Genomic DNA, 57426 nt, shown 5'->3' with positions numbered 1-57426 from the left:
CTTTAACACTAGCCTTTGGGGCAGAGACTAATGGGGGTGTTTCTTCCTTTGAATTTTCATCACCGCTTTTGAGTGCCCCAGGGGTAGATGCCTTTTCAGTAGAGGGCTCGCTCAGCTTTTCTGGCTTCTCAGGCGTGCAGGCTATAGCAACAAGACAGAGAAGAATGACCGCAATCCAACGCGGTAAGCGGTGAGGGAACATGGATATTTCCTAGTTGGTAAAGAAAGTGGCGGACAATTTAGTTGGTCTTGAACGTTGTCCCAAGCTTTCGTATTGCTCAATGTGAGTTAGTAAGGGTATTGAGCTTGGAAATGAGTATTAGCGAAGGTTGGATAAGGAGCCAAGGAGATATCGGCAATAGGAGAATATGGTTCGTTATTGCTAAAAGAAGTCGCGCAAGTAGGGTCGCTTAGGCTCGACTAAACTGCCAACACGTCTTTGCCTAGGTAGAAATAACAAGATACTAATTATTAGGCTGACTTTCTCTTGCGTTTGAATAGTTTTATCCAAAAGATCCCCTCAAAAACAACACCCAAAGCGAGAAAAAAGGCCCCGCCAACAGGCACACCAAATACATAGCAGGCAATGGCTGCTAGTAAGAATAGTAGGGCGACGGTGATCCTCTTCAATTTGGTGCTCCTTTTTGTTTTGTGTGTGGGCACAGGCTTAAGCTTGGCACACTTCAAAGACTATACTGAATTCCAGACCGAAACCCAACATAAATAATACTTAGGCATAGAACTACAGAGCAGAATGCTAAAGGTAGATAGAGTTTGTAGGAACCATGTTTGATTCTATTAACCGTGGCCAATACGAATGAGCCTAAGGCCAGGAGAGTCGATAGACACAGCGCCATGAAGATGACTCGAACTTCTGTAATACCGCCATTGCCAGCAACTAAAGTCGGTTCTGGATAAATTAGGTTACTCTGCCCGACAGATACCATAGCTGAAACACTTCTGGCTAGAAACAACTCGTTACCATCTAGGCCTAGCCAGTATTCCATAGTGGCAATAAGAATTGATATTGAGCTTGCTATAAGGCAAAGACAGATTTTTGAAACAGTCATCATTTTTTATGGTATTCGCTGCTACTTTTTCTAGCACTTAGCCTGTTAAACGTCTGGGGATATTTTTTTATAAATAAGAACTTCTTAAGAAATAGTATCTATTTGTGTGGGAAGCCCACAGGGTATTTTTAATGTCTAGTTCATTTCTTGTTAATATGTCTTTTCGTATCATGGTACTGCCAGAGAACGTTAATGATTTTCCAGTTATTTTTATCATTCTTATATAAATGCATATAATCAATCCAATCATCGACTGTAAGCTTTACCGAGGCTACCCGGTTATCAATATCAAGTATGTTGATGTCAACCCTGGGGGACTCTGTAAATTTATCGCCTTCCTTATTGTAGTTTTCGGCCAACCAAACCATGGTTTCATAGTCTGTCTCCATGATGAATTCTGAGCCGTCTTTGGATTTCCAGTAGGTTCGCTTGGCTAGTTTCGTATCTAAACCTCTTTCCATTAGGCTTGGTTCAACTTTTTGTTGTGATTCAATGTAATCGAGTACGGCTCTGCGTATTTTGGTGTTGTCCTCAGCGGAATTGGCATATACATATGAATTTAAAGAAGTTAACAGGATTAAAGGTATTAATTTGTACATCATATTTCCTTGGATAACTCTTGTTGTGGGGTTTGTAGAATAACGGTTTATTGGTTAGTTGATGAGCTATCAGATTCTGCTTTGACAGATTGCTGAGTAGATGAATCATTAGAAATCATTGCGTCAATCCAGCTTGCATAATGACTTAAGCGAATGGAATAGGAAGTCTGGCCATAGGTGCCAGGGCGGAAGGTTCGTATATCAACGTTTTCCGCGTGCTTCCAGGATGTGAGTCCTGCGAGTAACCACTGGCCATCAATTTCAATTAGTACTGGGCCGCCACTGTCGCCATTTGTAGACATACCTTCAAGTGGCAACGCATTTGGGGCCTGATCAAAGTCATAGCCAAGCCAACGATTTTGAGTTGATGAGATTATGTTAAATGCTCTACGGAGTTCTGTTCGATTGGGGCCTTTGGGGTCATGGCCGAGGTCAGCTGTACCCGTTGCTCCTTTTCCGATCAGCTTTACTATTTTTCCTTGCTCATCACTTTCACGGTAAATTCCTACCGGATTAACATCAATGATAGGCTGAGAGAGTTTAATTAAGGCAATATCATCGGATGTGGCCAATAATGCTTCAATTTCACTGGCATCTCCCGTTTCTAGTGCCTCATCAATCATCCTTTGAGGTATCTTCTTGTAGCCGGGGTGTATCACCAGCTTATCGATACTTCTGGAAGTGCCTTTAATGATGACCTCTTCAATACAGTGTTGCCAAGTAACGGCATGCGCAGCTGTCGCAATCCACTCTGGGGAGATAAGTACACCGTGTCCTTCTCCCGGTAAATCTACAAGTGCGGGGAGTTCAGAGGCATCGATACGGTATCTTGAGTCACTCACATCATCGCGAATGGTTATTGCTGTTACCACAGGTGTTAATACTAATTGGAAGGAAAGAAAAAGATATTTAGTTGTGCGTATCATGAGCGATCTTTCTGTAAGTAATTGGTTATATAGATCATTGATGTCTGAAAAAATTAGATCTGACGTAGAGGCCTTAGCCTAGTTGCCACTAGTGAATCCTATCGCCAGATATTGGGCTGTAAATTAGAGGCTCCATTGAATTTAATTTCGGAACCTCGTATCCCTGAATTGAAGCTAACTAGCAGTAAAAGCTATATTTTACGGAATCTTTCAAAATAGGCACTAATTGTTGGTTAGGGGATATCACTTCCTTAGTTTGACGGCAGTCCCAAAGACCATCATTTCACAAGACCCCTCCATAATGGCACTTGTTGAAAATCGGATACCTACTACGGCATCGGCTCCTTTCTGCTGGGCACTATCAATCAACCGTTGAAGGGCCTTATTTCTGGCTTCGGATAGCATTTCTGTATAGCCTCTTATCTCACCGCCAACGATACTCTTTAAGCCCGCCATAACATCACGACCAATATGCTTGGATTGAACAACGTTACCGGTAACCACTCCGAGTATCTCTTTAATTTCATGTCCTGGTACGGTTTCAGTGGTTGAGTAGATCATAATACGTTCTTAATGTTGCTTGGTATGGTTCTTACTATGATTGCATGGGACACGCCTTGAAAAGAAGAAAGTATTACATTTTGATGAAACTAAAAATACGCCTTATTATTGTGGATGCTTGGAATTAGACTGGGATTTTGACACCCTGTTCTTGCCATCATGATCGCAACAGAGAACTATCTAGGATATTCAAGAAAGCATTAAATGCTCTTTTTTCTCCGTCTCTACGAAATTTAAGTACGCACTTACCACATGATCAGGCGCCTCCCAATGCGGATAGTGCCCAATCTTTCCCAGCTCAATAATGTCTGCTGCCCGATCTATCAATTGACGAAATCGATCCACCATATGCTTCCCTGAAACTGGGTCCAATGAGCCATTGATTAGCAGTAGGGGGCCAGGGTATTGGTTTAGCGCGTCGATCCAACGCTGACGATGTTTGCGCCTGTCGTACATGTAGGTGATCAGTTTATAGAGGAGCCGGTTGCCATTCTTATATTGGAGAATTTGCCACAAGTCTCGCAATTCTCTGTCGGAGGGTTTTGTCTCTGGTCCGAAAATGGCACTGAAGCTGCGGCAAAACTGCCGGTAGCGCATTAGTTTATTGATTAGAGAGCCAATAGGAGAAAGCAGGAGTTTCTGCACGAGGCGAGCTTGATGAGTTTCTGGGAATAGACCGCCATTCAGCAGGCACACCGAGATATACCCTGTAGTGCCGCCGTTGTTGGCTCTGGCGAGTAACTCCTGTGCTACGGAATCCCCATAGTCATGGGCCAACAGGTGGACCTTATTGATGTTTAAATATTGTAGAAGAGCTTCATGTAAATCAGCTTGCTGGTGGATACTGTAGTTATGCTGTTTGGGTTTGTCTGAATAGCCAAAGCCCAGCATATCCATAGCAATACAGCGATAGTGCTCTGTCAGTTGAGTCCATACCTTTTGCCAGTCATAACTACTGGTTGGAAAACCGTGAATCAAAAGCAGTACTGGTTCATGTCGACAGCTTGGGTTGCTATCGACATAGAAGAGTTGGTGGTTTTGATAATCAAATATCTTTCCATTTGATAACCATTGCTGAGGTTGCATTGGCTGCTCCATTTCTTATTGTTGTGCTTGCTGTAAAGATTGCACGATGAGCGCGCAACCTCAAGCAGCGGCTATCAGATGGAAAGTATTTATCTTGTTCCTTGCAATGCGTAAATCGCGGGCTTGTTGATTATTTTCCATACAGAAAGCAGGGTAACCGAGGCGGTCAGGCCGATAATAAGCAGTGGTGGCAGCAGCCAGCCCCAGAGGCTGGTTTCAATGCTGAACTCGCTTTGCTCAAGCCAAAGTGCCAGTGGGACCACTACCAAAGTCGTTACAGCGATACCGATAACTACGGGAATCAGGCTATCGATCAGGGTGTGATAGAAAATCGTCGCTGGGCGGGCGCCGATTGCCATGCGCACGCCAAGCTCAGTGCGCCGCAGTTGTACACTGTAACTGAGCACTCCAAAGATACCGATGGCAGCGAGGCTGAGTGCCAGTAATGTTAGGGCGGTGGTTACCCAAACTGAGACCCGGTCATTGCTTAGGAGTAGGTCTCGCGCCTGCTCCAGGGAGAATAGCTCGGAAACTTTGTATTGCCTGTTGACTACGGCAAATTCCCGATTGATTTCTGTGGTGCTGAGTGGTTGGTGAGGTTTATGTCTGAGTACCAGTAGGGGATAGCTCACGTTGATACCGCGCACAAATAAGCGGGCGGGTTCCATTTTGCCAGGCAGGCTTGCGTTGCGCACTACACCTACCACTTGGTAGGGCAAGTCACCTCGCCAGTAGTAGCGATTGCCTAACACTTCTCCATCCGGTTCCAGTTGCTGGGCCAGGGTTTCGTTGACGAGCATCATGCGATTGTTATCGGAAAACTCAGCCGCATTGATATGGCGGCCAGCTACCAGTGGCATACGCAAAATGGAAAGGTAGTTTTCGTCGACTACTGTGGTCTTGGCCATCACCGGGTTTTGTCGGCTGGCATCATGACTCAGGGAGGTGGTCCAGAGTGGCCGGCTGATAGAGATAGGAGTGTTTAAGCTAAGGCTGGCATTTTGTACTTTAGGGTGCTCCAGCAATCTCTGCCTGATGGCCTTTAGGTAACTCTCCCGTTCGGTAGTGGGGGCGTTCCTAAGATTGCCGATATTCAGAGTCATCACTTGAACGTTGTCCAAGGGGAAGCCAAAGGGCTGGTTAATCAGTCGGTTAGCTTGCAGGAAAATCTGCAAGCTGGCGACGATAAGTAAGCTAGTCATCGCCACTTGGCTGCTGATGAGGACTTTGCGGATCAGTGGTGAAATTTGTACACCGGAGCCTTTGCCGCTGCTCTGCAGCATTTGATTCAGTGCGCGGTAATTAACCTGGCGACTGACTATGGCTGAGAAGAACAGGGCGAGCAGTAAGGCACACAACAGTGCAAAAACCAGTGTCTGCCAGTTTAAGGTGAGCTCTTGAATGCGAGGAATTTGTTCCGTAGCCATCACCCTTAGTACTTCCGTCGATCCCAGGGCTAAAAGTAGAGAAAGTAATGCAGCCCCTAACATTAGTAGGCCGATTTCACATAGCAGGGCCAAAAAGATATGTTTTTTGTGTGCGCCCAATGCGACCTGTATCGCCATATTGCGTTGTTGTTTGGCTGCGCGAGAAAGAATCAGGTTGGTAACATTGGCACAGGCAATTAACAGAAGTACCAGTGTACCGCCCATAACCATTAGGGTTCGCGTGGCGCTGTCGCCAAGTATTTTATTGGCGAAGGGAGTGAGTCGGTATTCAACGGACCTTTCTACCGAAGAGGATCTTCCCGCTAGGGCCGCTTGATACTGGGCATCCATTAATGTGCTCAATTCATGCCCCGCACTGGCGGGGTCAGTGCCCGGCTTCAGCTTTCCTGTGAGCATGCGAAAAGGCAGGAAGCCTCTCCAATTATTTCTGCGCTCTACTTGTGTATCGTTAAAGTCCCAGGGCAGCCAGACTGCTGTTTGTCGGCCCTGTTTATAGATCTGGGGCTCAATGAAGTCTTTGGCAGTGACGCCGACAATACGAAAGTCCACCTCCCCAAATTGCAGGCTTTGCTCCAAGACATTTGGGCTGCGCCGGAACATCTGCTCCCAGGTTTGATAGCTGATAACCGCCACAGGGATTCGGCTGTCGAGCCCTTCATCGGCATTGAATTGTCTGCCCAGGGCCAGGGGTGCTCCAGCCAGCTGGAGATATTCTGGAGAGACATAGGAAACATTAGCCCGTGGTGATCCGGATAAATTGCGGACCACATCTTCCCAGAAGTACACCAGGGCGCTGGACTCGAAGAAACTGTCGTTTTTATAGATTTCAACCAGGGCGGGGTATTGGCTGTTGTTTTCCAGCCGCAGCTGCTTGTTTTGGTAGAGATTACCATTCACGACATACAGCCGATCTTCGTCCGGGTAGGGTAGGGGTGCGGCTAACAGTTGGTAGTTGAGATTAAATAGCGTTACCAGGGCGCCGAGGGTGATACCCAGGGTTAAAATAATAGTGGTGGCGTAGCCCCGCGCCCGATTGAGGGACTGGAGGGCAATGGACAGGTCCTTTGTGGTGATCATAGGGCCATCTCATGGGGCTCTTTTATGGGCTGCGGCGTTGAGATTTTTCCATCCAGCAGATGCAATTGGCGGCTGGCCATGTCAGCGTAACGAGGATCATGGGTCACCATACACAGGGTGGTCCCTTCATTGTTGAGCTGCCGCAGCATTTCCATTACCGCATCGCCATTGTGGGAATCCAGGTTGCCGGTGGGCTCGTCCACCAGTAGCAGGGATGGATTGCCAACTAGCGCCCGGGCTATGGCGATTCGCTGCTGTTGGCCACCCGATAACTGATTAGGTTTGTGAGAGGCCCGGTGACTCATCCCTACCTTCTCCAGGCAGTGTTTCACTTTTTTGTCGGTTTCAGACTTGGGAATGGGATTGCGTCGGTATAGCAGGGGCAGGGCGATATTGTCGTAGACAGAGAGTTCGTCAATCAGGTTAAAGGACTGGAAGATAAAGCCTACTTTCTCGTTGCGAATTGTCGCCGCCTCACTTAGCGTCAATTGAGCGACTTCAGTGCCTTCAATCTGATAGCTGCCGCTGGTGGGGAGGTCCAGCAGGCCGAGAATCGAGAGAAGTGTGGATTTACCGCAACCCGAGGGGCCGCAGATAGAAACAAATTCCCCCGAGTAAATACTCAGGTCAACGCCCCGCAGAGCGTGAGTTTCCATTTCTTCGGTGCTGAACACCTTAGTGATCCCGGCCATATGAAGGATTGGCTTGGACATAGCGAACTCCCTGTTCTCGCTTTGGGTTTCAGGCTTTAGTCAATAATCTGGATATGCTCAGCTTCATTAAAATTGGCCATATCCGAGAGGATGATACGGTCCGCTTCATTGACGCCTTGGGTGATTTGGATATATCGGCCCGATTCCTCACCGAAGCTGATAGACTGGAGTGCCGCTTCCTCCCCGTTTTCGTTAATCAGGAAGAGGTTGGTCTCACTGTGCCTCTGTACATTGATAGGTCTCTCGACGAACAGTGTATCTTCCATAGTGGCGGTGAAGATCCGGGCATCGACGTTGAGTTGTGGCCTGGCAGACTCCGGAGCGCCTGCGCTAAAAGCAATTTCCACTTCAATATTGCCGTCCCGAACCTCAGGAGTAATACGGGTTACCACACCTTCGACTTTTTCCCTGCGGGTATCAATTTCAGCGGGCTGGCCAACCTCCAGTTGTTCTGCTTTGGATTGTGGGACTTGAACCAAGGCGAGTAGATCTGTCTCGCTGCCGATCAGAGCCAGTTCCTGGCCGGGGTCGACACCTTGCCCTAGCTCTACTGGTAGTCGTTGTAGTATGCCGTCCAGGCCGGCGCGTACTGTGAGGCGATCTGTCCGCTGTTGGATGCTCTGTAGTTGGGTCTGGGCTTGGTTGATTTGCTCGCGCTGGATTAACTCTGATTCGACGGCGACTTTGCGCAGGTGGTTGATACGCTGTTTTTGCAGGTCCACACGTTTTTTCATCTGCTCTTGGCGTAAGACGGTTGTTTGGTAGGTGAGCTGGGAAACCACTCCACTTTTTACCAGTTCGTCCTCAGCTTCGCGGCGCAACTTGATCACTTGGTAATTGGAATTCAGTTCCGCGAGTATGGCTTCCTCCGCGAGAACATCGCGCTGGTTGTTCAGAACAAGCCGGCGCAAATTAGCTTCCTCTTGTTCCAGGGAGGTTTCGGCTGCATCCAGATCGCGCATTAACTCTGGATTACTCAGTTGCATAATGACGCTATCACTTTGTACTTCTGCACCGGGACGCAACATGATTTTTTCAACATTCGCTGCGGTTAGGGCGGTAATTAAAGTCTGCTTGTCTGAACGCAGCCTTCCGTAGCCATCTACCACAACCTGCAGGTCTCCCCGTTGGACGGTACCTAGCATCAGCTGTTCCCGCTCAACTTTGTAGGCGCTGTCAGGAAGTAACAGGAGGGTGCTGGTAAATGCCACAAAAGCTAGGGCAGCACCACCCAGCATTAAAGGGTGCTTAATCAGGGGGCGTTTCTTAGGTTTAATAATATCCATATTGCGGCATTTCCTTGGTTAAGCAATCGTTACACGCTTTTCTGCTGTGAAACCTTGATGCGGAGGCGAGTTAGAGGTGGAAAATCATAACTATTTAAAACGGGTGTATTCCTGTTGGAACTCCGAGGGAGGGCGGGTTCTTATCTTGTAATTAGTACTGTCGAGCATATTTTTGTGATCAAAACTCAGGGCTGTATAAGGGTTTTAGGTGAGGCTGAAAATGCAGGAAAATTGGCACAAGAACCAGTTCCTTGCGGTGAATGGTGGGGAAATACAGGACGGTTTGAATATTGTGAGGCGGGCAGTCACTTGAGAAGTTTAACGATTACCCAATGAATTTTGAGGATCGATTCACAAGTAAAATTGTGGAGATGTAGTGGGAATAAAGGTGTCGTGGCTTAGTGAATCCGGTAGATTTTGTAAACCACTACACTTTTAACAAAATATGTTTGCAAAACGAGAGGCTAGATAAGCCTTAGTGCAAATTACAAACCCAGGGTTATCCCAGAGCTTTGATTAATAGCGCCTGTTGAAGCTGATCGTCATCGACTCCTTCTGGTCGAGGTATCTGCACGATATGCCCGGATCCCGGAGCTACATCGATCGCTTTGCCTTCCGTATTCTCCATTTGTTCCAAGGGGAAGAACAAGCTACCGCTGGGAGTCATTAATTCCAATTGATCACCGTGTTCAAAGCGATTTTTAACATCAATCGTCAAATACTCTGGATTGCCGTCAATAAGCTCGCCGACAAACTGCTGGCCCGGAGTTGATATCAACCCCTTTTCATATTGCTGGTATTCTGCTGGTGGATGGCGACGGTAGAAACCTTCCGTGTAGCCCCGGTTCGAGAGGGTTTCCAATTCGTCCATCATCTTCATGTCAAAGTCTTTTCCTGCTGCAGCATCGTCTATGGCGCGACGATAGATCTGAGCAGTACGAGCCACATAGTAGTGGGATTTGGTGCGACCTTCGATTTTTAAAGAGTGAACCCCCATTTCCGTGAGGCGCTTGACATGCTGTACGGCCCGCAAATCTTTGGAGTTCATGATGTAGGTACCGTGCTCATCTTCGTAGGCCGGCATATATTCGCCAGGGCGACCTTCTTCCTGTAGTAAAAAGGCCTGGGAAGTATTGTCACTGGCGGAGGTGGGTTGCTGGATGGGTTTTTGGATAGATTCCTGGTTTTGCACATGAATCAATTCGCCAACTTCATTCTCTTTGGCTTCATGAGCTTGGTATTGCCAGCGGCAGGAGTTGGTGCAGGCGCCCTGGTTGGCATCTCTATGGGTCATATAACCGGATAGCAAGCAGCGCCCGGAATAGGCGATACAGAGTGCACCGTGGACAAAGACTTCCAGCTCCATCTCAGGCACTTTCTGGCGAATTTCCTCAATCTCATCCAGGGACAGTTCTCGGGAAAGTATCACCCGAGATAACCCCTGGCGATGCCAGAACTTTACGGTCGCGTAGTTTACCGCATTGGCCTGTACGGATAGGTGGACTGGCAGATCAGGCCAACGCTCCCTTACCATCATTATCAGGCCTGGGTCGGACATAATCAGGGCGTCAGGTCCCATTTCAACAATTTCTTCCAGGTCCCGCAGGTAACTGCGAACTTTATCGTTGTGGGCGGCGATATTGGAAGCGATATAGAACTGTTTTCCTTGCTGGTGTGCTTCTTCTATACCTAGGCGCAGGGTTTCAATATTTTTAAATTCATTATTGCGCACACGCAAGCTGTAGCGGGGCTGGCCTGCATAAACGGCATCGGCACCATAGGCAAACGCATATCGCATATTTTTTAAAGTCCCTGCGGGGGACAGTAACTCAGGTTTAAACACGGAAAAACTCATAGTGGAATAGTCGGGCGCGGCCGCATGTTAACGGCAATCAAGATCGCGCTAATTGATATAAATCAATTAGCGCTGGGGTGGGGGTGATAAGCTGATCTGGAGGGAATCTATGCCTGTTACTCTAGCCGAATAAAAGACCTCTAACCTCTAATTTTTGCTGTTTACTTTTTAGTTCTGTAGGACCTGTTGATAGCCTTGTGTATAGACCCAGCCATTATTCTTGGCTGGTAAGTGGCATCCAAAACAGTTGTTAAGCCCGCTGCCCTTCCAGGTTTTGGTTTCACTTTTTGCTACCCCTGGCTTGAATAAAGCCCATCCCCAACCTTCTGCCCAGGCCTCATTCTTGGGAAATCTCCCTTCTGTGTCCTTGACCATCATAAAGGTGAACTGGAGATCAGTAGAGTAGTAAGCCAAGCCTGTGGTTAATGGTTCTGATTTGGTGCTGTTGACATCTTTTACCAGGACTGCGCCATCCGGGAATTTTCCATTTTTGCGAAAGGCTTTAACTGCTTCAGGTTGAGTGTAAACAATGTGAGTATCCCAGCCCTTGCCACTGGATGACTTTACTTGGTAGGAGCCGAGAAATGTCCACTCTTGGCGGTAATCCTTGGGTAATGTGATGTTTCCCTGTGCGTCAACGAAATGACTGAAAGTGGACTTTAGATTCTCTTGAGCTATGGCCTGTAGGCTAAACAGTATTCCCAGTGTAACTAAGCAGATTGTGCGCATAATGCCTCTTCCTATGTTGATTCCATGGAGGTGGGGACTAGGTCTAGCCCTCATTTTTTGGAAGTATAGGGAGGAGAGGGACGATCAACTGTCAGCTAGCTGACACTAAAGCCAAATTTAGCCTTGCGCTAAGCCTTCGAGGGCGCCTTTGTTTAGTAGGCAAATATGTTGGCGTGTGTAATCAATAATGCCTTTGTGTTTCCAGGTGCTAAGTAGTTGGCTAACGGTTTGTCTACTGCCGCCGGCCATAGCCGCTAGCTCAGATTGAGAAAGCTTTACATCTAATTCATGCCCGTGAGCGCAAGGTTGCCCCTGAAAATGAAATAGTTGGGATAATAAACTTGCCAATCTGACAGCTAGGGGCGCGGTTATATGCTGAAATATACGCTGTTGTAATAAAGACTCTCTGTTGGCTAGATGCTCTATAAGGTCTTGCTGGGTTTGTGACAGTGAATGTAACAGGCCATTGAGATTTTCTGGAAAAGCGACTTCTAGCTCACAACCTATTTTGGCAATTGCTTCTATTTCTTGTGAATTTCCGCCAAGACCTGGGCCAAACCAGGAGCCTGGCCCATACAGGTCTACAAGTCCCCGGTTGCCATTAAAGTCCACTTTATGGATAAGAACATAACCGGCATGTATAAAATAAATATTTCGGGAGGCCACTCCCTGACGAAATAACACTGTTTCTGTGGTACAGCATACCCTTTTTGTTTTAGTCGCTATTGTTTGCAATTTAGTGTTTTCTTATTGGAGGTTGGAGTGTATAGACTAATCACAAACCCTCTTACCTTTTCAATCTCGGTCGAATATTAGTGAAATTCACAGGATGACAATATACACAAAAAAGCAAGCCATCAATGTCGTAGCGCTCAAATCTTGTTATTCATTTTCAAAGTGAAAGATACAACTAAAAAATTACTAGGCTTATTTAATTTCTTCACAGTACTATCAGGCCTTCTGCTATGCGCACCGACTCAGACCAAACTGGCCATCTAATTTATGATCAGGTAATCCAGGATATAGCCGATTACGTTCTCAATTTTGAAGTTTATTCCAATGAGGCCTGGCAAACAGCGCGCTACTGCCTGATGGATTCCTTGGGTTGTGCTTTTCTTTCACTGGGTTTTCCCGAGTGTACGAAACTATTAGGCCCTCTAGTTGAGGGGATGGTGGTGCCCAATGGGGCTCGAGTGCCGGGCACCCAATTTTGCATGGATCCGGTTAAAGCTGCCTGGGATATAGGCTGTACTATCCGCTGGCTGGATTTCAATGATACTTGGCTGGCCGAAGAGTGGGGGCATCCATCTGACAATCTGGGCGCTATCTTGGCGGTGTGCGATTTCCTTTCTCAGAAGCGGCTGAGTGCAGGGGAAGAGCCCCTGACAATGGGAAAGGTGATGGAGGCGATGATCAAGGCTTATGAGATCCAAGGTGTTCTGGCATTACAAAACAGCTTTAACCGCGTCGGCTTGGACCATGTATTGTTGGTTCGCGTGGCTTCTACAGCGATTGCTACTTGGTTGATGGGGGGAGGCAGGGAAGAATTACTGGCGGCGATTTCCCAGGCCTGGGTAGATGGTAGTGCCCTGCGTACCTACAGGCACTTCCCCAATACGGGTTCGCGTAAATCTTGGGCGGCAGGAGATGCCTCGGCAAGGGGAGTTCTCCTGGCGGATATGGCCATGCGTGGTGAGATGGGTATACCAACCGTACTTACTGCGAAGCAGTGGGGCTTTTATGACGTGGCTTTCAGTAAAACCAATGCTGATCAGGTAATAAAACCGTTGGAGGAGCGGCAGTTCCGGTTTCCGCGTCGATTCGGCACCTATGTAATGGAGAATATCCTTTTCAAGATTTCCTTCCCGGCAGAATTCCATGGCCAGACGGCCTGTGAAGCCGCGATAGTTTTACATCCATTGGTAAGGGGCAGGGTGCAAGACACAGAGAGAGTTGTCGTGACTACTCACGAATCCGCAATACGAATTATTAGTAAAACCGGCCCCCTCTCCAATCCGGCGGACCGCGATCACTGCCTGCAATATATCGTGGCTGTGGCTCTTTTATTTGGGGATTTGCAGGCTAGTTTTTATGAGGATGAATTCCATCAGTCCCATCCGGAAATTGATGAGCTGCGCGGGAAAATTACCGTTGTTGAGGATGGCTGCTATTCGAAGGATTACCTTGATCCGGATAAGCGTTCAATTGCGAATGGTGTGCAGGTATTTTTTAAGGGGGGCAAGGCGACAGAGAATGTAGTGGTGGAATACCCCCTTGGTCATCGTCGACGCCGTAAAGAGGGGATACCGCTTTTGTTGAAGAAATTCCATTCCAATCTGGCTGCACGTTTCCCTTCAGGCCAAGCAGAGAAAATATTAGCTTTATTTGCTGATCAACAACAGTTACAGGCAATGCCAGTTCATCTTTTTATGGATAAGTTGGTTATTTAATAAGCTGCCGCATTGCGGCTTTGGAACTTCCAACAAAAAAGGCGACCATAGGTCGCCTAATTCAAGCTCTTAAATCATACGACGGTCAAACAGCGCTTCCCAATTCGGATGATCGTCGTTAAAAGCGCTCTTAGAACTTGTATTCAGCACCGATACCGGCATAGCTGCGGTCGTAATCGCCATCAGCTGTTTCGTCGGTGTAGAAGCCGAATACTTTAGCGGCGCTGTTGAACTTGTAGTCAACACCGAGGCTGTAAGTTTCGCCGTCTTCTTTCTTAATATCAGACTGACCGTACTGTGCTTTCAGGGTCCACTGCTCGATTTTGTAAGCTACAGAGCCCATCCAGCCGTCAGCGTTTTCACCGTCAGCGTTTTCCTGATCTTCGAACAGAGCACCAACCTGTACAGGGCCGATGTTGTACTGGGCTACAAAGCGCTGAACGTCAACGTCTTGGCCTTCAACGTCTTGGTCGAAAGCGTAGGCCATGTAAACGCCGTTGTTATCGTAAGCAATAGAAGTGGAGATGCCGTTATTGCGCTTGATTTCTTTGCCTAAGATGTCACTGCCATCATCATTTTGGCCAATGATCTCGTAACCAATTACCTCATCTTTATTGCTGATATAAGCAGCAGAAGCTTTGAAGCCCGCGAAAGACGGGGTAGTGTACTGCAGAGCGTCTTCTTCGCGGTTGTCGCTGCTGGTGATCAGGCTTTTAATATCGCCTTCCAGGTCGTTGAACAGGTCAACTTTCTTCTGGGCAACTTTCAAAGGGGTGTCGAACTTACCCGCGATTACCTGACCGAAGCCGCCTTCCAGTCCAGCGTAGATATTGCGTTGAGAGAAAGTGTCATCAGCGTCGCCATCCATATCTACTTCGTATTCCATACGGTAGATACCCTTGATGCCGTCGGTCAGGGCGATCTCACCCTTAACGCCCAGGCGGGAAGCGTTGCTTTGAATATCGGTTACAGAGCCGTCACCTTCGTCAGCAGACTGGAAGGTAACATTGGCTTTGCCGTAAAAGTCGAGGACATCGCCTTCTTCTTGGGCGTTGGCCAGAGTCGGGATCATGGCAACAATGGCCAGAGAGAGAGCGGTCTTATTCATAGTCGTCTCGCACAGTTTATGGTTGTGGGTTGAGGGGAAGCCTTCCGTTCAGTCTGTTGGTTGCCCCTCGATTTGGTGCGGATTCTGCGACCTGAATATTACAAACATGTTAAACATGGCATTTTTCTTAAAAAAATATGACCAGCGGGTGCCATGTATAGCAGTTAAGGCAGTCACTATGCGGCATGGCGCGCCGGTTATAGACATGTTTTGGTTCTATGGTGCCTGTTTTGTGTGCGGTGTCAAATTTTCTGATCTATTGCTATCACGGGGCTTCGGACAAGGATGAGAACCATAAACCCTGTACAAAAAAAGTGCAGGCTGGATGTGGGTTGGGACCCTAAGACTACTCTGTGGCTATGGAGCCCTACGCTGGCCCTTTGGGTCTTCTCTCTATCAGTTGCTGCTATTGGTTTGTTGCCGTCTCTACCAGAAATAGGGGGAGTACTGTGGGTATATATTATTGCCTTCCTATTGTTGGTTTCCCTCCCTCAAACACGCGCTCTCTGCCTATTACTTGTCATCTCGTTGCTCGGTGCTCTCTGGGCTTTATCGAGCAATAAAGCCGCGCTTGAGCAGCGTTTACCTGAATCGGCTCATGGCATTGATCAACGCCTAAGGGTTGAGGTTGTATCCCTCCCCGAGGTCAGGAGTAATCCAGCGTTACAGAGGGGTGCTACCCGGGATATACGCTTCCAGGCGAGAATACTGGAGGCGGGGCCGGGGGAAGTTCATTCAGGTAGCCTTCTTTATCTCACCTGGTACCGCGCAGATGTTGAGGTGCAAAGGCTGCTGCGAGGTAATAGCCACTGGGATTTACCGGTGCGGTTAAAGCGTCCACGCGGTAGTGTAAATCCCCATACCTTTGACTATGAGGGCTGGCTCTTACGGCGGGGTGTTTATGCAACGGGGTATGTGCGCCCGCAAAATGGCGACCCACAGTGGTTGAGCCAGGGCATGGGGCTATCCGCCCTGCGAGATGCTTTTAGGCAGAAGCTTCAAAGGCTACCGATAAACCAAAGCGCCCTGGTTACAGCACTGTTACTAGGGGATCGCAGCGGCCTTTCCCGTGCCGACAGTGACCTGTTAAAGCAGACAGGGACGGCACACCTTTTGGCAATATCGGGCCTGCATGTGGGCATGGTGGCTGGGTTTTTACTGCTGTTGGGGCAGGTATTGGCGAGGGCTCTCGGGGTATTGATGGGGACCTGTCCCAGGTGGATTCCGATGTTGTTGGCGCTTATTGGCACTCTAACCTATACCTTGTTGGCTGGCGCTCCTCTCTCCGCCCAAAGGGCCCTGGTGATGACCTGGGTATTGCTGCTGGCTTGGCATTGGCGGCGACGGGTAGGCGCTGGCTTGGCTTTTTCTCTCGCTTTGGCATTAGTGCTAATTATCCAGCCATTGGCTTTCTTCGGAGCCGGGTTTTGGCTGTCATTCGCCGCTGTGGGTGCGCTTCTCTTGGGGTTTTCTGGGCGTAGCTCTGTTAGGCAAGAGAGGACAACGGAGAACGGTGTGGAGGGAAGTGAGGCGAGTGCTCATGTGGGGATGAAAAGGCACGTGGAAGCTTGGTTTTTACGCTGGTTCTCCACCTTTGTACAATTATTGCGCAGTCAATGGCTGGTGGCGCTGGGTTTGATTTTACCCTCGGTAGTGTATTTTTCTGGGTACAGCTCTGGCGGAATGCTGCTGAACCTGATGGCAATTCCCTGGCTTGGTTTGATAATACTGCCGGCCTTGATGCTTGGCACCTTACTGTTAGGGACTGGCCTTGGAATCTGGTGCTTTAAATTTGCCGACTGGCAACTGACTCTTCTCATGGAAATGCTGAAGTATGCCCGGGATTTTGTTCCTACCTGGCAGCCTTTGATAACGCCTCAAAGCACAACCCTGCTTGTCTTATCCGCACTGGGCGCCCTGTTATTAATCTTACCCAGGGGTGTGCCGGGACGATATCTGGGCTGCTTGTTTCTGCTTCCTTTGCTCCAATCTATGCTGCCTGTTTCGACACCAGGTCGTCAGGGGCTTACTTTCACCGCTTTGGATGTTGGCCAGGGTCTGGCTCTCTCGGTCCGCTCCCAAGAAGCGCGCCTTGTCTTTGATACCGGACCTCTCTCGCCATCGGGTTGGAGTGCTGGAGGGGCCATTGTTGCTCCTTATTTGAGTGGAGTCGGGGTGAGAGAACTCGATGTGTTGGTTGTCAGCCATGGTGACAGGGATCATGCGGGTGGGGTGGCGGCGCTATTGCAGTCACTGCCTGTCAATAATTTCTATGCTCCAGGGCAACTGGGAAAAAAACTGGTGGGGGATTTTGATATACGAGCAGACTCCTGTGTCGCGGGTGAAAGGCTTTATTTCGGTGAGCTCTCTGTACGTTGGTTATGGCCACTGCAAAAAAAAATTGATGGAGAGGAAAATGATCAAAGTTGTGTGGCTCTAATTGAATGGCAACAAGTGCGTATTTTACTTACTGGGGATATCACAAGCTCCGTAGAACGCCGTCTTGTGGAGCTTTATCCAATGGAGAAGCCAGTAGATTTATTGGTGGCGCCTCATCATGGTTCTAAGACTTCTTCATCCCAGACTTTACTGAGCTGGGCAAGGCCTGAGCGAGTGATATTCAGCGCAGGCTATCGTCATCATTTTGGCCATCCCCATGCGAATGTAGTCGCACGTTATCGTGCGATGGATACGCAAATTTTTAATACAGCACAAAGTGGAGCTGTCGAGCTTTCTTGGCAAAGAGGCACCTCGGAGCCTGTGATCAGCTGGGGTCGTTCAGCGCCACGGTTTTGGTATGCGGATCACAATGGCGAGGCTGAGCCGAGTGGAAGACTTAGCCGCCGAGAGCAGCTGTGATAAAGTGCGACTCCTGCGTCTAAGATGCAGAAGAAATTCCTGAAATCCCTCTCGCTGTTTAGGGCCAAGAAAAGTGTTTGAAATAATAAAATCTGGCGGCTGGTTGATGTTGCCGATCCTGTTGTGTTCCGTTGCTGTTATTGCTATCAGCATTGAGCGTTTTTGGACGTTGAATCCCCAGCGTATTGCACCGCGCACTTTACTTGGAGAAGTGTGGGGGTGGCTAAAAAGCAACCAGGTCAATAGTGAGAAACTTAAGGAGCTGCGTGATTCCAGCCCACTCGGACGAATTTTTGCCGCAGGACTTTCCAATTCCCGCCACGGCCGTGAAGTAATGAGAGACAGTATTGAGGAAACTGCAAGCCAGGTAGTACACGAGCTGGAGCGTTTCCTCAATGCCCTCGGCACCATCGCCGCGATTGCGCCATTGATCGGTTTGCTTGGGACTGTCATCGGTATGATCCAGGTTTTCACGGCAATTATGCTGGAGGGCACCGGCAATGCGGGTATTTTGGCCGGTGGTATCAGCCAGGCTCTGATTACTACGGCGGCGGGTTTGACTGTGGCGATTCCAGCGCTAATGGCGCACAGATACTTCCAGCGCCGAGTGGATACTATTGTGGTAACCATGGAACAGGAAGCCGTGAAGCTGGTGGATGCCTTACACAGTGACCGCAAAATTGAAAAAGCGGCCTGAGTGAGGTAGCAATCGATGCAATTTCGCCGCCAAACCAAAGAGCAGGATGGGGTAAACCTTACGCCATTAATCGATGTGGTCTTTCTTCTGCTGATTTTCTTTATGGTGTCGACCACATTCACCAAAGAGAGCCATTTGAAGTTAAATTTGCCCGAGGCCGCTGGGCCTCAGGCAGAAGAGCAGCCTCGTTCTGTTGAAATTCTGATCAGTGCCGATGGTTCTTATTCGGTAAATGGCCAGGGGTTGATCAACAAAAAGTTGACCACTTTGAAATCTGCGCTGTCGGAAGTTTCTGCAGGCGAGTACAATCGCCCGCTTGTGATAACCGCCGACGCTACAGCTCACCATCAGGCTGTGGTGCGGGCAATGGATGCCGCTGGACAGCTAGGCTTTGTCAACCTAAGCATTACTACACGGCAACCAGAAGAGAACTAGCGCGCTGGGCTTTGCTTTAATGCCAGGGATGGACGATTAGCCTTGCGAGCGTACTCGCCCCACTGCCTAAGGGGTTGGGGCGAGTCCAGTCATTGGTCTGTATGAAGAAAGTAACCATGCCCCCCCGTAAACCACAGCACGGGGCGCACACCTATCGTCGTTTACTCGCGTACGCTCGGCCGCACCTAGCGATTTTTGCTGTTGCAGTGCTGGGATTTTTCCTGTTTTCCACCATGGGCGTCAGCTTAATTGCCGTTACGGAGCTGCTGTTAGATGCGGTGGGCGCTGGCATCCAAGAAAGCAGAGGTTTTCTCTCGAAATACGTAGCCTCCTATTATCCCGATGGGGTAATGCCACAGGAGACTGCGCGTTGGCTGGTACCTCTGGCCATGCTCATCATTATTCTGCTGCGTGCGATTGGTAACTTTGTTGGCAGTTATGGTCTCGCCTATGTGGGGCGCGCAATTATTCACCAGTTGCGCTCGCAGTTGTTTGAGAAGATTGGCCAGCTGCCTAGTGCCTATTTTGACCGTTACACGGGTGCCTACCTGATTTCCAAAGTCTCATACAATGTTGAGCAGGTTACCAATTCCATTACCAAGGCGGTTAAGGTTTTATTTCGCGAGACTTTTACTACCGTTGCGCTGCTGGCTTACTTGTTGTTGGTGAACTGGAAGCTGACATTGACCTTTTTCCTTTTTGCCCCCTTGATTGCTCTAATCGTGCGTACGGTGGGCAAACGATTCCGTAAACTGAGCCATCGCATCCAAAACTCCATGGGTGATGTCACTCATGTTACCCAGGAGGCGATTAATGGCTATCAAGTAGTACGGATGTATGGTGGTCAAGAATATGAGAATTCACGTTTTGAATCTGCCAGTGACAATAACCGCCGACAATTTATGAAGCTGGTGGTGGCCAACAATGCCAGCGTGTCGGTGATTCAGATTCTGGTTGGCCTATCTACTGCCACTATTGTGTGGTTTGCCCTGGCTCCGGGTATGGTGGAATCCATGACCGCGGGGGTCTTTGCCGCTTATATTGGTGCCGCAGCTTCTCTGGCCAAGCCGGTTCGTAGCCTTTCAGAAGTTTTTGCAGATATTCAGAAGGGAATTGCCGCCGCGGAAAGTATTTTCGAAGTAATGGATACCCCCAGTGAGCCAGAGGGCGGCCGCGAGGTGTTGCCCAAGCCGGTGCGTGGTGCGGTTACCTTTGAGTCTCTCGATTTTAGTTACGATGAGGCCGCTCCCCAGGTGCTGTCGAATATTAGCTTCTCGGTGGAGCCGGGCGAAACGGTTGCGCTGGTAGGGGCGTCGGGTTCCGGTAAAACAACGCTTGCCAGTCTGCTGGCGCGTTTTTACGAGCCTACTGGCGGGCGCATCCTTCTTGATGGAGTCGATATTTCAACGGTTCCCCTACAAGATTTACGTCGACATATCAGCATGGTGTCCCAAAATATCGTCCTATTTAACGACAGCGTCTATCGCAACATCGCCTATGGCGATTTGGAAGGGGCACCGAAAGAGAATGTCTTGCGGGCTATCGAGTTGGCGCATGCGGCTAACTTTATTGAGGAGCTACCTCAAGGTTTGGAAACTGTATTGGGGGACAATGCCCAGATGCTTTCCGGTGGCCAAAGACAGCGATTGTCTATTGCGCGGGCGCTATTAAAAGATGCACCGGTATTGATTCTCGATGAGGCAACTTCAGCACTGGACAATGAATCAGAGCGCCATATCCAGTCGGCTCTGACAGAAGTTATGAAAAATCGCACCACCTTTGTGATAGCCCACCGTCTCAGTACGATTGAAAGTGCCGATCGAATCCTGGTTATGGAGAAAGGGCGTATCGTAGAGAGTGGCAAGCACAGCGATCTGCTCGCCCGCGGTGGGCGCTATGCCACATTATTACAACAGCAGACAATGGGTTAGGGCACTGGATGTCACTGGAAGACTGGTTCAACAAGCGCTGGTACAAGAAGGACGGTACAAGCCCTGCCTTATCTCTGCTTACGCCTTTGGAGTTGCTCTATAGCGGAGTGAGTAATCGGCGCAGGGTGATCAGTTCCCGCACCCCACCGGAACCACTATCGGTACCTGTTATTGTTGTAGGCAATATCACCGTCGGTGGTGCTGGTAAGACGCCATTGGTGGCAGAGTTGGCTCGCTGGCTAAAAGAGCGGGGGAAAAATCCCGGGATTGTTAGCCGTGGCTATGGTGGCCGTGCAGAGCAATATCCCTACCAGGTAACTGCTCAGTCTCACCCTCTGGAATCCGGTGATGAACCGCTGATGTTGCATTTGATCACCGGGGTACCGGTGATGGTTTCCCCCAATCGCAGTGAAGCGGCGAGGGCGTTAGTTGATTACCACCAGTGTGATGTGATTCTCTCTGATGATGGTTTGCAGCATTACAGCCTCTGGCGAAGCTTTGAAATCTGCGTGGTGGATGGCAGTCGCGGTCTCGGTAATGGGCATATGCTCCCTCGTGGCCCTTTGCGGGAACCCATTAGTCGTTTACAGAGTGTCGATTTGGTGGTGAGTAATGGCGAGCCTGAAGCCAGTGTGAAACAGCAGTGCGGTGCGCTACTGGAATACCAGATGACTCTGGAGCCTGCCTGCTGGCACCAGTTTAACCTTGATCAGACCTCCACGCTGCGCCTGACCTCAGGCCCTGAGCCTGGCCCCTGTCATGGGGTGGCAGCGATAGGAAACCCCAAACGTTTTTTCCGCGCACTGCAACGTATGGGCTACAAGGTGATGGAGCAGCCCTTTGCGGATCATCACCAGTTCAGCCCCCAGGAGCTGCATTTCGATGGCGAGACGCCAGTGATTATGACGATGAAAGACGCGGTGAAGTGTCGCGATTTCTGGGAGAGTCACTGGTGGGCGCTGGAAGTGCGTGCCAAGTTGCCAGATCTTTTTTATCAGAAGGTGCACCAGCACCTGCAACAGTTCTCCAAAGATGAAAAATAAACACACATTTGATGTCATTATTCCTGCCCGCTTTGGCTCCAGTCGTTTACCGGGCAAGCCTTTGGCAGATATTGCCGGCAAATCCATGGTTCAGCATGTCTTTGAGAGGGCCTGCGAGAGTGATGCAGAGAGGGTCATCGTTGCCACCGACGACATGCGTGTAGCGGAGGCAGTTCGTGGCTTTGGCGGTGAGGTATGTATGACCTCTGCTGATCACGCATCGGGCACTGACCGCCTACAGGAAGTCGCTGTTAACCTGGGTTTAGCCGATGACCGTATTCTGGTGAATGTACAGGGGGATGAACCCTTAATTCCTGCTCAGGTAATTAATCAGGTAGCCGCTAACCTTGCGGAAAATACCCGCGCCGGTGTGGCTACCCTGTGCGAACCTATTCTTACAGTGGAAGATTTCCGCAACCCTAATATTGTTAAGGTGGTTGCTGCACAATCCGGGTTAGCCCGCTATTTCTCCCGTGCGCCGATACCTTGGCCGCGCGATGCCTTTGCTGTGCACGCAAATGAGTTGCCGCAGGGGTTGGAACCGCGCCGTCATATCGGTATCTATGCTTATCGTGTAGCGCTGCTGCAAAGTTTTGTTACTTGGCCAGTGGCGCCGCTGGAGCAGTTTGAAGCCCTAGAGCAGCTGCGTTTTTTGTATCACGATGAGAATATTCATGTGGCTGTTGCCAGTGCGGAGGTGCCCGGTGGTGTAGACACCGAGCAGGATCTCCAGCGAATGCGTGAGCTTCTCGGTTAAAGTTACCTGCATGATAGAAACTGATATTGACCTGCAGCCCCACAACACCTTGGCAATTTCGGCTCGTAGCGCCCACTTTGCCAGGGTGCAAAACCTGGATCAGCTGCGAGAGGCATTGACCTTTGCCAGAACACAGAAACTACCAATCTTACCCTTGGGGGGTGGTAGCAATGTTGTGTTGACCGATGATTTCCCAGGTCTTGTTATCCAGGTCGACTTGCGAGGACTTTTAATAGAGCCCAACAGCCAGGGGCATACTATTGAAGCTGCGGCTGGGGAAAATTGGCACCAGCTGGTTATGGCTACTGTCACCAGTGGCATAGGTGGACTTGAAAATCTTGCACTGATTCCCGGTAAGATTGGTGCGGCACCGATCCAAAATATAGGTGCCTACGGTATCGAGTTGTGTGATCGCTTTACAAGCTTGCAGGCTATGGAAGTTGCCACAGGTGAGCTGCACGATTTTACTAAAGACGATTGTGGTTTTGCCTATCGGGATAGTGTTTTTAAAGGGCATCTGCGCGACCAGTATATTATTACCCAGGTGAATTTGCAGTTGCCACAAGACTGGCAGCCGCGCGTAGACTACCCGGCACTGCGCCAATATATTTCGCAGCACAATTGGGATGCAAACCACCCGACACCTACTCAGATTGCTCAAGCAGTTATTGATATCCGGAGTAACAAACTGCCTTTGCCTACTGAGATCCCCAATGCTGGGAGTTTTTTCAAAAACCCGGTGGTAGATACGGATCTCTATCAGAGTCTAAAAGCAGAGCATCCCGATCTAGTTGCTTTCGCGGCCGGCGAGGATTGGAAACTTGCCGCTGGTTGGTTAATAGATCGCGCTGGCTGGCGTGGTTTACGGCGCAGTGCGGTTGGAGTCCATGAGCGCCAGGCACTGGTGCTGATTAATCCTGGTAGGGGAGCAGGCCGTGAATTAGTACAGCTTGCTCAGGATATTGCTGCCGATATACATTCAAAATTTGGTGTTTCCCTCGAGCCGGAGCCACGCTTTTACCCTTAAAACTCAGTAAATAAACTGCCTTTCGAGTATTCGCAAAGTGCGAGCCCCAAGTCCTGTCTGGTTTTGATGACAGGACTTTATACTGGTTTCTATAAAGAATTCTGCTATAGCTGTTAGAAATATAAAATCTATTGACTATTGCAAAGTACAAAAATTTTTTTTATTTCTTGAATTTTCGTTTCCTCAAGTCATGCGGCAAAGGCCGGCTTGAGTGCAGAATGATTAGCTGTTACGTTTCTAGGTTATAATTAATCGCTATATACAAGCCAAGATCCTGCGGCTAAACATCAGTTAAACAGCATTTGAGACGGTTGTGGCGCTTTGCAGTAGCGTTTTTGTCTGGTATGTTGCGACTGGATTCTTGGGGAGGATCTGCGCGGAGTAGTTTCTCCGTGAGTAAAAAGAAGAACGCAGTTCAAGAGCACGCGCGAGGGGATTGTACGCCGCGTAGCCACTGCACTTATCCGTAGTTGGGGATAGCTTGATCAAAGTCTTAGTGGTGGATGATCACGACCTTGTGCGAATGGGGATTTCGCGCATGTTGAGTGACGTCGAGGATATTGAAGTTGTTGGCGATGCGAATTGTGGCGAAGAAGCGCTGGAATTCGTGCGTGAGACTGCGGTTGATGTCATCTTGATGGATGTAAAAATGCCAGGAATGGGTGGCTTGGAGGCGACTCGCAAGCTGTTAAACCGCTGTCCTGAAGTCAAAGTAGTGGCTGTTAGCGCCCTGGATGACGACCTGTTTCCTGGCCGCCTAATGCAAGCTGGTGCTATGGGCTATGTGACCAAGGGGGCAGATCTTGAAGAGATGGTGCGTGCAATTCATACAGTAATGAATGGTGGAGTTTTTATCAGCAACTCCATGGCTACCAAAATGGCTCTGCGCAATGTCTCAGGTCAATCGGATAACCTTTCTCCCTTTGAAAAACTTTCTAAACGTGAGTTGCAAACTGCGGACATGATTGTGAATGGAGCCAAGGTTGCTGAGATTGCCAAGTCCCTTTCGGTCAGCCCTAAAACCGTAAATAGCTACCGTTATCGGATATTTGAAAAGCTGAATATTAACAGCGATGTGGAATTGACCTTGCTTGCCGTCAAGTACCAGATACTCGACCCCGAAGCAGCGCTCTAATATCCGTGTATTTACTGAAGCGGCAAGACCGGTTGTCAGATGTTCGATAGCAAGCGTTTTCTCTCTACAGTTACCCGTAAGCCTGGCGTCTATCAAATGTTCGATGCCAGTAACCATATACTTTATGTGGGTAAGGCGAAAAATTTACGCAATCGGCTTGCCAGTTATTTTCGCAGCTCTGGGCTCACAGCCAAGACCATGGCGCTGGTGCAGAAGATCGGCAACATCGAAGTAACTGTTACTCGTAGTGAAACCGAGGCATTAGTACTCGAACAGAGCCTGATTAAATCCCAGCGTCCGCCTTACAATGTGATGCTGAAAGATGATAAGGGCTATCCTTACATCTTTCTTTCCAGTGTTGACACTTTTCCCCGTATAGCACTCCATCGTGGAGCTAAGCGGAAGAAAGGCCGCTATTTTGGTCCTTTCCCCAACGCCTCTTCTGTACGTGATAGCCTGAATTTTTTGCAAAAGACCTTTCGTATTCGCTCCTGTGAAGACAGCGTGTTTCGCAATCGATCCAGGCCCTGCCTGCAATATCAGATTGAGCGCTGTACGGCACCCTGTGTAGACTTCATCAGTCCCGAGGATTATCGCCAGGATGTACGCCACGCAGAAATGTTTCTCACTGGCAAGAGCGATAATATTATTCGTGAACTGGCCGATGAAATGGATGAAGCCTCAAGAGCGTTGGAGTTTGAAAAGGCCGCGCGCGTCAGGGATCAAATATCCGCACTACGGCGTCTTCAAGCGGATCAAGTGGCAGAGGGTGATACAGGGGATGTTGATGTCCATGGTGTTGCCACCGAGGGTGGTAGCTGCTGTGTGCATGTACTCTTTATCCGACAGGGGAGAATTCTTGGTAGTCGCAGCTTTTTTCCCAGTGAGCGACTGGGCTTAAGCCACCCTGAATTGCTTTCGGCCTTTGTGGCTCAATTTTATCTCGGTAGTCCAAGAGAAATTCCCCGTGAAATTCTAGCCTCGGAATCTATAGAAGATGTGGTTCCGCTGCAGCAGGCACTCGGTGCTCAGGCAGGGCGAGACATTTCAGTTACCCATAAACTGCGAGGCAAGCGCGCTACCTGGGTGGAAATGGCCCAGCAGGCGGCTCAGCAGAATTTAAGTAGCCGCACTGCAGCGCAGCAGAAGTTGTTTAGTCGTTTTGAGGCCCTTCAAGAAGTGCTTGGACTGGAACAGTTGCCCGAGCGGCTGGAATGCTTTGACATCAGCCACTCCTCGGGTGAGGCCACGGTTGCTTCTTGTGTGGTTTTTGATTCAGGCGGTCCAGTTAAGTCAGATTATCGTCTCTTTAATATTGATGGCATTCAGGCTGGTGATGATTATGCTGCAATGGGGCAGGCACTTAAGCGTCGCTACACGCGCCTATCGGGAGGTGAGGGTAAGTTCCCTAATATCCTGTTAATTGACGGTGGCAAGGGGCAGGTCAGTCAGGCGGTGGACACCCTCAATGGCCTGGGCGTTGTAGGTGTTCAGATAATCGGAGTGGCCAAGGGCACTACCCGTAAAGCAGGTTTTGAGACCTTACATATCGTTTCCAGTAATCAGGAACTGGTACTTTCGGCGGACTCCCCGGCATTGCACCTGATTCAACAGGTTAGAGATGAGGCCCATCGATTTGCAATTACCGGGCACCGCGCGCGGCGTGACAAAAAACGAAGGGAGTCCCCTCTGGAGGGTATTGCTGGCGTGGGCCCCGCACGTAGACGCGCATTGCTTCGCCATTTTGGCGGTCTTCAGGAAATTAAGAAGGCTACAGTGACAGAAATTGCTAGTGTAGATGGCATCAGTCGCAAGCTTGCGCAGGATATATACTCGGCACTACATCACGAGTAAAAATGCAGGGCACAGGCGGCGGATTTTTTCTCCGGGTTTCTCATTGAGCGTTTCAATTTGCCCCACAGCTTGATAACGTACGCCCTCCGCAAGAACAGAGAAAAGTATGACACTCGCCAACCAACTTACACTGCTTCGCGTCGCACTGATACCTGTCCTGGTTTTGGTTTTCTATTTACCTTATAAATGGAGTTACATTGCTTCTGCCGTTATTTTTTCAGCTGCCGCAGTTACCGACTGGCTTGATGGCTACCTGGCAAGGAAACTTAATCAGAGCACTGCCTTTGGCGCCTTTCTTGACCCTGTTGCAGATAAGTTAATGGTGGCTACTGCGCTTGTATTACTTGTGGGCCTGCACAAAAGTGCCTGGTTCACGGTGGCTGCAGCCATTATTATCTGCCGTGAGATCGCGGTCTCAGGTTTGCGCGAGTGGATGGCAGAACTGGGGCAGCGCAGTAGTGTCGCTGTGTCCTATGTCGGGAAGATAAAAACAACCGCACAAATGGCGGCAATCATAGTTCTTCTTGCTTTTGATGTTCGCGACTTTCCTGTAATGGAAACGCTGGGCTATCTACTGCTGTATATTGCCGCGGCTCTGACCCTTTGGACCATGGTGATGTACTTACGAGCAGCCTGGCCTGTATTGATGGCTGATAATCATAAGTCTCTGTGATCTAGATCCCTGTTATTGCCAATCTTGTTATTTTAGGTGCCCTTCTGCATCCTGTGGGGCACCTATCCCTCCACGACTTAAATTCTTTCCACTCTGGCAGAACCGCAGGGCCTCTGTAAGTCCTGGCCACTCATAAAAACTTTCTAGTTGTCGCCACTTATAGCGCTCCTATGACACCTTTCTTCTAGAGTGATGCATTGGGGTTGTAACACTGTTAATAAAAGTATTGCACTTCCAGCCACACTTACTGAGGGAGGATGGACTGTGACAGTGAGGCAAATCTTGATCGGGTTACTGGTGTTTCTGAGCTGGATGCCTGTGCAGGCACAGATAGTACATGACGCTGAATACTATGTGTTGAAAATGCAAAATGGTGAGCGCTGGCAGCAAGAAGACTCAGAAATAACCAGGCGGTTACAGGCTCTACGGGATAAATATGGGCAGCCCCCCAATATTGTTTTCCTTCTCTGGGATGACACCGCCTTTGGCGCTGTTGGATTTCCTGCATTACAAAAAAATTTCGGTTACTCAACACCCAACTTAAATAAGATGGCCGCAGAGGGTATCAACTTTACTCGCATGTACTCTGAACCTTCCTGTACTCCAACCCGTGCTGCTGTGCTTACCGGTCGCCATCCGGTGCGTTATGGCATGGGGGCTGTGGGGATGCCCCATGAATTTTCTGGGCTTCGTGCTGAGGAGGTAACTATTGCGGAGGTGCTGTCCAGAGCCGGGTATGCCACTGGGTTCTTTGGGAAAGGCCACTTGGGAGATATTGAGGAGAGCTACTTGCACAACCAGGGGTTTGATGAGGCGTTATTTACCCCAATGAACCAGATAACCTCTCTCTTTAACCCTCAAGCTAATGCCGTAAATGCGGTGCTGGGTATGTTTCCTGAGATATACCCTCCCGACCCTTATCGCCTGGATAATCCCGGTTTGGTTCCCACCGGTTGGGTCATGAATATTGAAGGTGAAAAAGGACAGCCTGGTAGGGAGTGGTGCGGCACTTCCAATGAGTGTTTCAGCAAGTTCGACCCCGAGGCGGAGCGTCGTACCATAGCATTCATTCGCAAGAACGCCGAAGCCAACAAGCCTTTCTTTGTGGCCTATTGGCCTAATTTTTTGAATTTTATGGCCGCCTTTATGCCCAAGCCATCCGTTTCTGGTTTGATGGTGGCGGATTCATTTCCCGCAGTGGATGACTTCGCCGGCCAGTTAATGGATGAGCTACAAGCGCTGGGTATCGCAGAAAACACTCTCTTTATAGCCATGGCAGACAATGGCCCCATGGTGCACAGTCCCCCTGCGGGTTGGGGTATGCTCCCAATGTTATATCGGGGAGGCAAAGGGGATTTCACTGAAGGAGGGGTAAGAGTCCCAGCCTTTGCCTGGTGGCCAGGTATGGTTCAACCCGGCCAGGTAGTGGGAGATATTATTCATATCGCCGACCTGTACACCACATTTGCCAGGCTTGCTGGCGCCTCTGAGTATATTCCAACCGACAGAGTGGTGGATGGTTTGGATCAGACTGCACTGCTGCTAAATGGCGATACCCATAGTCGTCGGGATTATGTCTTTATCTATACCGGCAACCAACTAGGAGCTACGGTTAAAGGGCGCTATAAGCGTCACTGGATAGGCGCTGGTGAGGTTGCGTCTTCAGGAATGCCAGAGGCCTACTACGATCTTTACATGGACCCGCGTGAGGAATATCCGCAATTAGTGCCTTTGATATACACCCAAGGGCAGTTCAATCACATGGTTGCACGGCATCGGCTCTTTAAGAAAAAGTATCCTGATGTGCCTAGCGGAAAGGGTATCCCCTACACCGGACTTGCCAATGCGCGCCCTGAGACCAAAGCCATTGGCCAACGAGTTCGAGCAGTCGTGGAAGAAATGCCATTTAGCATTGAGGAATACCTGGAGTTTCAAATCCCTGGGGCCGATAAGGTTGGGGATTGGGGGCATTAATCACCGGATTTTGATCTGGACAAACTGGTTCAATCATTCGAGAGGGCAGGTTAAGGGTGCTTATTAATAGAAAAAAACTTTCAGCTTCTATTGTCGGTTTGCTGTTTGTCTGCCACGCCTCAATGCTTTGTGCGGATGACTCACCAAAAGGGAAGTTACAGCTTGAACTAGTAAATGATGCACTTTTCCAGACGGACAGAGACTATACCGGCGGTTTCTTTGTTCGTTGGAGCCCTATAGGAAAGCCCTACACCTTGAGGTTTGGTCAGGAGATTTATACTCCAGATCATCTTGGTAGATCTGAACCCATTAATGAAGAGCACCCCTATGCAGGTTGGAGCTATTTAGGCATAAGATACAAGTATCAAATTTTAAATCAGTGGATGATTGATTTAACACTTGATGCCGGAACAGTCGGCTCTAGAGCGGGCGCTCGCCAAACACAGAAATTTATGCACTGGATTGTCTCGTCTTCTCCCCCCAAAGGATGGGATTCCCAGGTTTTCAATGAATGGGGATTGATGCCTGAGCTTAAGTTAGATTATCACTTACTTCAGAATGTCATATGGGGCACAAGCTATCGACTAGTGCCTTACCTTCGTTGGAAAACAGGTAATATCGTCAGGGACTTTGGTGCAGGGGTGCGAGTTTTATTGGGAAGCTCTTTACCCGCCTTTAGTGCCGCGTCCTCCCCCCTTGAGGGTGGGCGTTACTGGTATTTACAGGCTGGGTTAGAGCATAGAACTGTTCAAAGGAATGTATTGATGGAGGGCAATTCAAAGACTAAGGGAGGAGTAAAAATCTTCAGCTACGGTGTCACCCCTGAGAAGGAGGTGACGTTTGCGAATATCGGCGCTTTCTTTGGTCGAAACTCTTACGAATTCGGCTTGAAGATCATGTATAACACAAAAATTTATGAGTCCCAGTCCCATCCTGACGAGGGGTTCCTCAGTCATAACAGTGCACCAATGGGTAACTTTGTAATGTCCCTGATCCTTACCAAGCAAATTTAGCGGGTGAGTAATGAGGAGGGCAAGCAGGCTCGCAATCCACAGACCGACAAGTAGTAAATCAAGCGAAAGAGTTACCGATATTGGTTCAAGTGAATGACCCCACTTCTATTCACCTTAATTGAGGGAAGTAGTGATTTACGCAAGCCTATTTTTGCTTCTAGTTCATAGGGTATTGAGTGCTGATTTAAGTTAATGAGGTTTACAGCGGCAAAGATTGAGCCGACTATGCTAGCTGTTGCATCCACAGCGATATCATCCTGGCCGTAGGGGGCGATGGGCATCAGGTTATTTGAGGTTCCCGTCAAAACCTTATGCCCACCTAGCCGCAGAGTGTAGAAAAGACCGGAGAGTGTCAATTCACTATTGTTTGGGTTGAAAACACGAAGGTGGATTCGGAATCTGAGATTATTGCCATCTCTTGCAGGAAGAGGTTCCACGGCAACCACTTCTACTTCAGGTTTTTGGAAGCTCGGTGAAAGTGCCGCACAGCCACTAAATAGTACTGCAATCAATAATATCAGAATAAATCGATAATAATTTGTCACTATGATTCCTTGGTTTTCCTAATTATTGGCCTGGACACCAGATTAAGGTGATATTGTGCATATATTTTGAACGTATTGATTTTTAATTGATCGTTGAGTGTTTCCAAACCTAGCTGGCTCCTGACATGCCGCAACGTCTCAGGTTATAACCCCAATCGTGTACAAGACTACTGGCATCAGGAAATCATAATGAAGACTTGGCTTATAAGTTTGACAGCAGTGGCATTAATATTGTTCGCGAGCTGGAAATGGCTTTTGCTGCCAGGAATTGAGCGAAGTTTAAACAAGATTAGTGTTGGTGAGCCCCCTAAAATTCCCGAACAAGCTGAAGCTTTGCATAGATCACTCATTGTTGGTGATTTGCATGCAGATAGCTTCCTCTGGTCTCGTGATTTGTCAAAGGAGGTAAACTATGGCCATCTGGATCTACCCAGGGCACGGCGTGGTAATTTGGGAATGCAGGTTTTTACCTCTGTCACTAAGTCTCCCCGGGGCATGAACTTAAATGAAAATTCTGCTAGTGCTGGTGACAATATAACCTTACTGGCAATTGCTCAAGGTTGGCCGCCGCGAACATGGAATAGCTTGTTGGAGCGGGCACTTTTTCACTCTGAAAGGGCCACTAAGCTACAGGAATCTTCTCCCGAGAAATTTCGCATTGTGCGTAATGCGGAAGATCTGAGGCAAGTCCTCCAGGCCCGGCAACAAGGCGCTAGCACCCTCGCAGCAATTCTTGGTATTGAAGGGGCCCACCCATTAGAGGGTGAGTTATCCAATATTGACCGCCTTTATGAGGCCGGATTTCGAGTGATGGGATTACAGCACTTTTTTGACAATGAACTGGGTGGATCTTTGCATGGGCAAAGTGGGGCTGGTTTAACAGAGTTTGGTCGGTCAGCTGTGCAGGAGATGGATAAACGTTCAATTGTTATCGACGTAGCCCACTCCTCAGAGCCTGTTGTGAGGGATGTGTTGGCTCTGACCAAAAGGCCTGTAATTATTTCTCATACTGGCCTGAAAGGTATGTGTGACTCGCCGCGGAATATTAGCGATGACCTAATGAAGGAGATTGCCGATCAAGGGGGCTTGATCGGCATTGGATTTTGGGAAGAAGCGGTATGTGATAATAGCCCTCACAATATTGTTAAAACAATCCGCTATGCCATAGATCTATTAGGGGTTGATCATGTTGCCCTTGGTTCAGATTATGATGGCACTGTTGAAGTTTCTTTTGATGCTGGTGATTTGGGGATTTTGACCGCAGAAATGCTAAGTCAAGGGTTCACTGAAGAGGAAATTCGAAAGGTCATGGGTGAAAATATGCGAGACTTTTTCCTGAAGAACTTACCCCAAGGGGATTGAAATTTACTTTCTGAGGTTATTCGAGAGAGAGTTGTCATTCCAACCTGTAAGAACTGGATCAGAGTTATTGGGATGTATTCGGGAGATGGTGATTCTTGAAGGGCATGTGAATCACTATCCATTTGTTCGGAGCCTGACAATCTCCTAACAATTTAACTTCATCTAGATATTAATCCAGACATCTAGAAATATCTGATCTCGCATAACATTGTAACATCAAGGGTAAATAGGGTTGCTTTGACTTGTTGACTACTATGAGCTCCGAAGTAGTTGCAGTGAATAAAATGACAAGGACTAATGATTTATTCGAGTTATGTAGTATGTTTGTGCTGGGTAAATTGAGACGCTTTCTCTTTGTACGCCCCTCTTTCAAGGGGCGTGCGGTAGAGAAAATTAGCAGCAACTCCCATTGGCGCAAGAGTTATCTAGATTGTGGGTGCTTGCCTTGTTACCTCCAAGAAAAGTATTTTCTGATAGGTAGAAATCTGTAAAGCGCTTTTCGAAATCTTCAGGTACTGATTTTTCTGGCAATCCAGTATTCAGAATGGCAGTTTGCCATGCCTTTACTTTTGGGTAGTCGACAATGAAGTCGTACCCGGAACGTGCTTTGATAATGGCAGCTCGGTGAAGAAGTGGTAGCCAGGCAATATCGACATTACTTAGCGTCGCGCCTTTAAAATATGGCCCCTGTCCTAAAGCCTTTTCAGCTCGCTCAAAAACTTTGCTCAGTTTTTCGCTGCGCTCAGCCAGTGTTTGCTCATCTTTACTACGTTGAGCAGAGCACTGTAGCAAATAGTTCTTTGCTGCCTGGTAACTCCAGGCTCGGTCGCGCGCACGTTGTTCTGGAGTGAGCCCTGACTCTAGAGGTGGGGCTATTTCATTTAAGTACTCAACAATCGCATCGGACTCAAAGAGGGCCTCCCCAGAATCGGTGATCAGAACTGGTACCTGGCCAGTGGGCGAGATATCCAGGAACCACTGAGGTTTATCATTCAAGCTAATGTATTCAATTTCATAGGGAATCTCTTTTGCTTCAAGAAGGGCGGTTACTCGCTGAACAAAAGGGCATATTTTAAAGCTGACAACCTTGATCATAATTCGTCCTCGTCATTGGTTTGTATTTATATGACGGAGGCTTTTTGAAAAAGACGAAACTATTTAACAATTTTTATGGTGTTTTGATTTCGGCACATAATCGATCACTGTTCCATGGCTGTCGTGAGTGAAATGGCAGCAGTCCTCAAATAGTTTGCGCAGTTGGCTTCTACCTTTTTGTACTCTGGATTTTAAGGTGGAGTAGGGGATTTTATGCTCTGTCGCATAAGATTTTTGTGACTGACCTTCCAGTTCAATAGCCTTTAGTAGAGCAGCTGACTCCTGTGGGAGCGCGTTAACAAAAGGCTCTATACAGGCTGATAACCTACGCTGCGTTTCTGAATCCTCTTCAGGTAACAACAAGTTGTCTTCGAGTTCTACTTCCTTGAGCCTTCCATTTTCACGGTAGAAATCAATAACTGTCCTGTTGGCTATCTGAAATAGCCAAGACTTGATACTTTTTTGATCCCTTACTGTATGGAGATTCCTGTGAATCTTTATCAGGATCTCTTGGAGCAGATCATCAACTGCATCGGCAGATGAAACCTTTGAGCTGAGAAAAGCTCGCAGGGCTGAACGATATTCTTTCCAAACAGAATCAATAGTCATATTTTTTATCGCTCTTGCTTTATGCATTTTTTTGACCAGCTGGTTTCAGCCACTTGTTCGAAATTAGATGAGAAGAACCCTTTCGCTTTCATCTAAGTTTAGCGGCGGTGCAAGACACTAATCAAATCCAGTAGATAAGAGTCGGTTAGAGGGTAGGGCCAGGTGTGTAGAGAAATCACTAGAGGAAGGTGGAGTAACTGGATACTTCTCGGGGGTCGAGCTTTGTCTAGAAGTTGCCTTTTTTAATAGTCGCTAATGACACATACTTAACCGTTGATGATTAAAGCCCCGGCCAGTGTGAGGAGGCTACCTGGGGCGCAGCCGAACCTTTTCACTGACCGGTGAACTGCGACGCCCCAAACTCTGGTCAGACAGCTTCTAATGCTCTTCCGGCAAGAGTGATACGGTGCATTAGGCGGAACTGTCCCTGATAATCATTTTCGGCAGAATGCCAGGTAGAGCGGTTATCCCAAAATGCGACTGAGCCCGGCTCCCAATTGAAGCGGCATGTATAGCCATTAGTGAGCACGTGGGCAAATAGGAAGTTCAATAGAGGTCTACTTTCCTCAGGTGTCCATCCCTCAAAGCGCAGTGTGAACCCTGGATTTACATAGAGAATCTTGCGCCCGTTATCGGGGTGCTGGATTACCACCGGATGAATCGCTTCTCCAACTTCGTTGACGCCCCCAAGTTGTGATGACAAATCTGTTGATTGGTAGTAACCATCCTCACCATATACGTGGACATTGGAATGTACGGCCCTAAGTGTTTCCAGTGTTTGCTTTAGCCCATTGGAAAGACTTTCGTACGCCTTTTGTAGGTTGGCGAAGTGGGTATCGCCTCCGGATTTGGGTAATTCTCTGGCAACCAGAATCGAGCCGAGGGCTGGTTCCTGATCATAAGAATGATCAGTATGCCATCCACCGCCTACATTGGTTTCCTGATCTTTCTCCTTGCGTACTTCAGCAATGCCTGGATATTCCTGAGTGTGGGTAAAAAACTTATTGATGACAATTTCGCCCCAGCGGCGGGCAAAGGTCAGGTGCTCCTCAGGGGATAGAGACTGGTTGCGAAAAAATAGCACGCCATGATCAGCGAAAGCTTGGCGTAGGTCGCTTAGCTCGGTACTAGATAAATTAGCTAGCTGTATGCCTTCCACGAGCGCACCACAGCCTGTTGAGAACTGAGAGATATGCATGATAGGTGTCGCATCAAATGAATGTCATCGCATAATAAGATATTCGTAAAGAGGTTCAACCTTTTGTAATTCACTTTTCCCATTGATTTTGGCTCTATCAAAATAAAAGGAAATAAAATTAATGAGTTACAAAAATTGATATATTTTGCGTCATATTTCTATAGATCTATAGCAACTATCTCATAACGCAACTTTGATGCTAAGCAAAAAAATCTCAATATTTAATAACTTGATGTACTTCCTGAGTTCCGTGCTGGTTGCACATTCATCTGGTGCGACCTTCTCTAGAAATTACTCTGAATGGCGATATCTCCCACAGAGTAATGGCTATCCTGCGGGTATTAGGTGCCAAAGTGGAGGTTTACAGCCTTACATGTATTCCTACATGCCTTACCCCATGAGCCCAATTACTACAGTCGCTGCGCCGTAGTCCAGACCCCATACTCAACCGGTGCCACGGGGGTGATCGTGCGGCGAGTAAGAGAAACCATTGCGGATTGATAGCCTCCCGGCTGCCGCTTTATGAAAGCGGCAGCCGGGCTAGGCGTAATAATCCCCCGTGCCCTCAGTCAGGGAAATGGGGCAGGGAAGGGGAAACCATGTAGACGATGGACCGGATCAATAAAAAGCTTGGTCACGGGACGCTGTTTCTAGTAGCCGAGGGTATCCAGAAAAAGTGGAAGATACGTCAGGTGTTTACATCGCCTGCCTATACGACTCTATGGGGAGATTTGCAGAGGGAAGTAACTTAAGGGGTGGTATAGCATTAGCTTTATGGATAAGTGTTTCACTAGATGTTGGCTTTGAATAGCGAAGATGAAAAGATATAACCACTGGTTGTACGTTTAGCTGCCGATATTTAAAATTACATTTTTGTGCGGCGAATATACAGAAAGTGAGTCCTCTTTTTCGCCGATAGTAACTTCAATCCAATGAAATCCAGAAGATTCAATATTGATTGAGTGCTTGACTTTTTTATTGTTGAGATTCACAAATCCAGAAAGGGTGCAAGGCCTATCGAAATACACCAGCATAAGGTAATTGCCGCTTTCAGAAAGTGCACTAGCCTCCACGTTCTGTTTTGTTTTGCTGAAATAACCGTAAATACTTATTCTCGCCAATTGTGTGTCAGCAGGCTTAATACTTAAATTAGAGTTTTCGTTTGGTTTAGCGAGTTTCGCTATGAAAGGCAAAAATTCATGTTTTTCTCGTTTCGTGGGCCAGGCTACGCTTTTGAATCATCAATTTTTACAAGCCACAGTGGACTGTTAAGAGGCTGCCCGAAAATAGCTCCAGGGATCACCCCGAATTCTATAGATAGCTCGTTTTCTAAATTTATTACAGAAGATAGATGAGGATGGACTTTTGTGTAAACTGAAATACCTTCTATTGCATGCAATGTGGCTGGATAGAAGAAAATGAAGATGAAAAATCTTAAAAATCGCACTTTATCTCCTTGCGTATAATGCCTCGCATAGGGGTGGAAAAATAAGCGTAGCATTTTGGCTGTCCCAGCATCCATCGGGAGCGATTGTGGCGGTTTGTTAGGTGCTAGCAGCGACCTCGCTATAGACAATTTTTAATGAGTCTGGTGATATGAGGCTTGGAGCTCGGTGATTCTCTGAATCTGGGCTACTCATGCGAACACTAAAACCGTGCTGTGACAAAATGGCGAGTTCCCGGAGAGATTCAACTCGAACGTAGTCTTTTTTAAAGCGAGACATGCTAGCAACATATCTACCGCACTCATGTTTATGCGGTTCAAGTACCGTTCCAGCTTCATTACCTCTAGACACGATGTAATTGATTGTAACTACTTCTGACATCGATATTTCCTTATGGGCCCCTAACGTCTCTAGCAGTGGCAAATTACGGAGCCAAAGGCAGAGTAATTTGTCCGTTTGTCTAAATCTATTAGGCCTCTCATAGTACGATCTCATTGGCATTGATTGCAGTTGCTCTTGCGCTATAGCTGGTAATATTCTCCCAAGTGCAGTTATGATGCTTGGATATCGTATTTGCAGGAATAATATCGTTATCTACAGTTGTGTGGCCATCCGCTATGACGGTGACAGTGTAGCCAAGCGATAGGGCACACCTTAACGTACTATCTACGCAAAACTCACTTTGCATGCCGCATATAATTAGCTCCTGAATATCTAATCTATCCAGGTGGTCTTTGAGATCGGTGTCCTTGAAAGAGTCTGAGGCCTGCTTTCTTACGTAGATATCTGAGTCTGAGTTCTCTAGCTCTTTTGGAAGTTGCCAGCTCTCTGTCTGATACCTCAAAGCATCTGACTCAGTATCATGCTGAATATAAATGACCGGGGCACCAGCCTGTCTTGCTCGCGACGCAACTAGATTGATGTTATCGATTACCCCAAGTGCATTATATGTAGCTCCTTTACCGTGACAAAGAGCGTTTTGAACATCGATAACTAAAAGGGCTTTGCTTTGGGACATTAAGAATCCATATGTTGTTGGTCTGACAGTTACATTGTGACCTTATCACAACGACTATTATTTCATTTGCAAATATACGCCAACTAGCTTCTTCCTGCAGCTAAATTAATAGGCTGCAGCTACTTGGTACTGTAGAGACAAGTGGAAAAGTGGCCATCATGACCGCTATCAACTTTTCTAGTGATCACACGGCTCATTGGTTAGAAGGGGGGACATTTGATTTTTAAGAGTCTCCCAGAAATAACAGCGCGATGATCGAGAATTCAATTGAGTATGATTATAAATGACCCGGCATCAGGTCAGTCCAGGTTGATTTCTGGTGGTAATTTAAGGGGGTAAAAAATGTTCAAGACTAATGGCTAACTCATCGATACACACAGAATAAAGTAGGCTGTTTTCTTAGGCTGCGATTTCCCAGAAAGCTAGTAACTAAGGGGCTTGAGGGCTTCTCTATTAACTACTGGTGCAGTACGTGAGTATCTCAGTAGGGTAATGTTGGGCAATGATGACCGCAAGCAGGCTAGGGCGATAAGCGCGTGGTGAGAAAATGCTATTGTAAGAGTTATTCTGGGTCGCCCGTGAATGACTTCTTCTGGCGATGGGAGGAAAGTGTCGACTGAGGTTTATTAAGCAAGAGTCAACTCAGATTCATGAATCTCTTAGGCTGAGCCCATCCCCCTATTGAAAATTTAGGCAATTACCTCTTTTCACTCTATGTAAATCATGGGTGGAGAGACAGAGTCCGCATTTATTTCTGTTGTATACAATGCTAAGAAGTAGCGTAGCTCCCCTATTTTTTCAGGAGCAAGAGATGTCGGCTGGCAAAAAGATGGCTGAAATCTATCAGGCAAATTATGGTAGTTTGAAAATCTGGCCCATGGTTTCTTAAAGCTTACTTCAGTCAAGTGCCTTACCACCTTGTGGGATCGACGAACCATTAACATAGGTGGTATTGATGTGTAGGGGCTCGGCTATTTTACAGCTGGGATTATAAGGGCGGGCTGAATTTAAATAGAGTGATTAGGGGAGTAGGAGCACTTTTGAATCAAGAAAACGATTTCTACTCTCTCTGCCTTAAGTTTTGAGGAAGAGTTTAGAGGTTCTGAAGGTGTGCACAAAATTTGTGCCAAGAGATATTTCGTTTTTTGATTCTAACAAAATGTGTGGTGCCCGGGGCCGGACATTTTCACAATTTTGCAGAGAGATTCACCCAGCCTCCATGCCCTGCAAATTCTTGATTTTAAAAAAATATTCACTTTACTTATCCTTTGTGATTGTCAGCTGTTTGCGAATGGGTGCAAAATAGTGCACCAAATTTGCACCAACGATAGGGGATAGTAATGGCAACATTTACCCGGCGTGGTAAAGCATGGCGCGCCCAGGTAAGACTCCAAGGCCATTCTGTTGGGGCGTCCTTTGATACCAAAAGGCAAGCTCAGCAGTGGGCGCAGGATACGGAATATCAGATAAGGCAGGGAGAATTCGGAAAGCCCCAGGCGGGTACATTTGGTGACCTAATGAAGCGTTTTTCCGAGACAGTTTCCCCTGGTAGGGCAGGTGCAAGGTGGGAGATTGTCAGACTTAATAAACTTCTATCCGATCCAATATCGCAGATCCCCCTATCGGAGCTTAAGACACAGAATTTCGCTGAATTTAGGGACCGTCGGCTGACTTTTGTATCCCCCGGTTCGGTGAATCGTGAGATTAACTTGCTGGGCGCTGTATGCCGTTATGCGCTTCGAGAGTGGCATCTGTTGGACCACCACCCAATACAAGTTTAGGTAAGTAGTATGGAAGAAATCATTGGCGGTATTCTTCGCCCAATTGGTAGGTTTCTCGTAGAAGTCGTATTCCAAATTATCTTCGAGCTACTATTCCACTTCCCAGGCTATTTCATCTGTAAAGTGTTTATTGGCGGTAAAAGCGAGCCAAAGGATGGCTGGATCTTTCTTACTTCTGTTCTGTTTTGGCTGATCGTCGCAGTCGTAGGTTACTCCGCATACTCATTTTTCAGTGGTGGCGGCAATGCTTAACAAACGCAAGCAGTATGCTACGGCTCTTCGGGCCTCCGCGGGACGCCCAACGCTATGCACATTTTGTGCGGGTCGCTACGCTCCCAGTTTCGCACGAAATGTGCATAGTATTGGTCGCCCCTGTTGCGGGCGTTAGCTGCTCCTAATCATTTACACTCAATATCAAGGGATGATGATGAAAGATATAACCAGAATTAATCATGTAGGATTGAGGGTTAGAGATTTGGATGTCTCTCGTGAATTCTATGGCAAGCTAGGTTTTGAGTTTATAGTTGGCCCAGTTGGCCCTGAGCCAGTAGCTATAGTTGAGCATCCATCAGGAGTTAACATCAACTTGATCCTTAATGCTTCAAAGGATGCACCAAGGAAAAATGTGCTAATGGAAGGTGATATAAAATATCCAGGCTATACGCACATCGCTTTAGAAATAACAGACTATGATTCAGCCAAAAGTAACGTCGAAGCTCTGGGTTTTCCTATAACAGGTGAAGTCGAATACAACGGTGCTCAGTTTTTCTTTATAAGAGATCCAGATGACAATGTTATAGAGTTCCATCAACCAGCACGCAGCTAACAAAGCATTCCAGGTGGCGCCTACGGCGCACCTGAATGCGGCGTTATCTGGCGTGAAGTTGAACCAGTGGGGCATTAATCGACCTAGACTCAAATGAAACTCGATAGCGGGATCCGGTTAGAAAGCGACGGCGAGCAAGCTGACTTGTATGCACTCGACGAAATCAACACAGCGCTGGCGCCGATCGGCGCCCGGATTTGGGCGCAGGATTGGTCGGGCCTCTCCAACGACCTTAAGGCCTTTTTGGCCGATCCCAAACCTTCGACGGAGCGTGTCGCGGAAGTGATGCCACACTTTCTGCTATCCCGTGAACGTCTACTGGAAATCATCGCCCAGGCGGGACGCGAGCCCCATATTCCCGGAGGCGGAGAGCTGACCACACAGGACGAGACCCATGGCGTTTCCTATCCGCAACTGTATGTCGCACAGGAAGGTGAGGACTTTTCGCGTTTTGACCGAATGCATGTGAACATTAGCGCCGACGGGACGCCTGTCGATGACGTGGTACAACTTCTCTGCGGCAGCGGTTTTGTTGTGCACTTCCGTATTCCTTCGGGCGAGACGTTCAAAGTATATCTTGCCTGCCCCACACCCGATGCTGGCTGGCTTTTAACTTTTGATTGCGCCACCCCATTTATCGGCAGCTTTAGCGGCGCTTCGGCTGGGGCCAAAGCCGTCACCCAAGTCATCGGCCCGGCACGCTGGAGAATGGAGTATCTTGAATAAAGATGTCTGCGCAGCTAACGGACGCGTTCAATCAATGGAAAATGGCAACAGCCAGATAACAACGCGTTGCACCGGAATAAGGGCGTCGTCCTTCCTCCAGCTACCCAACCAAACGAACGCCCTTACCTGGTGAGCGCCACCGTTATCGCCTCCCTTTCCAAAGCTGGTAACTACTCTCAATCACTCGGTGAATATGCCGACGAAACTCCTGCGGCAGCTGCGCATATAGACGAGCTATAAGTGGCGGAAAGGGAGCCTGCGCAAAGTGGTGCCGGTTCTCGGCCCCGTACACCTCGGCCAAAGTAATCCCCACCGCCTCACACCAGACCGGCAGCAGCTCCGCCGCTATCTTCTGCTTGCCTGTTTCCATTTTCGAAACTTGAGATGGTGTTAGCCCCAGCTGGTTGGCCAATTGTGCGATCGTCTTCCCCTTCAATTTCCGTGCGTTGCGCAGGTGTTCGCCCAGTGTCCCGGCCTCCAACATCTAGCCGTATTAGGTACTTCCGTAATAACAAATTTTCGATTTTTGAAATAAACCGCATTTTGCATTGCTAAATTAGAAATAATCCAGAATCTCCGTGCATAAACTGTGAAATTGTTAGTAATGTTCCGGTGTTTGTTGCCAAAAGCCCGAATAAATCACTATAGGGAATCTGGTGGCTAGAAGTCGCCGAGGCACTTGCCTTTGGTGGTTAGGATTTGTCGTTCCTACAAGGAGGTAGACCATGCCTTTGACCGCTCATGTTCAACAACTTCACTACGTCAACAATCTATGTATCGGCCTGGAATGGGTTGCGGATTGTCCGAATCAGCTGGCCCGTAAAGCCTTGCTGCAGCTTATTGGTGAGGAGGTAGGGTTCGTGCTTCAAGATGTTATCTGCGCTTATGAGCAAAAGATCCCAGGGGGAAGACTTGTAATAGAAGAGCCTGCCTGACTGCTTTGTAGAGCCGGTGCCGTGAGTGGTACCGGCCTCATAGTCATCCATTGCCCTTGCCGATTGCTGCCCTCTAGCAATAAACTGTATATGTATACAGTATTCAGGGTTTCCAGAATGAAGCTTTCCCCACTGTACGGCCACGGCATTGCCTGTGGCTTTCCCTCTCCCGCCGATGACCACAAGGAAGCGGCTCTTAGCCTGGATGAGCACCTGGTCAGCAAGCCAGCGGCGACCTTTATGGCACGGGCGAATGGGGATTCCATGATGGGGTTGGGCATCTTCGACAAGGATCTATTGATTGTCGATCGTTCGTTAAAGCCTACCCATGGCGATGTGGTGGTGGTGGCCCTGGATGGACAGCTCACCTGCAAGGTGCTGGACCAGCAGCAAGGGCGGCTGCACTCTGCCAATGATGACTACGCCCCGATCCCCATTTGGGAAGGGCAGGAATTGATTGTAGAGGGGGTGGTTAAAGCTTCGGTGCGTTACCACCGGCCGCGCTGAATGCTGGTATTGGTGGATTGCAACAGCTGCTATGCCAGCTGTGAGCAGATATTCCGGCTGGATCTGCGTGGGCGCCCGGTGGTGGTGCTCTCCAATAACGACGGCTTTGTGGTGGCGCGCTCCAAGGAAGCGAAGCTATTAGGCATTGGCGACCTGGAGCCCTTCTTCAAAGTTGCGTGCGCATCGGGTGGCCATCTTCTCCAGCAATTATCCCCTGTATGGCGATATCTCCCACCGGGTAATGACCACTCTGCGGGAGTTCGGCCCCAATGTGGAGGTCTATAGCATCGATGAGATGTTTTTGGACCTGCACGGGCTGCAGGAAGATTGGAGCGATTACGGCCGCAAGATCCGCAACACCCTGTGGCGCAATATTCGTATGCCTGTCGGTGTGGGAATCGCCCCCAGTAAAACCCTGGCCAAGCTCGCTAACCGCGCGGCCAAGAAAATCCCCAAGTGCGATGGCGTCTGTGCGTTGGACACTCCAGAAAAGTGGCAGTGGATGCAGCGCCGCACCGCCGTCAATGATGTGTGGGGCATAGGCCGGCGCCTCACCAAGCGCCTGGCGGATTTCGGTATAGAGACCGCCTATGACCTGGCGCAGGCCAACCCAAAAATTTTGCGCCGCCGTATCAATGTGAATATTGAGCGCACTATTGAGGAGCTAAACGGAATCCCCTGCCTGGGTTTGGAGGAGGAGCCCCCAGCGAAGAAGCAGATCTACTGCACCCGCTCCTTCGGTGAAAAGCTCACCGAGCTAGCGCCGATACTGCAGGCCGCCACCCTCTACGCCAGCAGGGCCGCAGAGAAACTACGCACACAGAAATCGCTGGTTAAGTCGATCCATCTATTCCTGCACACCTCACCCCATGAACCCAACTACTACAGCCGCAGCGCCGTAGTGCAGACCCCATACCCCACCGACGACACGCGGGTAATCGTGCGGCTGGTGAGAGAAGCCATTGCCGATTTATACCGCCCCGGCTGCCGCTTTATGAAAGCAGGCGTCGGGCTAATCGAGATAATCCCCCGCGCCCTGGGGCAGGGTGATTTGTTCACCCCGGGGCTATCCGTTAGGGCAGGGCAGACCATGCAAGCGATGGACAGGATCAATAAAAAGTTCGGTCGCGGGACGCTGTTTCTAGGTGCTGAGGGGATTCAGAAAAAATGGAAGATGAGGCAGGCATTTACATCGCCTGCCTATACCACCCGATCGGGGGATTTGCCGAGGGTGGTAACTTGAGTTGTTTAAGAAATACACCTTAGTCTAGCAATTTCAAGTGTTAAGTAATCAACTCTCAATAGGGGTGTCTATGAGTTTGTTTTCTGGGGTGTGACAATTACTTTCTGGTTTGAAGTATACTCTGGCAGCAGCATCAAAATCTTCACAGTGATGGATTTGACGGGCATTAAAACAGTCAATGTCAGAAAACCTCCCAAGTTGAATCAATACGTCACTAATTAACTCCCTATGGATTAAAGGGTTTTCGATAGAGAATCCTATCTTTGCACCATTTATCTGTACCCCATCTTTCACTTGAAAAAATAGCTGGTTTGATAATTCTGAGTAGGTGCCATAAATTTCTATTATTTTTTCTTGAGTAAAAGGTACCTCAGGATAGGTAATTTTCATTTCGGCATTTTCGAATTTTTCATCTAAATAGAGCAGGTAAGGCTGGGCGGCATCTTCTTTAAGGCCGACAGGATCAATATTGAATTCGATTTTTTTATTTCTTGGAAAGCAATTCTGATAGAGTGCGCCCGTATCAGAAAATGTAATCTTGAGTTTTGTTTCAAGTTCTGAAAGCAAATCGAAGAATTCTTTTCTGTGGGTAAAATAGTTTGAGAAAGAGTTTTGGAGTTCCACTCTTTTTAGGCTCTCGGCAGACTGAGCTGATCTATGATTTGTCGCTATGAATGCTGTAAATGGCAGTGCAAGAGAAAAAACAGCGATAGGAAATTTATAGATGTCGAAGAGCCGATTTAAGCCAACATAAGTTGGATCCCAGGGAAGGTCTAGCCGAGCGGCTATCCAGACAGCGGAGATTATCGCAAGGAACAGAGGAATGTAGAAAGCCGCCTTAAACCAGCCTATCTGCCAAAGAGTGCGCTCCTCAATGGGCCCCTTTGGCGACCGCCAGTTTACAAGTCTTGCCCATGCTACCTTAAAGCCTATTTCAGCCATATGTCTTTCCATTTTTTGACATCGGCGAATTATTAAATTTGGCAGTATTGATGTCTAGTGGCCATATCATTTTACGCCTGCGAATATGGAGGCGAGTGCGTTTTGAACTAATTGATCAGGAGAAGAAGCTCAGTAAGAGACTATGAAGAGATATATGAGGGGAAGGCGATTATTTAAGAATGAACTTTGAAAATGGGTGCACCAAATTTGCACCAAAAAGTATCTAACTTGTTGATTCTGATAGAGTGTGTGGTGCCCGGGGCCGGACTTGAACCGGCACGGCCGTGAAGCCGGGAGATTTTAAGTCTCCTGTGTCTACCAATTCCACCACCCGGGCAGCTCCTTTGCGAGACGGGAGTTTAGCACTTTTGCTCTTCCCTGGATCCTCACGTTCAATGCAGTTCACAGGATTCTGCAATGAAAAGGAAAAATGGAGGCTAGGGTCGGAATCGAACCGGCGTACACGGAGTTGCAGTCCGCTGCATGACCACTCTGCCACCTAGCCTTTGTTCCACATCGTGTGTGGATGAGAACGCTGCGAATTCTATCTGATAAATCTGAAAAATCCTAGCGTTTTCTTATACTTACGTGCCCTTGGCTGCGTAAGTGGGCGCTATTCTATGGACTATCAGAGATTAGTCAAGCGTTGTTTTCAACAAATTGTAAAACTTGAGGAAAAAAGTCTGGAAAGTTCACGGATGACCTTATGGCAATAGACTTAATAACTTTTAGTACGGTTGCCAATGAAGCTATTTCCATTTGTTCTTAATTTATTGGAAGGGTTGCTGGCAATCCATTGAGGGTGTTCGATACTGTCTTTATCTGGCTAACATGTCTCCCCCCAAACGTGTTATGCAATGCCGGTAGGGCACACCAGGATGGTATTTGCCCGTAGTGTAGCAAGGATGAAATCCTCCAAGTTTCACTCCTAATGGTCTTGGCCCTGACGCTCTCCCCCCCCGTCGTCAGGGCTTTTTTTTATCTGTTGTTTGATGTCCTTAGAATTATTCTCGGTGAGGTTTTCTAAGGCCAGTGCTTTTACGGGTCTACCAGCTGCTTGTTCTGACAGCTTTCGAAAGCGTTCCAAAGTAACTTCGCCACGGGTACTCGCGAGTGCTTTCGCAACCTCATCAATACTGGCTTTACCGTCGCTCGCTTCACGAATCTCTTTATCGAGTTCCAGCATAACTCCCGCTGCCCGCGCTGTAACTGGCCCTGAGGAGCGTTTCACCAATAGAGTGGGGGCCTTTTTTCCCCAATTAATCAGTTTATCCATTGCCTCTTGGTAGCGGTCATCACTGATGCCACCAGTTCTTCTTAAAATTTCAAGGGAGTAAAATTCTGCAAGGCCCTCCACAATCCAGTCACTCTGGTCATCTCCATGGATACCTGTTCCGACATGTACTAGCTCGTGGATCATGCTACTGGTGCGGTTTCCACTGATCAAAGGCCGATCGGCATGCATAAATAATGAGCGCGTCCCGGATAATCCCCCTCGCCACATAGGGTCATCAGCGGTAACGATCAATAAATGGCCTGGAAATAGAGGGAAGATTTTTTTAAGTTCTGGCAGGTTCCAATTGAGAAATGCAAGAATGTCCTGTCGACGGATATTTTGCCCCTTAGGGCCGGAAATTCTGGTATCTGTGTTGGCAATCAAATCCTGGCGGCTGCCGATCTTACCAACAATCATCCATCCCTTTGGTCTGACAAAACGTCGCTTTTTGTCGGATATTTGATAGAGATTTTCTTCGATTTGAGGGTAGGGCAGAGCGGAAGACCAACCTTCAGGCATCTCTAACTTCAGGCGGGTATCCGTGGCCCGTCCTCGGCTAGTAGCAGAAATTGGCGGAATTAATTTATCGCTGCGTAGAATTGCCCAGTCTTTGGTAATGCGTGAATCATAACCACCGTTTTTCCTTTGGTTATTGATAACAAAACTATAACGGAGTTTTGCCTCGTTGCCGGCGGTGTGCCATATAGCCTTTCCTTCCTTTTCTTCCAAAGGCTGCGCGCTCTTCAGGTCCTTATAACGGCCTGAAGCCAGGTTCAGGGTTAGCTTACTGGGTACGTCTTCACCACTCAGAGCTACCTCAACCAAGGCCTTCTTACTTTCAGGGTCGATTTTTGCCGTGTATAAGAGCTCATATGCCCTAGAAACCGGTGAAAGGATAAGAACAATCAAAGACAAAGAGAGAAGTTGTTTACGCATCATTATCTGGCAGAAAATCCAACAAGTTCCAATTTGGACAATGAGCAAGCCTACAGGTGCCGACATGTCGCCATCAAGCAAATGAGTCACGGCACCTGGGTTTAATCATTCGTTCCGGCGCGTCTAGTTAGTGCATGTAGAAGCAGCTTTTACTATCAAGTCAGATTAAAGAATACACTTATAAAGGCGTTATCAATGTAAATGATATACCTAAGCACAACCCAATATGTCACTAGAGGTTGTGTTATGTAGAAAAGCGCCGCCGAAAAATGTTGATAGGGGAAAGGGTGGTTGATTTTTATTCAAGCTGTGTATAGGGAAAATGGCCCATGCGTAAGAATTGAGGAATGACGTAGATACAGAGGCCACAGGTTCCCGTGGCCTCTGTGGATGTCTCTACCAATAACGAATGGAGCGTGGATCCATAAAGGGCATTCCATAGGCAAAGGCGAAGCCGTCTGGGAAAGTACCCATCACTGGTTGTTGGGGGGGCATTCCGCTAACCTCTGCCCCGTAATAGGCCGGGACAAACTGATGGCCGGACCAGTTTGCTCCAGCCCCCGCATACCCTTGCATTGGCGGCACGCTATATCCGGTATAAGGAGAAGCGTGTGGGCTTGTGGGCTGGGCGGCAGATACACCAACACCTTCGGTTTTTGCCATTTCTTTGGCTGACTCGAATAGAGAATCAATACCAAATAGCCTGGGAACACCGGCTCCTACTCTATCTGCCCCAAGATTCATTGGTGATGTTAGTGTTCGGATCAGTTGGAAGAGGCCGGTTGTACGCGAAATATCACGCTGTCTGAAAGTGGTTTTAAATAATGGGTGGTGGGCAAGTAGCAGGGCAGCCAGACCAGTGATATGAGGTGCTGCCATGGACGTGCCTGACTGTACATCAAATCCTTTATCTGGCACCGATGACACAATACCCACTCCCGGAGCCGCTACTGATACCTCTGGTCCATGGCAACTAAAGGTGGGTAAGAAAACACCATCTGCAGTAACGGTTGATGGAATAACGGTTTGAGCATCCCAGGAGTCTCTTGGAAATTCATTGAGCATTCCTATTGCCCCTACAGCCATAACATTGGGGGATCTTGCAGGATACTGAACAGGGCCGCCAGAATTGCCAGCGGCAACAATGCAGGCGATACCATGTTGCACGGCATCTTCAATTTGCTGTTCAACGGCTTCTGATGAATCTGTGCTCCCCAGGCTCATATTGATCACATCAATACCTATTTCAATGCAGTGAGCGATTGCATCAATCAGGCTACTAAATTGGCCGCCAGGGAAGACTTTAAATACATAAATTTCGGCTTCTGGTGCAAAGCCACGTATAGCATCAGTCCCTGAGGGTTGGCCGGCAATGATACCTGCGCAATGGGTTCCATGTCCGACAATGTCTTCTGCCCAGCTTTTGCTGTCGTAATTATTGGTGACATCAATGCCATTTTTTAGATGCGAGAGTATTGGATGTTGGTTATCGGCCCCCGAGTCAATGATGGCGATCTTAATACCTTTACCGGTATATTCATCGGGAAGTTGATCTAAGCCCATGTACTTTTGCCCCCAGCCATAGGGAGCGTTATTTGGAAAGCTGGGGATTGCCTCGCTTAGTGAGTGCAATTTGACCAGGTTTACTCCTGTCAGAGAAAGTGAGGGACAACGAATATATTTATTCCAGAAATCTTTAGAGGGGCGGATAAGAAGGGATTTGATCTGGGCACCGCCACTCTGGGCGAAAATATTGATTGCCACCTCCCCTTTGTTGTTGGTTACGCCCTCTTGTGGGAAGCCCGCACTTTCTACAATTACTTGAGCATCCCGAATCGGTTCACCCTTTGAGCCGACCACTCGGAGCCGGACTTGTTGGGCCTTAGCATGATATTCACGCAAGAGACCGGGTTGCTGGGCAAAAATTGCAGTAAAGCTTGGTGCAAAATTAGCTTGCCCATAAGAAAGTAATGAATCCAGTTCAACGGCAATATTGGGAGGGGCCGTTTGGTAGAGAGTAGCGGCAGCATCAACATCCATACGCACTTTGTAGATGTTTGTTGCTTCATCTGCAGTTGAAAGTGTTTTTAGCTTTCTACCTGGCCTAATTTCGCGAAGCACTTCACAACCGGGCTGCCTGGCAATAGTTGAAATTATATTGTGCATTGAGCCAGCGTTTAATAGCTGGACTCCCATAGACTTGGCCACTTGGCTCCGGCGGGGAGAAATAAGTAACTCGACCTTCTCTGCAACCTCGACCGAAGGTTCTCCTGCGGCCTTTTCTTGTCGGGATTCAGTCATGTTTGTGTTCCTTCGCTTTCAGTGCGGTGCTGACTTTTAGCGTGTCGTCCGAAAGTAATGAATCGAGAGGGTATTCAATATTAGCTGATTGGCTGAATAGGTCTGTCTGGATCTATGATCACTTTCCCGCCTAATTTCCTTCTTAAGTTTTCAACTGCATCTGGTGTAGCTCGTAGTGTGACATTGCTTTTGCGCAAGACGACTTCTTTCACATCTGGGCAATTTTTTGCCTCGCGTGCCAGCTCTTCCAATTCTATGGCGGTAGCTAATACCTTGCGGTTAGGGACAGCCACATACTGCTCAAATTTTTTCATTATTTTTCTCTGATAACGATCAACTTAAAGAATGCCGGGGCAAGTTATATAAAACTGGTGGCGGAAAATCCGCCACCAAGAATCAGTGTTTGATTAGTGTAAATAGGATTGCTGCTGTAGGGGTGAGTTAGGCTGCTGCATGGCCTGGAATGGGTATGCCTGTCCAATACCACTTAAATTTTGCAATCCTTGATATGGAGTCTGTGGTATTACCTGAAATGGCAATGTATGGCCGATACTCGTCATTGGGTTCATCATTTGAGCAGGGAGGGTCCCCAGCTGCTCTTGAATCTGGGTAACAGGGGTAAACTGATTTAAATATGGCTGTGTCGTTATTTGTGGAACGAACTGAGGCATGGCCTGAAATGGCAGTAGCTGACCTAGTCGCGCAACATTGTTGAGAAGTTGGCCCTGTGGGCCACCAATGTAGTTGCCAATTACCGGCGCAGCGCGGTTTATCAGTTCTCCTAGGAAACCCTGGGGCGTATATTGTGGCGCAGCCTGGAAAGGCAGTAACTGACTGAGGTTATTCACAGCATTCACAAATTGGTTTTGGGGGGCACCCAAATAGCCCCCAAATTGTTGCGCTGCCCGGTTGATTAATTCTCCAATATATCCCTGAGGAATGAATGGCTGGGTAAGTTGAGGCTGAATTTGTGGTAATGCTTGGAAGGGAAGCAATTGACCAAGACCGCCGAGGGAATTGATCAGCTGGCCTTGAGGTCCACCAACAATACCGCTAATTAATGGCGCCGCCCGACTCACCAAATCACCCAGGAAACCTTGGGGGCTCAGTTGTGGTACAGCATGATGAGGGAATATATTGGTGAATCCTGCGACTGTGTTGATTGGAGGAATAGCGTAGTTAAGTGGCTGTCCAAAAGTCCCTTGAGCGTATGCATATGGCTGGTACATGAACGTACTCCTTGAGTAGGCCTTTATCGATATAAAAATCTATCGTCCAGGTATTTCATGGTTTCTGGGTTGAGAGTATTGAGACTTGATAAAGCCCCATTAACAATTTGACCAGCTAGAAGTAAATCAGGTGCCAATAATAGGGGGAATGCTTTAAGTGTCGGGTATCCAGCTGGCTGAGCAGAGTATAGAGAAGCTTTCGCAGTGTGCTGGAAAAGTTTAAGAATTTTTTGTGGCTAAAATCGGTTGAATATAAAGGCGTGAAAAATGTTTGTACCTTTTTAAAAATGTAACGTTTTTTAGCCGATAATTCACTCAGTTTTCTATAAGATGCAGGCCGTGTTGATTCTAAACTTATACATTGTATTGTTTGGAGGAGGCGATGTATTCATCCCCGCTCAAAAGTTTCAGGGTGTGACTTCAAGTAGGCAATCTTATTTAAATTTCGCCTAAATAATATTCATAAAGCATTTCTTCTTTTCTGAGTTGTTTTATGTGTAAGCTAAAAATTCTTCTCTATGGAATCAATGCGGGGTAGGGCGGAGGGCTTTTTTATTCTGCATGTTTCACATGGATCTTTATCAATCTATTGGCTTCGCCGGGTTTAATAGCAATAGGTAGTGCTGAATGAAACTCTATGTGTGCTGTGAAAAATCTTGGTGCAGTTAAAAAGGCGTAGTATCCAGGATCAAGGTAGAGGTCACCTGGTATCAGGCTACGAATAATGTGATGGACACCCATTAACTTGGAAGGCACTTAAATAGCGGTTAAAAGAATGCACTTATAAAGCCGTTAACATGCTGTTAGTTTCAAGCAAGTATCATCTATATCTGGTCACCAGTGTTGAGGTGAGTGGTATCTACGAAGCAGATGATGCCCTGCAATTGCAGGAGTCCATTGCTCACCAAGTGCACCGCATGCGGTATTTGCCGAAATGAAGGAGCGAAATCAGCAGGAGTACACTATTGATTGAAATATATCCAAAATAAGACTCCCGAATGGGCAAGCCGGTTATTTCAGAGGGGGCGATAACATAAAGCCAAAGATGTTCGTATAGCGGGGAGAGATAAAGCCTTCAAAAGCCATAAAGTAAGGTGGTTGAATGCAAAATGTACGAAGATGAAATTTGCGTCTAAAATACTTGACCGATAAAAAGTGGGCGCGTAGTATTCGCGACCTCGGTGAGTAGCGCAGCCTGGTAGCGCACTTCGTTCGGGACGAAGGGGTCGGAGGTTCGAATCCTCTCTCACCGACCATTATTTAAAAAGCCCGCATGCTGCGGGCTTTTTTGTGTCTGTCAGCTTGCTTCTTTTCTCCTGAGTATTTCTAGCACCAACTTTCCACATGGTTCAAAAGCCTTATTAATAAACTCCGGTTATTGTGCTTGGGAATGGTCTGTACTTTTCCATTTTTTGCTCTTATGGGGCAGGGGTTAAGAGGGTGCCGCACATGTAGATGAAGGTATTTTCGCGAGCCCCTAAAGCGAAATGACTCCATACTTCTCACACTTCAAAAATGCAGAGTGGCCTGTTACGTATCCTAAGAAGAAAACTGCCAGTTTATGTCGGCGAGATCGCTAAATTGGTAGCGATTGTCTTTGTGGATTAGAAGGGACTATTCACCCGTGGAGATCCTGAAGCTATTTATGAGATTTTCAGGTAAAAAGGTTACGCCGCTCATTCCCGGCTGGGCTATCTCTACCGATACAATGAGTGGCGCTTTCTTGTCTGGCTTTCGTTATAACCTTTCGATTTAGCTTTTAATTTGTCGAATGAGGCCTTCTTGTGCGGTAGAGGCTACCAACACGCCATCGCGGGTATAGATCTGGCCGCGGGTAAATCCACGTGCACCACCGGCAGATGGGCTATCAGTGACGTACAAAAGCCATTGATCGAGACGGAAGTTGCGATGAAACCACATGGCGTGGTCAACGCTGGCTGGCATCAGGTGTGGATCGAATAGGGAAATATCATGTGGCTGCAGAGAGGTGCCCAGTAGTCCCATATCAGAGGCATAGCAGAGTGCTGCTCGGTGCTCGATAGGGTCATCAGACATTTCGCCCTCTGCACGCAACCAGAACATACACTTGGCTTCTCGAGTTTCGGCACCAAAGTAGCTTTGTGGATCTACTGGGCGGAAGTCGATCATATAGCGGCGCTGGTCATACTGCGGGCTAACGAGGCCAGCCTCCAGAGCCAGTTCCTGAGTGTTTTTTAAGCTTTCTGGGTCAGGTATGTCCACAGCAGGCATGTCGGCCTGATGGTCGAAACCAGGCTCCTGGATCTGGAAAGAGGCCGACATGTTAAAGATCGCGCGGCCGCGCTGTTTGGCCACAACGCGGCGGGTGGTAAAGCTGCCCCCGTCACGTATTGGGTCCACCTCATAGATTACCGGTAGCTCGCTTGATCCAGGGCGTAAGAAATAGGCATGTAGGGAGTGTGGCAGGCGATCCTCGACGGTACGGGCGGCGGCCATCAGGGCTTGGCCAAGCACCTGGCCCCCAAAGAGTACTTTTCGATAATTTTCGACGTGATGGCGACTGCGAAAGAGGTGGCGATCCAGCTCTTCGACGTCGAGAAGTTTGCTCAGCTTTTCCAACATGGACGACTCTACCTGTTACCTATAAGTGATAGTCGGGTTTGCCTGGGCTGGCATTGGAGGTCTGCCCAGAAGAGCGATAATAACAGTAGATGACGTAAAGGCCATTATTAGTCATTAATTTTGCATCAAGTTTCATTGGTGGCTGATGGTTCACTTAGTTGGGCGCTTTGCGTTAGCAATGTGATGTCATTCATGGCGAAAATGATGGCTAACTTGGACCTTAAATGTCGTATTAGGACAAAATTTAGGCGGGCTGCTCTCTCTTTGGGCGTATTTTCTAGGCTAATTTCCCGATTCTCTTTTCCAAGCGACTCGAATTGCCTATCATTCATGAATGAATAGTCAATTTCAGTCCCCAACATTACGGGCAGAGAAGGTCGGAAGTATGGATAAGGCAAAAGAGAAGGTTCAGAGGTTTCGCGCGCGAGAGCAGCGCATCCTGGATGCGGCTCTGGAGCTTCTGCTGGAGCATGGTGAAGAGAAAGTCACGGTTGAGCAGATTGCTGAGCGTGTAGATATAGGCAAAGGCACCATCTACAAGCACTTTATCTCTAAAACAGAAATCTATATGCGGCTGCTGATGGACTATGAAAAGTCCCTGGCAGAGCGCCTGAAGATCGCAGTAGAGAATGCAGAGAAAGGCGACATTACCGCGCCCGCCCGTGCCTACTTTGAGTCCCGTATGGCTGATCCTGGTAAGGATCGCCTCTTTCAGCGCTTGGAAGAAAAGATTATCTCTCTCAATTTGGCGCCTGAGATGATCTCCGAATTACACGCTATCCGTAACTCCAACACCTCGGCTTTAAACCGAGTATTTGAGCGCAGGATAGAGCAGGGGATGCTGAAAAAAGTGCCTGCCTATTTCTATTACTCCACTTACTGGGCCCTAGTGCAGGGCGCAGTAGAGCTCTATCACTCCAAATCCTTTGCCGATGTGATCGAGGATCGTGAGGGATTGATGGAGTTTATTATGGATGTGGGTGTACACATTGGTGATACCTCACAGCGTAAACCCATGGAGAGCGGCCATTCTGGCGACACGGCGGGGTCCTCCTTTGGCTGAGCCACTTTTTCAGCAACTGCAAAAGTTGCAAAAGGAGTTCCACGGGCACCCACCGGTTGACCGGTGGGACCCGGATTTCTGTGGCGATATGGATATGGTGATCAAGAGTGATGGTCGCTGGATTCATGAAGGAACCGAAATCCGCCGCCAGCCACTGGTGAAGTTGTTTGCTAGCATTCTGAAGAGGGAAGGGGATGAGTACTTTCTGGTCACTCCTGTCGAAAAGCTGCGAATACAGGTTGAGGATGTCCCCTTTGTAGCTACTCAGGTTGCGCGCAGTGCCTCAGAGGGTGAGGAGCAGCGGCTATTATTCACTACGAGTGTGGGCGATGTCATCGAGCTGAATCAAGGTAGCAATTGGCAGCTTCAAGAATTCGGCACACCTGCGCAGCCAGTCCCCTACGTAGAAGCCCGAAATGGCCTAATGGCCAGGGTGTCCCGTGATGTCTTCTACCAGCTGGTAGATTGGGCAGAAGAGAGAAGGCTGGGGGAAAATGGTTCTGGGCAGCTGTTTATACGCAGTGCGGGTGGTGAATTTCTTTTGGGTTCTTATTAGCAAGCGCCCTTTTCTAAACCTGGGGTTGTTTTCTATTCCCCCAGGTTTATCTAACTATTTAGATAAGCCCCTCTTGAAATCGCCTTTAACGTAAGTTCTCCCTAGATTCATAACTTTCCATATTTTTTTGAAGTCTTTGTAGTCTTGTGCAAATTGGCAAGATTTAATGGTTTTTATATTTCTTTCATTTTTCTGAAAGCGTATGTAAATCCAAGGGAAATAAAAAATACAATTAAATGTAAAGTTCAAGTTTCTAGTGCAAAAATTACTGAAAACATATAAAAAGTTAACAAATTCGCAATACGCCGTTTCTACACTCCCCTTCGTCCTATTCGCTTAGGCGTAAAAACAAACATAGTGTTCAGGCAGTCAATTATTTGATTTCAAGTTTTTACCTGTAAGTAAAATCTGAGGTCAATATTCATAGGCTGCTCATATTTTGGATATTAATTCCTTTAGGGGGGGGTATGAAGCGTATACAAAATCGAGTTGTCCTGGCTGCTGTAATTGCGGCTTTATTGGCGGGTTGTGATGGTGGTGGTGTCAGTGTTGAGCCTAAGACCGTAGATAATTCAGTAGATAACTCTGTTGATAATTCTGGAAGTGGTTCTTCAGAAAACCCCTGTGCAATTATCGAAAGCTCGGGCGTGCAAGGTACCTACGAGAGTGGTAACTGCCGATATGGAACCGATTTTGTTTCTGCATCCAATCCTTTAATTGAAGATTTGTACCTCCCGGCGCTTTCAGAAGGTGGAGCCCATATTTTTGATGGTAGTCTTTTTGTTGGTGAAAATTTCTCTAGTGATGCCGACTTGCAGGCCGCTGGTATCACCAAGGGAGGAGATAACGTAAAGCTGGAGATACAGGCTGGGACAACCGTTGCGTTCAAGGATAACTCGGCTTTTATGGTCGTGAATCGTGGCTCGCAAGTTTTTGCCCGTGGTACTGAAACCGCACCAATTACCTTCACTTCTGAAACTGATGTTCGCGGCACTGTGACTGCTGATGCAGTATCCCAGTGGGGTGGAATGGTTATCAATGGTTTTGGTGTTACCAATAAATGTAAATATAAAGGCTCTATTGGCAGCGGAGATTTGGTCTTGGATGGAGAGTGTCATGTTGCTGCCGAGGGGTCTACTGACGATAACACTTCATACTACGGCGGCGACAACAATGCGGATAACTCTGGTGAGCTTTCCTATGTCGTCGTAAAACATACTGGAGCCTTGGTCGCTAGTGGCGATGAGCTCAATGGTATCTCATTTGATGCGGTTGGAAATGGGACTGTGGTAAACAATTTGCAGGCTTATTCCACTTTTGATGATGGGATTGAGTTCTTTGGTGGTGCGGTAGATATTAATAATTATGTTGCTCTTTATGTGCGAGATGACTCAATCGATATTGACGAGGGTTACCGCGGAAGTATCACCAATGCCCTGGTGATTCAGAGTGAAAATGATGGCAACCACTGTATTGAGGCAGATGGAATCGGTTCTTATAAAGACACGATTGATTACACCGCACTGATTAATCAAGGGCTTAACAGTCGCCCTATGATTGATGGTCTGACTTGTATCGTTTCTGCTCAAAAAGAAGGTACGCATGATCCGGGTGCTGGGTGGCGCTTGCGTGAGGGTATTTACCCAATGATTACTAACTCAATAATCGTTGCCTCATTTAAAGCTGACGAAACGGCTGATGATGGTAGCAACTACTGTTTACGTATGGAGAGTGCTCAAACCCGTAACGAAGCGACCTCCGGAAAAGAGCTAGCCCTGACCTCAAACATTTTCGCTTGTGAAGATCGCACTAAAACCGACGAAGCTTCATTCGATTTAGTGGCCTGGGCTGAAGATAACGGTAACCAGTTTGCCCCGATTTCTGGTGCGGTGAGCCCAACCATCGGTATTGATACCAATTTTATTTTGCTAGACGGAGCCCCTGCAATCTATACGGTGGCTGCTGATCAACAGCGCATCAATGATGCCGTGCCTACTGTAACTGCGTTTGAACGCGCATACTTGGGTGCCCTCGATATAAATGGCACTGACTGGACTCAAGGTTGGACTTACGGCCTTCACCAGGGCAACCGTGCACAGCCTCTCTGGTTTGAATAATTAGCTTTAGGGATTGTTAGGAGTATTTCTCCTGAACCTGCAGGGCGCCGCCTTCGCTGATGGGGTTGGCGCCCTGTTTGGTTTTGATACCCCAAAATAGGAATGATAAGAGGCCCGTGTAATGGCTAAATATGAAAATTTCCAGAGACTGCCGTTGGTAATGGCTATTACCGCGGCCTCTGCTATGGCTCCTGGTGTATTTGCCCAGGATGCGGATTTGGTGGAAGAAAGCACTGGTACAGCACAAGGGATTGAAGAAGTGGTAGTTCAGGGGCGTTTGCGGGACTCCGCAGAGGCCCTGGTCAGTGAGCGCCTGGAAGAAGAAGTGGTCACCGATATCCTTGGTGCCGAGATGATCGGTCGGGTAGGGGATTCTACAGTGGCGGCTGCGTTGCGCAGGGTGTCAGGACTGTCGCTCGTGAGTGATAAGTTCGTCTATGTACGTGGATTGGGGGAGCGTTACTCAAGTACCACGCTAAATGGTGCGATAGTGCCCTCACCGGACCTGACCCGAAATGTAATCCCCCTCGATTTATTCCCTACTTCTATAGTGGATTCCCTGGCTGTTCAGAAGAGTTACTCTGCTGATCAGGCTGCTAGCTTTGGCGGTGGCAATGTGGATATTCGCACAAAGGGAATTCCCGATGATCTGACTTATTCTGTAGAGTTAGGCACAGGAAGCAATACGGAAACCAGCGGTGAGGTTCTGAGTTATCAGGGTGGGGATGATGATATCTTCGGAACTGATGATGGTACCAGGGCACTCCCAGGAGAAATATCTGCAGCGCTAAAACGCTTTAGGGGAGGCT

Annotated in this window: 53 protein-coding genes, 3 tRNA genes and 1 pseudogene (2 of these 57 only partly in view); 29 read left to right on the top strand and 28 right to left on the bottom strand. The window is 48.1% G+C overall.

Translation table 11 applies throughout. The features are described 5' to 3' along the window. The 11 genes from ACJJIO_RS20790 to ACJJIO_RS20740 all read right to left on the bottom strand — a co-directional run. Positions 1 to 202 carry the start of an alpha-2-macroglobulin family protein gene (locus tag ACJJIO_RS20790; protein WP_444909693.1) on the bottom strand. The gene continues 4925 nt to the left of window position 1, outside the view, so the window shows 202 of its 5127 coding nt (coding positions 1-202); the start codon lies at positions 200 to 202; its stop codon lies beyond the left edge, outside the window. Between the two features lie 1008 nt (positions 203 to 1210). Next, positions 1211 to 1669, bottom strand: coding sequence for a nuclear transport factor 2 family protein (locus ACJJIO_RS20785; RefSeq protein ID WP_444890402.1), 459 nt, complete (start codon positions 1667 to 1669; stop codon positions 1211 to 1213). Positions 1670 to 1716: 47 nt separating this feature from the next. After that, positions 1717 to 2595, bottom strand: a complete 879-nt coding sequence (locus ACJJIO_RS20780) for a S1 family peptidase (protein ID WP_444909692.1) — start codon at positions 2593 to 2595, stop codon at positions 1717 to 1719. A 243-nt stretch (positions 2596 to 2838) separates the two neighbouring features. Next, positions 2839 to 3156 (bottom strand): heavy metal-binding domain-containing protein, encoded by a 318-nt coding sequence (locus ACJJIO_RS20775; RefSeq protein WP_444909691.1) that lies wholly within the window; start codon positions 3154 to 3156, stop codon positions 2839 to 2841. Between the two features lie 189 nt (positions 3157 to 3345). After that, positions 3346 to 4242, bottom strand: a complete 897-nt coding sequence (locus tag ACJJIO_RS20770; RefSeq protein ID WP_444909690.1) for an alpha/beta fold hydrolase — start codon at positions 4240 to 4242, stop codon at positions 3346 to 3348. Positions 4243 to 4331: 89 nt separating this feature from the next. Further along, the gene (locus ACJJIO_RS20765) at positions 4332 to 6767 is read right to left on the bottom strand and encodes an ABC transporter permease (protein WP_444909689.1); all 2436 of its coding nucleotides are present in this window, start codon (positions 6765 to 6767) and stop codon (positions 4332 to 4334) included. Beyond that, positions 6764 to 7480 (bottom strand): ABC transporter ATP-binding protein, encoded by a 717-nt coding sequence (locus tag ACJJIO_RS20760; protein ID WP_444909688.1) that lies wholly within the window; start codon positions 7478 to 7480, stop codon positions 6764 to 6766. Before ACJJIO_RS20760 ends, ACJJIO_RS20765 begins: the two co-directional genes overlap by 4 nt. A 35-nt stretch (positions 7481 to 7515) precedes the next feature. After that, positions 7516 to 8766, bottom strand: coding sequence for an efflux RND transporter periplasmic adaptor subunit (locus tag ACJJIO_RS20755; protein ID WP_444909687.1), 1251 nt, complete (start codon positions 8764 to 8766; stop codon positions 7516 to 7518). A 499-nt stretch (positions 8767 to 9265) separates the two neighbouring features. Next, on the bottom strand, positions 9266 to 10564 hold the full coding sequence (trhP, locus tag ACJJIO_RS20750) for a prephenate-dependent tRNA uridine(34) hydroxylase TrhP (RefSeq protein ID WP_444909686.1): 1299 nt from the start codon (positions 10562 to 10564) through the stop codon (positions 9266 to 9268). 225 nt (positions 10565 to 10789) lie between these two features. Beyond that, positions 10790 to 11350: a cytochrome P460 family protein gene (locus ACJJIO_RS20745; RefSeq protein WP_444909685.1), complete on the bottom strand. Its 561-nt coding sequence runs from the start codon at positions 11348 to 11350 to the stop codon at positions 10790 to 10792. Positions 11351 to 11467: 117 nt separating this feature from the next. Beyond that, positions 11468 to 12085 (bottom strand): Crp/Fnr family transcriptional regulator, encoded by a 618-nt coding sequence (locus ACJJIO_RS20740; RefSeq protein WP_444909684.1) that lies wholly within the window; start codon positions 12083 to 12085, stop codon positions 11468 to 11470. 230 nt (positions 12086 to 12315) lie between these two features. Between ACJJIO_RS20740 and ACJJIO_RS20735 the strand changes: the two genes are divergently transcribed. Further along, positions 12316 to 13800, top strand: coding sequence for a bifunctional 2-methylcitrate dehydratase/aconitate hydratase (locus ACJJIO_RS20735; RefSeq protein WP_444909683.1), 1485 nt, complete (start codon positions 12316 to 12318; stop codon positions 13798 to 13800). Between the two features lie 130 nt (positions 13801 to 13930). On the opposite strand, the gene ACJJIO_RS20730 is transcribed toward ACJJIO_RS20735, so the two are convergent. Then, complete coding sequence (locus ACJJIO_RS20730; protein ID WP_444909682.1) at positions 13931 to 14908, bottom strand: porin; 978 nt, start codon at positions 14906 to 14908, stop codon at positions 13931 to 13933. 285 nt (positions 14909 to 15193) lie between these two features. Between ACJJIO_RS20730 and ACJJIO_RS20725 the strand changes: the two genes are divergently transcribed. The 12 genes from ACJJIO_RS20725 to ACJJIO_RS20670 all read left to right on the top strand — a co-directional run bounded on the left by ACJJIO_RS20725 (position 15194) and on the right by ACJJIO_RS20670 (position 30306). Further along, complete coding sequence (locus tag ACJJIO_RS20725) at positions 15194 to 17767, top strand: DNA internalization-related competence protein ComEC/Rec2 (protein WP_444909681.1); 2574 nt, start codon at positions 15194 to 15196, stop codon at positions 17765 to 17767. Between the two features lie 73 nt (positions 17768 to 17840). Beyond that, positions 17841 to 18464, top strand: coding sequence for a MotA/TolQ/ExbB proton channel family protein (locus tag ACJJIO_RS20720; protein WP_252085810.1), 624 nt, complete (start codon positions 17841 to 17843; stop codon positions 18462 to 18464). A 15-nt stretch (positions 18465 to 18479) separates the two neighbouring features. Further along, the gene (locus ACJJIO_RS20715) at positions 18480 to 18899 is read left to right on the top strand and encodes an ExbD/TolR family protein (RefSeq protein WP_252085811.1); all 420 of its coding nucleotides are present in this window, start codon (positions 18480 to 18482) and stop codon (positions 18897 to 18899) included. 116 nt (positions 18900 to 19015) lie between these two features. After that, positions 19016 to 20830 (top strand): lipid A export permease/ATP-binding protein MsbA, encoded by a 1815-nt coding sequence (gene msbA / locus ACJJIO_RS20710; RefSeq protein WP_444909680.1) that lies wholly within the window; start codon positions 19016 to 19018, stop codon positions 20828 to 20830. An 8-nt stretch (positions 20831 to 20838) separates the two neighbouring features. Then, on the top strand, positions 20839 to 21873 hold the full coding sequence (gene lpxK, locus ACJJIO_RS20705) for a tetraacyldisaccharide 4'-kinase (RefSeq protein WP_444886104.1): 1035 nt from the start codon (positions 20839 to 20841) through the stop codon (positions 21871 to 21873). Further along, complete coding sequence (kdsB, locus tag ACJJIO_RS20700; RefSeq protein ID WP_444909679.1) at positions 21863 to 22630, top strand: 3-deoxy-manno-octulosonate cytidylyltransferase; 768 nt, start codon at positions 21863 to 21865, stop codon at positions 22628 to 22630. Before lpxK ends, kdsB begins: the two co-directional genes overlap by 11 nt. A 10-nt stretch (positions 22631 to 22640) precedes the next feature. Then, the gene (murB, locus tag ACJJIO_RS20695; protein WP_444909678.1) at positions 22641 to 23657 is read left to right on the top strand and encodes a UDP-N-acetylmuramate dehydrogenase; all 1017 of its coding nucleotides are present in this window, start codon (positions 22641 to 22643) and stop codon (positions 23655 to 23657) included. A gap of 481 nt (positions 23658 to 24138) precedes the next feature. Next, a complete protein-coding gene (locus ACJJIO_RS20690) occupies positions 24139 to 24792 on the top strand; it encodes a response regulator (RefSeq protein WP_252085817.1) in 654 nt (217 codons plus the stop codon). A 39-nt stretch (positions 24793 to 24831) separates the two neighbouring features. After that, positions 24832 to 26646, top strand: coding sequence for an excinuclease ABC subunit UvrC (uvrC, locus tag ACJJIO_RS20685; RefSeq protein WP_444909677.1), 1815 nt, complete (start codon positions 24832 to 24834; stop codon positions 26644 to 26646). Between the two features lie 106 nt (positions 26647 to 26752). Next, positions 26753 to 27319 carry a CDP-diacylglycerol--glycerol-3-phosphate 3-phosphatidyltransferase gene (gene pgsA / locus ACJJIO_RS20680; protein WP_252085819.1) on the top strand — a complete coding sequence of 189 codons (567 nt, stop codon included), beginning with the start codon at positions 26753 to 26755 and terminating at the stop codon, positions 27317 to 27319. 264 nt (positions 27320 to 27583) lie between these two features. Beyond that, the gene (locus ACJJIO_RS20675; RefSeq protein ID WP_444909676.1) at positions 27584 to 29293 is read left to right on the top strand and encodes a sulfatase-like hydrolase/transferase; all 1710 of its coding nucleotides are present in this window, start codon (positions 27584 to 27586) and stop codon (positions 29291 to 29293) included. A gap of 56 nt (positions 29294 to 29349) precedes the next feature. After that, a complete protein-coding gene (locus ACJJIO_RS20670) occupies positions 29350 to 30306 on the top strand; it encodes a lipid A-modifier LpxR family protein (RefSeq protein ID WP_444909675.1) in 957 nt (318 codons plus the stop codon). Positions 30307 to 30377: 71 nt separating this feature from the next. Here ACJJIO_RS20670 and ACJJIO_RS20665 read toward each other — a convergent pair whose 3' ends face one another. After that, positions 30378 to 30851, bottom strand: a complete 474-nt coding sequence (locus ACJJIO_RS20665) for an LEA/WHy family protein (protein ID WP_444909674.1) — start codon at positions 30849 to 30851, stop codon at positions 30378 to 30380. Between the two features lie 189 nt (positions 30852 to 31040). Between ACJJIO_RS20665 and ACJJIO_RS20660 the strand changes: the two genes are divergently transcribed. Next, on the top strand, positions 31041 to 32213 hold the full coding sequence (locus tag ACJJIO_RS20660; RefSeq protein WP_444885043.1) for a dipeptidase: 1173 nt from the start codon (positions 31041 to 31043) through the stop codon (positions 32211 to 32213). A gap of 393 nt (positions 32214 to 32606) precedes the next feature. On the opposite strand, the gene ACJJIO_RS20655 is transcribed toward ACJJIO_RS20660, so the two are convergent. From ACJJIO_RS20655 to ACJJIO_RS20645, 3 genes are all read right to left on the bottom strand, one after another. Beyond that, positions 32607 to 33308 (bottom strand): glutathione S-transferase family protein, encoded by a 702-nt coding sequence (locus ACJJIO_RS20655; protein WP_444909673.1) that lies wholly within the window; start codon positions 33306 to 33308, stop codon positions 32607 to 32609. Between the two features lie 63 nt (positions 33309 to 33371). Next, a complete protein-coding gene (gene sigZ, locus ACJJIO_RS20650) occupies positions 33372 to 33944 on the bottom strand; it encodes an RNA polymerase sigma factor SigZ (protein ID WP_444909672.1) in 573 nt (190 codons plus the stop codon). A 340-nt stretch (positions 33945 to 34284) separates the two neighbouring features. Then, a complete protein-coding gene (locus ACJJIO_RS20645) occupies positions 34285 to 35115 on the bottom strand; it encodes a TauD/TfdA dioxygenase family protein (protein WP_444885040.1) in 831 nt (276 codons plus the stop codon). 608 nt (positions 35116 to 35723) lie between these two features. Here ACJJIO_RS20645 and ACJJIO_RS20640 point away from each other — a divergent pair. Then, the gene (locus ACJJIO_RS20640; protein ID WP_444886111.1) at positions 35724 to 35867 is read left to right on the top strand and encodes a DUF4113 domain-containing protein; all 144 of its coding nucleotides are present in this window, start codon (positions 35724 to 35726) and stop codon (positions 35865 to 35867) included. 93 nt (positions 35868 to 35960) lie between these two features. Here the strand turns inward: ACJJIO_RS20640 and ACJJIO_RS20635 are convergent, their stop codons facing one another. The 3 genes from ACJJIO_RS20635 to ACJJIO_RS20625 form a co-directional block, all read right to left on the bottom strand. Next, on the bottom strand, positions 35961 to 36308 hold the full coding sequence (locus ACJJIO_RS20635) for a hypothetical protein (RefSeq protein WP_444909671.1): 348 nt from the start codon (positions 36306 to 36308) through the stop codon (positions 35961 to 35963). Positions 36309 to 36340: 32 nt separating this feature from the next. Continuing rightward, positions 36341 to 36616: a hypothetical protein gene (locus tag ACJJIO_RS20630; protein ID WP_444909670.1), complete on the bottom strand. Its 276-nt coding sequence runs from the start codon at positions 36614 to 36616 to the stop codon at positions 36341 to 36343. A gap of 422 nt (positions 36617 to 37038) precedes the next feature. Further along, positions 37039 to 37578 carry a cysteine hydrolase family protein gene (locus ACJJIO_RS20625; protein ID WP_444909669.1) on the bottom strand — a complete coding sequence of 180 codons (540 nt, stop codon included), beginning with the start codon at positions 37576 to 37578 and terminating at the stop codon, positions 37039 to 37041. Between the two features lie 1340 nt (positions 37579 to 38918). Here ACJJIO_RS20625 and ACJJIO_RS20620 point away from each other — a divergent pair. The 4 genes from ACJJIO_RS20620 (at position 38919) to ACJJIO_RS20605 (ending at position 40911) form a co-directional block, all read left to right on the top strand. Next, positions 38919 to 39359, top strand: coding sequence for a site-specific integrase (locus ACJJIO_RS20620; protein WP_444909668.1), 441 nt, complete (start codon positions 38919 to 38921; stop codon positions 39357 to 39359). 9 nt (positions 39360 to 39368) lie between these two features. Then, positions 39369 to 39611 carry a hypothetical protein gene (locus ACJJIO_RS20615; protein ID WP_444909667.1) on the top strand — a complete coding sequence of 81 codons (243 nt, stop codon included), beginning with the start codon at positions 39369 to 39371 and terminating at the stop codon, positions 39609 to 39611. Positions 39612 to 39786: 175 nt separating this feature from the next. Beyond that, positions 39787 to 40185: a VOC family protein gene (locus ACJJIO_RS20610; protein ID WP_444884529.1), complete on the top strand. Its 399-nt coding sequence runs from the start codon at positions 39787 to 39789 to the stop codon at positions 40183 to 40185. A 93-nt stretch (positions 40186 to 40278) separates the two neighbouring features. Beyond that, positions 40279 to 40911 carry a hypothetical protein gene (locus ACJJIO_RS20605; protein WP_444909666.1) on the top strand — a complete coding sequence of 211 codons (633 nt, stop codon included), beginning with the start codon at positions 40279 to 40281 and terminating at the stop codon, positions 40909 to 40911. A gap of 142 nt (positions 40912 to 41053) precedes the next feature. Here the strand turns inward: ACJJIO_RS20605 and ACJJIO_RS20600 are convergent, their stop codons facing one another. Continuing rightward, positions 41054 to 41395, bottom strand: coding sequence for a helix-turn-helix domain-containing protein (locus ACJJIO_RS20600; RefSeq protein WP_444909665.1), 342 nt, complete (start codon positions 41393 to 41395; stop codon positions 41054 to 41056). 241 nt (positions 41396 to 41636) lie between these two features. On the opposite strand from ACJJIO_RS20600, the gene ACJJIO_RS20595 reads away from it, so the two are divergent. From ACJJIO_RS20595 to ACJJIO_RS20580, 4 genes and pseudogenes are all read left to right on the top strand, one after another. Then, positions 41637 to 41846 (top strand): hypothetical protein, encoded by a 210-nt coding sequence (locus ACJJIO_RS20595; protein WP_444909664.1) that lies wholly within the window; start codon positions 41637 to 41639, stop codon positions 41844 to 41846. Between the two features lie 117 nt (positions 41847 to 41963). Then, positions 41964 to 42353 (top strand): LexA family protein, encoded by a 390-nt coding sequence (locus ACJJIO_RS20590; RefSeq protein ID WP_444909663.1) that lies wholly within the window; start codon positions 41964 to 41966, stop codon positions 42351 to 42353. Further along, positions 42354 to 42467: pseudogene (locus ACJJIO_RS20585) on the top strand (Y-family DNA polymerase); the annotation flags it as partial. A 31-nt stretch (positions 42468 to 42498) separates the two neighbouring features. After that, a complete protein-coding gene (locus tag ACJJIO_RS20580; RefSeq protein WP_444909662.1) occupies positions 42499 to 43596 on the top strand; it encodes a Y-family DNA polymerase in 1098 nt (365 codons plus the stop codon). A gap of 48 nt (positions 43597 to 43644) precedes the next feature. Here ACJJIO_RS20580 and ACJJIO_RS20575 read toward each other — a convergent pair whose 3' ends face one another. The 7 genes from ACJJIO_RS20575 to ACJJIO_RS20545 form a co-directional block, all read right to left on the bottom strand. Continuing rightward, positions 43645 to 44538 (bottom strand): hypothetical protein, encoded by an 894-nt coding sequence (locus ACJJIO_RS20575; RefSeq protein WP_444909661.1) that lies wholly within the window; start codon positions 44536 to 44538, stop codon positions 43645 to 43647. A gap of 250 nt (positions 44539 to 44788) precedes the next feature. Beyond that, positions 44789 to 44875: transfer RNA gene (locus ACJJIO_RS20570), tRNA-Leu, on the bottom strand. A gap of 94 nt (positions 44876 to 44969) precedes the next feature. Next, a tRNA-Cys gene (locus ACJJIO_RS20565) sits at positions 44970 to 45043 on the bottom strand. 423 nt (positions 45044 to 45466) lie between these two features. After that, the gene (locus ACJJIO_RS20560) at positions 45467 to 46753 is read right to left on the bottom strand and encodes a hypothetical protein (RefSeq protein ID WP_444909660.1); all 1287 of its coding nucleotides are present in this window, start codon (positions 46751 to 46753) and stop codon (positions 45467 to 45469) included. Between the two features lie 393 nt (positions 46754 to 47146). After that, positions 47147 to 49051 (bottom strand): S8 family serine peptidase, encoded by a 1905-nt coding sequence (locus ACJJIO_RS20555; RefSeq protein ID WP_444909659.1) that lies wholly within the window; start codon positions 49049 to 49051, stop codon positions 47147 to 47149. A gap of 80 nt (positions 49052 to 49131) precedes the next feature. Continuing rightward, on the bottom strand, positions 49132 to 49365 hold the full coding sequence (locus ACJJIO_RS20550; RefSeq protein WP_444909658.1) for a hypothetical protein: 234 nt from the start codon (positions 49363 to 49365) through the stop codon (positions 49132 to 49134). 93 nt (positions 49366 to 49458) lie between these two features. Beyond that, a complete protein-coding gene (locus tag ACJJIO_RS20545) occupies positions 49459 to 50280 on the bottom strand; it encodes a hypothetical protein (RefSeq protein ID WP_444909657.1) in 822 nt (273 codons plus the stop codon). A gap of 797 nt (positions 50281 to 51077) precedes the next feature. Between ACJJIO_RS20545 and ACJJIO_RS20540 the strand changes: the two genes are divergently transcribed. Further along, entirely contained in the window at positions 51078 to 51218 is a 141-nt protein-coding gene (locus tag ACJJIO_RS20540; RefSeq protein WP_444904689.1) for a hypothetical protein, read from the top strand. A 241-nt stretch (positions 51219 to 51459) separates the two neighbouring features. Next, positions 51460 to 51536: transfer RNA gene (locus tag ACJJIO_RS20535), tRNA-Pro, on the top strand. A 496-nt stretch (positions 51537 to 52032) separates the two neighbouring features. Here the strand turns inward: ACJJIO_RS20535 and ACJJIO_RS20530 are convergent. Further along, positions 52033 to 52881, bottom strand: coding sequence for an acyl-CoA thioesterase (locus ACJJIO_RS20530; protein WP_252085833.1), 849 nt, complete (start codon positions 52879 to 52881; stop codon positions 52033 to 52035). A gap of 385 nt (positions 52882 to 53266) precedes the next feature. Here ACJJIO_RS20530 and ACJJIO_RS20525 point away from each other — a divergent pair, with 385 nt between their 5' ends. From ACJJIO_RS20525 to ACJJIO_RS20510, 4 genes are all read left to right on the top strand, one after another. After that, complete coding sequence (locus tag ACJJIO_RS20525; RefSeq protein ID WP_252085834.1) at positions 53267 to 53944, top strand: TetR/AcrR family transcriptional regulator; 678 nt, start codon at positions 53267 to 53269, stop codon at positions 53942 to 53944. Next, positions 53937 to 54500, top strand: a complete 564-nt coding sequence (locus tag ACJJIO_RS20520; RefSeq protein ID WP_444886117.1) for a DUF1285 domain-containing protein — start codon at positions 53937 to 53939, stop codon at positions 54498 to 54500. Before ACJJIO_RS20525 ends, ACJJIO_RS20520 begins: the two co-directional genes overlap by 8 nt. Before the next feature lie 467 nt (positions 54501 to 54967). After that, complete coding sequence (locus ACJJIO_RS20515; RefSeq protein ID WP_444904690.1) at positions 54968 to 56617, top strand: beta-helix domain-containing protein; 1650 nt, start codon at positions 54968 to 54970, stop codon at positions 56615 to 56617. A gap of 121 nt (positions 56618 to 56738) precedes the next feature. Beyond that, positions 56739 to 57426: the beginning of a TonB-dependent receptor domain-containing protein gene (locus tag ACJJIO_RS20510; protein ID WP_444909656.1), read on the top strand. Its footprint extends 2042 nt past the window's final position; only the first 688 of its 2730 coding nucleotides appear in the window; it begins with the start codon at positions 56739 to 56741; its stop codon lies off the right edge, out of view.

It is taken from the genome of Microbulbifer mixtoriginis (SeqCode) (assembly GCF_052467235.1).
Note: the sequence above shows the minus strand (reverse complement) of the source record. Positions and strands in the feature narration are given on the sequence as shown.

Excerpts from the sequence above, each read along its gene's own strand:
- ACJJIO_RS20760 (WP_444909688.1), bottom strand. The coding sequence starts at position 7,480 with ATGTCCAAGCCAATCCTTCATATGGCCGGGATCACTAAGGTGTTCAGC.
- murB (WP_444909678.1), top strand. The coding sequence starts at position 22,641 with ATGATAGAAACTGATATTGACCTGCAGCCCCACAACACCTTGGCAATT.
- ACJJIO_RS20595 (WP_444909664.1), top strand. The coding sequence starts at position 41,637 with ATGCCTTTGACCGCTCATGTTCAACAACTTCACTACGTCAACAATCTA.
- ACJJIO_RS20605 (WP_444909666.1), top strand. The coding sequence starts at position 40,279 with ATGAAACTCGATAGCGGGATCCGGTTAGAAAGCGACGGCGAGCAAGCT.
- ACJJIO_RS20525 (WP_252085834.1), top strand. The coding sequence starts at position 53,267 with ATGGATAAGGCAAAAGAGAAGGTTCAGAGGTTTCGCGCGCGAGAGCAG.
- ACJJIO_RS20530 (WP_252085833.1), bottom strand. The coding sequence starts at position 52,881 with ATGTTGGAAAAGCTGAGCAAACTTCTCGACGTCGAAGAGCTGGATCGC.
- ACJJIO_RS20620 (WP_444909668.1), top strand. The coding sequence starts at position 38,919 with ATGGCAACATTTACCCGGCGTGGTAAAGCATGGCGCGCCCAGGTAAGA.
- kdsB (WP_444909679.1), top strand. The coding sequence starts at position 21,863 with ATGAAAAATAAACACACATTTGATGTCATTATTCCTGCCCGCTTTGGC.
- ACJJIO_RS20550 (WP_444909658.1), bottom strand. The coding sequence starts at position 49,365 with ATGAAAAAATTTGAGCAGTATGTGGCTGTCCCTAACCGCAAGGTATTA.
- ACJJIO_RS20515 (WP_444904690.1), top strand. The coding sequence starts at position 54,968 with ATGAAGCGTATACAAAATCGAGTTGTCCTGGCTGCTGTAATTGCGGCT.
- ACJJIO_RS20615 (WP_444909667.1), top strand. The coding sequence starts at position 39,369 with ATGGAAGAAATCATTGGCGGTATTCTTCGCCCAATTGGTAGGTTTCTC.
- ACJJIO_RS20765 (WP_444909689.1), bottom strand. The coding sequence starts at position 6,767 with ATGATCACCACAAAGGACCTGTCCATTGCCCTCCAGTCCCTCAATCGG.
- ACJJIO_RS20770 (WP_444909690.1), bottom strand. The coding sequence starts at position 4,242 with ATGCAACCTCAGCAATGGTTATCAAATGGAAAGATATTTGATTATCAA.
- ACJJIO_RS20625 (WP_444909669.1), bottom strand. The coding sequence starts at position 37,578 with ATGTCCCAAAGCAAAGCCCTTTTAGTTATCGATGTTCAAAACGCTCTT.
- uvrC (WP_444909677.1), top strand. The coding sequence starts at position 24,832 with ATGTTCGATAGCAAGCGTTTTCTCTCTACAGTTACCCGTAAGCCTGGC.
- lpxK (WP_444886104.1), top strand. The coding sequence starts at position 20,839 with ATGTCACTGGAAGACTGGTTCAACAAGCGCTGGTACAAGAAGGACGGT.
- ACJJIO_RS20785 (WP_444890402.1), bottom strand. The coding sequence starts at position 1,669 with ATGTACAAATTAATACCTTTAATCCTGTTAACTTCTTTAAATTCATAT.
- ACJJIO_RS20575 (WP_444909661.1), bottom strand. The coding sequence starts at position 44,538 with ATGGCTGAAATAGGCTTTAAGGTAGCATGGGCAAGACTTGTAAACTGG.
- ACJJIO_RS20590 (WP_444909663.1), top strand. The coding sequence starts at position 41,964 with ATGAAGCTTTCCCCACTGTACGGCCACGGCATTGCCTGTGGCTTTCCC.
- ACJJIO_RS20645 (WP_444885040.1), bottom strand. The coding sequence starts at position 35,115 with ATGCATATCTCTCAGTTCTCAACAGGCTGTGGTGCGCTCGTGGAAGGC.
- ACJJIO_RS20735 (WP_444909683.1), top strand. The coding sequence starts at position 12,316 with ATGCGCACCGACTCAGACCAAACTGGCCATCTAATTTATGATCAGGTA.
- msbA (WP_444909680.1), top strand. The coding sequence starts at position 19,016 with ATGCCCCCCCGTAAACCACAGCACGGGGCGCACACCTATCGTCGTTTA.
- ACJJIO_RS20545 (WP_444909657.1), bottom strand. The coding sequence starts at position 50,280 with ATGTACCAGCCATATGCATACGCTCAAGGGACTTTTGGACAGCCACTT.
- ACJJIO_RS20555 (WP_444909659.1), bottom strand. The coding sequence starts at position 49,051 with ATGACTGAATCCCGACAAGAAAAGGCCGCAGGAGAACCTTCGGTCGAG.
- trhP (WP_444909686.1), bottom strand. The coding sequence starts at position 10,564 with ATGCGATATGCGTTTGCCTATGGTGCCGATGCCGTTTATGCAGGCCAG.
- ACJJIO_RS20725 (WP_444909681.1), top strand. The coding sequence starts at position 15,194 with ATGAGAACCATAAACCCTGTACAAAAAAAGTGCAGGCTGGATGTGGGT.
- ACJJIO_RS20600 (WP_444909665.1), bottom strand. The coding sequence starts at position 41,395 with ATGTTGGAGGCCGGGACACTGGGCGAACACCTGCGCAACGCACGGAAA.
- sigZ (WP_444909672.1), bottom strand. The coding sequence starts at position 33,944 with ATGCATAAAGCAAGAGCGATAAAAAATATGACTATTGATTCTGTTTGG.
- ACJJIO_RS20655 (WP_444909673.1), bottom strand. The coding sequence starts at position 33,308 with ATGATCAAGGTTGTCAGCTTTAAAATATGCCCTTTTGTTCAGCGAGTA.
- ACJJIO_RS20775 (WP_444909691.1), bottom strand. The coding sequence starts at position 3,156 with ATGATCTACTCAACCACTGAAACCGTACCAGGACATGAAATTAAAGAG.
- pgsA (WP_252085819.1), top strand. The coding sequence starts at position 26,753 with ATGACACTCGCCAACCAACTTACACTGCTTCGCGTCGCACTGATACCT.
- ACJJIO_RS20540 (WP_444904689.1), top strand. The coding sequence starts at position 51,078 with ATGCTGTTAGTTTCAAGCAAGTATCATCTATATCTGGTCACCAGTGTT.
- ACJJIO_RS20730 (WP_444909682.1), bottom strand. The coding sequence starts at position 14,908 with ATGAATAAGACCGCTCTCTCTCTGGCCATTGTTGCCATGATCCCGACT.
- ACJJIO_RS20630 (WP_444909670.1), bottom strand. The coding sequence starts at position 36,616 with ATGCTACGCTTATTTTTCCACCCCTATGCGAGGCATTATACGCAAGGA.
- ACJJIO_RS20560 (WP_444909660.1), bottom strand. The coding sequence starts at position 46,753 with ATGATGCGTAAACAACTTCTCTCTTTGTCTTTGATTGTTCTTATCCTT.
- ACJJIO_RS20640 (WP_444886111.1), top strand. The coding sequence starts at position 35,724 with ATGGACCGGATCAATAAAAAGCTTGGTCACGGGACGCTGTTTCTAGTA.
- ACJJIO_RS20610 (WP_444884529.1), top strand. The coding sequence starts at position 39,787 with ATGAAAGATATAACCAGAATTAATCATGTAGGATTGAGGGTTAGAGAT.
- ACJJIO_RS20780 (WP_444909692.1), bottom strand. The coding sequence starts at position 2,595 with ATGATACGCACAACTAAATATCTTTTTCTTTCCTTCCAATTAGTATTA.
- ACJJIO_RS20755 (WP_444909687.1), bottom strand. The coding sequence starts at position 8,766 with ATGGATATTATTAAACCTAAGAAACGCCCCCTGATTAAGCACCCTTTA.
- ACJJIO_RS20715 (WP_252085811.1), top strand. The coding sequence starts at position 18,480 with ATGCAATTTCGCCGCCAAACCAAAGAGCAGGATGGGGTAAACCTTACG.
- ACJJIO_RS20660 (WP_444885043.1), top strand. The coding sequence starts at position 31,041 with ATGAAGACTTGGCTTATAAGTTTGACAGCAGTGGCATTAATATTGTTC.
- ACJJIO_RS20745 (WP_444909685.1), bottom strand. The coding sequence starts at position 11,350 with ATGCGCACAATCTGCTTAGTTACACTGGGAATACTGTTTAGCCTACAG.